General features: G+C 62.5%; 61 protein-coding genes. 31 read left to right on the top strand and 30 right to left on the bottom strand.

Annotated features, from left to right (window positions below; genetic code table 11):
* Positions 1-669: a TIGR02117 family protein gene (locus tag AC1DXN_RS11305; protein ID WP_477242545.1), complete on the top strand. Its 669-nt coding sequence runs from the start codon at positions 1-3 to the stop codon at positions 667-669.
* On the opposite strand, the gene AC1DXN_RS11300 is transcribed toward AC1DXN_RS11305, so the two are convergent.
* Together AC1DXN_RS11300 and AC1DXN_RS11295 are read right to left on the bottom strand one after the other, a co-directional pair.
* Positions 670-1,899: an FAD-dependent monooxygenase gene (locus AC1DXN_RS11300; RefSeq protein ID WP_477242547.1), complete on the bottom strand. Its 1,230-nt coding sequence runs from the start codon at positions 1,897-1,899 to the stop codon at positions 670-672.
* A 19-nt stretch (positions 1,900-1,918) separates the two neighbouring features.
* Positions 1,919-2,164, bottom strand: coding sequence for a zinc-finger domain-containing protein (locus AC1DXN_RS11295; protein WP_477242549.1), 246 nt, complete (start codon positions 2,162-2,164; stop codon positions 1,919-1,921).
* A gap of 145 nt (positions 2,165-2,309) precedes the next feature.
* Between AC1DXN_RS11295 and AC1DXN_RS11290 the strand changes: the two genes are divergently transcribed.
* Together AC1DXN_RS11290 and ppx are read left to right on the top strand one after the other, a co-directional pair.
* A complete protein-coding gene (locus AC1DXN_RS11290) occupies positions 2,310-4,511 on the top strand; it encodes an RNA degradosome polyphosphate kinase (protein ID WP_477421547.1) in 2,202 nt (733 codons plus the stop codon).
* On the top strand, positions 4,511-6,043 hold the full coding sequence (gene ppx, locus AC1DXN_RS11285; RefSeq protein ID WP_477273719.1) for an exopolyphosphatase: 1,533 nt from the start codon (positions 4,511-4,513) through the stop codon (positions 6,041-6,043). Before AC1DXN_RS11290 ends, ppx begins: the two co-directional genes overlap by 1 nt.
* On the opposite strand, the gene AC1DXN_RS11280 is transcribed toward ppx, so the two are convergent.
* The 4 genes from AC1DXN_RS11280 to AC1DXN_RS11265 all read right to left on the bottom strand — a co-directional run bounded on the left by AC1DXN_RS11280 (position 6,036) and on the right by AC1DXN_RS11265 (position 9,292).
* On the bottom strand, positions 6,036-6,458 hold the full coding sequence (locus tag AC1DXN_RS11280; RefSeq protein WP_477273717.1) for a DoxX family protein: 423 nt from the start codon (positions 6,456-6,458) through the stop codon (positions 6,036-6,038). The two genes, ppx and AC1DXN_RS11280, sit on opposite strands and share 8 nt — an antisense overlap.
* Before the next feature lie 153 nt (positions 6,459-6,611).
* Positions 6,612-7,034, bottom strand: coding sequence for a DoxX family protein (locus AC1DXN_RS11275; RefSeq protein WP_477273715.1), 423 nt, complete (start codon positions 7,032-7,034; stop codon positions 6,612-6,614).
* A gap of 121 nt (positions 7,035-7,155) precedes the next feature.
* The gene (gene fumC, locus AC1DXN_RS11270; protein ID WP_477273713.1) at positions 7,156-8,553 is read right to left on the bottom strand and encodes a class II fumarate hydratase; all 1,398 of its coding nucleotides are present in this window, start codon (positions 8,551-8,553) and stop codon (positions 7,156-7,158) included.
* 265 nt (positions 8,554-8,818) lie between these two features.
* Positions 8,819-9,292: a cupin domain-containing protein gene (locus AC1DXN_RS11265; RefSeq protein WP_477242561.1), complete on the bottom strand. Its 474-nt coding sequence runs from the start codon at positions 9,290-9,292 to the stop codon at positions 8,819-8,821.
* A gap of 116 nt (positions 9,293-9,408) precedes the next feature.
* On the opposite strand from AC1DXN_RS11265, the gene AC1DXN_RS11260 reads away from it, so the two are divergent.
* Entirely contained in the window at positions 9,409-10,359 is a 951-nt protein-coding gene (locus AC1DXN_RS11260; RefSeq protein WP_477273711.1) for a LysR family transcriptional regulator, read from the top strand.
* A 10-nt stretch (positions 10,360-10,369) separates the two neighbouring features.
* Here AC1DXN_RS11260 and AC1DXN_RS11255 read toward each other — a convergent pair whose 3' ends face one another.
* Together AC1DXN_RS11255 and betI are read right to left on the bottom strand one after the other, a co-directional pair.
* Complete coding sequence (locus AC1DXN_RS11255) at positions 10,370-11,131, bottom strand: SDR family NAD(P)-dependent oxidoreductase (RefSeq protein ID WP_477273709.1); 762 nt, start codon at positions 11,129-11,131, stop codon at positions 10,370-10,372.
* A 77-nt stretch (positions 11,132-11,208) separates the two neighbouring features.
* Positions 11,209-11,895 (bottom strand): choline-binding transcriptional repressor BetI, encoded by a 687-nt coding sequence (betI, locus tag AC1DXN_RS11250; RefSeq protein WP_477273707.1) that lies wholly within the window; start codon positions 11,893-11,895, stop codon positions 11,209-11,211.
* Between the two features lie 82 nt (positions 11,896-11,977).
* Here betI and choX point away from each other — a divergent pair, with 82 nt between their 5' ends.
* A complete protein-coding gene (gene choX / locus AC1DXN_RS11245; protein WP_477421545.1) occupies positions 11,978-12,916 on the top strand; it encodes a choline ABC transporter substrate-binding protein in 939 nt (312 codons plus the stop codon).
* Positions 12,913-13,740, top strand: a complete 828-nt coding sequence (locus tag AC1DXN_RS11240; RefSeq protein ID WP_477273704.1) for an alpha/beta fold hydrolase — start codon at positions 12,913-12,915, stop codon at positions 13,738-13,740. The genes choX and AC1DXN_RS11240 overlap by 4 nt, the downstream gene beginning before the upstream one ends.
* Before the next feature lie 9 nt (positions 13,741-13,749).
* Here the strand turns inward: AC1DXN_RS11240 and AC1DXN_RS11235 are convergent, their stop codons facing one another.
* Positions 13,750-14,550: an NIPSNAP family protein gene (locus AC1DXN_RS11235; protein ID WP_477273702.1), complete on the bottom strand. Its 801-nt coding sequence runs from the start codon at positions 14,548-14,550 to the stop codon at positions 13,750-13,752.
* Between the two features lie 149 nt (positions 14,551-14,699).
* Here AC1DXN_RS11235 and AC1DXN_RS11230 point away from each other — a divergent pair, with 149 nt between their 5' ends.
* The 3 genes from AC1DXN_RS11230 to AC1DXN_RS11220 all read left to right on the top strand — a co-directional run bounded on the left by AC1DXN_RS11230 (position 14,700) and on the right by AC1DXN_RS11220 (position 16,219).
* On the top strand, positions 14,700-15,329 hold the full coding sequence (locus AC1DXN_RS11230; protein ID WP_477273700.1) for a TetR/AcrR family transcriptional regulator: 630 nt from the start codon (positions 14,700-14,702) through the stop codon (positions 15,327-15,329).
* A gap of 192 nt (positions 15,330-15,521) precedes the next feature.
* On the top strand, positions 15,522-15,851 hold the full coding sequence (locus tag AC1DXN_RS11225; RefSeq protein ID WP_477273698.1) for a PadR family transcriptional regulator: 330 nt from the start codon (positions 15,522-15,524) through the stop codon (positions 15,849-15,851).
* A 2-nt stretch (positions 15,852-15,853) separates the two neighbouring features.
* Positions 15,854-16,219, top strand: a complete 366-nt coding sequence (locus AC1DXN_RS11220) for a DUF1048 domain-containing protein (RefSeq protein WP_477273696.1) — start codon at positions 15,854-15,856, stop codon at positions 16,217-16,219.
* 78 nt (positions 16,220-16,297) lie between these two features.
* Here the strand turns inward: AC1DXN_RS11220 and AC1DXN_RS11215 are convergent, their stop codons facing one another.
* A complete protein-coding gene (locus AC1DXN_RS11215) occupies positions 16,298-16,891 on the bottom strand; it encodes a hypothetical protein (protein ID WP_477273694.1) in 594 nt (197 codons plus the stop codon).
* 134 nt (positions 16,892-17,025) lie between these two features.
* Between AC1DXN_RS11215 and AC1DXN_RS11210 the strand changes: the two genes are divergently transcribed.
* Positions 17,026-18,159 carry a metallophosphoesterase gene (locus AC1DXN_RS11210; protein WP_477273692.1) on the top strand — a complete coding sequence of 378 codons (1,134 nt, stop codon included), beginning with the start codon at positions 17,026-17,028 and terminating at the stop codon, positions 18,157-18,159.
* Between the two features lie 57 nt (positions 18,160-18,216).
* On the opposite strand, the gene AC1DXN_RS11205 is transcribed toward AC1DXN_RS11210, so the two are convergent.
* On the bottom strand, positions 18,217-18,396 hold the full coding sequence (locus tag AC1DXN_RS11205) for a CsbD family protein (protein WP_477273690.1): 180 nt from the start codon (positions 18,394-18,396) through the stop codon (positions 18,217-18,219).
* 173 nt (positions 18,397-18,569) lie between these two features.
* On the opposite strand from AC1DXN_RS11205, the gene AC1DXN_RS11200 reads away from it, so the two are divergent.
* The 9 genes from AC1DXN_RS11200 to AC1DXN_RS11160 all read left to right on the top strand — a co-directional run bounded on the left by AC1DXN_RS11200 (position 18,570) and on the right by AC1DXN_RS11160 (position 23,949).
* Positions 18,570-20,009 (top strand): patatin-like phospholipase family protein, encoded by a 1,440-nt coding sequence (locus tag AC1DXN_RS11200; protein ID WP_477273689.1) that lies wholly within the window; start codon positions 18,570-18,572, stop codon positions 20,007-20,009.
* 96 nt (positions 20,010-20,105) lie between these two features.
* Positions 20,106-20,759: a glutathione S-transferase family protein gene (locus AC1DXN_RS11195; RefSeq protein ID WP_477273687.1), complete on the top strand. Its 654-nt coding sequence runs from the start codon at positions 20,106-20,108 to the stop codon at positions 20,757-20,759.
* Between the two features lie 8 nt (positions 20,760-20,767).
* Positions 20,768-21,097, top strand: coding sequence for a YciI family protein (locus AC1DXN_RS11190; protein WP_477273685.1), 330 nt, complete (start codon positions 20,768-20,770; stop codon positions 21,095-21,097).
* 443 nt (positions 21,098-21,540) lie between these two features.
* Entirely contained in the window at positions 21,541-21,750 is a 210-nt protein-coding gene (locus AC1DXN_RS11185) for a cold-shock protein (protein WP_010915421.1), read from the top strand.
* Positions 21,751-22,043: 293 nt separating this feature from the next.
* Entirely contained in the window at positions 22,044-22,271 is a 228-nt protein-coding gene (locus tag AC1DXN_RS11180) for a hypothetical protein (RefSeq protein ID WP_477273683.1), read from the top strand.
* Positions 22,271-22,678, top strand: coding sequence for a hypothetical protein (locus AC1DXN_RS11175; RefSeq protein WP_477273681.1), 408 nt, complete (start codon positions 22,271-22,273; stop codon positions 22,676-22,678). The genes AC1DXN_RS11180 and AC1DXN_RS11175 overlap by 1 nt, the downstream gene beginning before the upstream one ends.
* Position 22,679: 1 nt before the next feature.
* Positions 22,680-22,865, top strand: a complete 186-nt coding sequence (locus AC1DXN_RS11170; protein ID WP_477273679.1) for a hypothetical protein — start codon at positions 22,680-22,682, stop codon at positions 22,863-22,865.
* 5 nt (positions 22,866-22,870) lie between these two features.
* Positions 22,871-23,257, top strand: coding sequence for a YkgJ family cysteine cluster protein (locus tag AC1DXN_RS11165; protein WP_477273677.1), 387 nt, complete (start codon positions 22,871-22,873; stop codon positions 23,255-23,257).
* A gap of 80 nt (positions 23,258-23,337) precedes the next feature.
* Positions 23,338-23,949 carry a LysE family translocator gene (locus AC1DXN_RS11160; protein WP_477273675.1) on the top strand — a complete coding sequence of 204 codons (612 nt, stop codon included), beginning with the start codon at positions 23,338-23,340 and terminating at the stop codon, positions 23,947-23,949.
* A gap of 113 nt (positions 23,950-24,062) precedes the next feature.
* Here AC1DXN_RS11160 and AC1DXN_RS11155 read toward each other — a convergent pair whose 3' ends face one another.
* Genes AC1DXN_RS11155 through AC1DXN_RS11145 form a run of 3 tightly spaced genes read right to left on the bottom strand, consistent with a single transcriptional unit; the run spans position 24,063 to position 25,957 of the window.
* Positions 24,063-24,449, bottom strand: a complete 387-nt coding sequence (locus AC1DXN_RS11155) for a nuclear transport factor 2 family protein (protein ID WP_477274011.1) — start codon at positions 24,447-24,449, stop codon at positions 24,063-24,065.
* 16 nt (positions 24,450-24,465) lie between these two features.
* Positions 24,466-24,915 carry an OsmC family protein gene (locus AC1DXN_RS11150; RefSeq protein WP_477273673.1) on the bottom strand — a complete coding sequence of 150 codons (450 nt, stop codon included), beginning with the start codon at positions 24,913-24,915 and terminating at the stop codon, positions 24,466-24,468.
* Positions 24,916-24,946: 31 nt separating this feature from the next.
* The gene (locus AC1DXN_RS11145) at positions 24,947-25,957 is read right to left on the bottom strand and encodes a zinc-dependent alcohol dehydrogenase family protein (protein WP_477273671.1); all 1,011 of its coding nucleotides are present in this window, start codon (positions 25,955-25,957) and stop codon (positions 24,947-24,949) included.
* Positions 25,958-26,058: 101 nt separating this feature from the next.
* Here AC1DXN_RS11145 and AC1DXN_RS11140 point away from each other — a divergent pair, with 101 nt between their 5' ends.
* Positions 26,059-26,670, top strand: a complete 612-nt coding sequence (locus AC1DXN_RS11140; protein ID WP_477273669.1) for a TetR/AcrR family transcriptional regulator — start codon at positions 26,059-26,061, stop codon at positions 26,668-26,670.
* Between the two features lie 79 nt (positions 26,671-26,749).
* Here AC1DXN_RS11140 and groL read toward each other — a convergent pair whose 3' ends face one another.
* The 3 genes from groL to AC1DXN_RS11125 all read right to left on the bottom strand — a co-directional run bounded on the left by groL (position 26,750) and on the right by AC1DXN_RS11125 (position 29,830).
* Complete coding sequence (gene groL / locus AC1DXN_RS11135) at positions 26,750-28,405, bottom strand: chaperonin GroEL (RefSeq protein ID WP_477273667.1); 1,656 nt, start codon at positions 28,403-28,405, stop codon at positions 26,750-26,752.
* A 63-nt stretch (positions 28,406-28,468) separates the two neighbouring features.
* The gene (groES, locus tag AC1DXN_RS11130; protein ID WP_006203049.1) at positions 28,469-28,765 is read right to left on the bottom strand and encodes a co-chaperone GroES; all 297 of its coding nucleotides are present in this window, start codon (positions 28,763-28,765) and stop codon (positions 28,469-28,471) included.
* A gap of 297 nt (positions 28,766-29,062) precedes the next feature.
* Entirely contained in the window at positions 29,063-29,830 is a 768-nt protein-coding gene (locus AC1DXN_RS11125) for an SDR family NAD(P)-dependent oxidoreductase (RefSeq protein ID WP_477273665.1), read from the bottom strand.
* 103 nt (positions 29,831-29,933) lie between these two features.
* On the opposite strand from AC1DXN_RS11125, the gene AC1DXN_RS11120 reads away from it, so the two are divergent.
* On the top strand, positions 29,934-30,830 hold the full coding sequence (locus tag AC1DXN_RS11120) for a LysR family transcriptional regulator (protein WP_477273663.1): 897 nt from the start codon (positions 29,934-29,936) through the stop codon (positions 30,828-30,830).
* Here AC1DXN_RS11120 and AC1DXN_RS11115 read toward each other — a convergent pair whose 3' ends face one another.
* Entirely contained in the window at positions 30,831-31,457 is a 627-nt protein-coding gene (locus tag AC1DXN_RS11115; protein ID WP_477273661.1) for a TetR/AcrR family transcriptional regulator, read from the bottom strand.
* Between the two features lie 127 nt (positions 31,458-31,584).
* Here AC1DXN_RS11115 and AC1DXN_RS11110 point away from each other — a divergent pair, with 127 nt between their 5' ends.
* From AC1DXN_RS11110 to AC1DXN_RS11095, 4 genes are all read left to right on the top strand, one after another.
* A complete protein-coding gene (locus tag AC1DXN_RS11110; RefSeq protein WP_477273659.1) occupies positions 31,585-32,766 on the top strand; it encodes an MFS transporter in 1,182 nt (393 codons plus the stop codon).
* An 8-nt stretch (positions 32,767-32,774) separates the two neighbouring features.
* Positions 32,775-34,055 carry a D-arabinono-1,4-lactone oxidase gene (locus tag AC1DXN_RS11105; protein ID WP_477273657.1) on the top strand — a complete coding sequence of 427 codons (1,281 nt, stop codon included), beginning with the start codon at positions 32,775-32,777 and terminating at the stop codon, positions 34,053-34,055.
* Positions 34,052-35,191 (top strand): alanine racemase, encoded by a 1,140-nt coding sequence (locus tag AC1DXN_RS11100; protein ID WP_477273655.1) that lies wholly within the window; start codon positions 34,052-34,054, stop codon positions 35,189-35,191. Before AC1DXN_RS11105 ends, AC1DXN_RS11100 begins: the two co-directional genes overlap by 4 nt.
* A gap of 68 nt (positions 35,192-35,259) precedes the next feature.
* The gene (locus AC1DXN_RS11095) at positions 35,260-36,195 is read left to right on the top strand and encodes a bifunctional helix-turn-helix transcriptional regulator/GNAT family N-acetyltransferase (protein ID WP_477273653.1); all 936 of its coding nucleotides are present in this window, start codon (positions 35,260-35,262) and stop codon (positions 36,193-36,195) included.
* 90 nt (positions 36,196-36,285) lie between these two features.
* Here the strand turns inward: AC1DXN_RS11095 and AC1DXN_RS11090 are convergent, their stop codons facing one another.
* The 6 genes from AC1DXN_RS11090 to AC1DXN_RS11065 all read right to left on the bottom strand — a co-directional run bounded on the left by AC1DXN_RS11090 (position 36,286) and on the right by AC1DXN_RS11065 (position 42,713).
* Positions 36,286-37,119 carry a GyrI-like domain-containing protein gene (locus AC1DXN_RS11090; protein ID WP_477274009.1) on the bottom strand — a complete coding sequence of 278 codons (834 nt, stop codon included), beginning with the start codon at positions 37,117-37,119 and terminating at the stop codon, positions 36,286-36,288.
* Between the two features lie 117 nt (positions 37,120-37,236).
* Positions 37,237-38,256 (bottom strand): LacI family DNA-binding transcriptional regulator, encoded by a 1,020-nt coding sequence (locus tag AC1DXN_RS11085; RefSeq protein WP_477273651.1) that lies wholly within the window; start codon positions 38,254-38,256, stop codon positions 37,237-37,239.
* A 69-nt stretch (positions 38,257-38,325) separates the two neighbouring features.
* On the bottom strand, positions 38,326-39,435 hold the full coding sequence (locus tag AC1DXN_RS11080) for an ABC transporter ATP-binding protein (protein WP_477273649.1): 1,110 nt from the start codon (positions 39,433-39,435) through the stop codon (positions 38,326-38,328).
* A gap of 34 nt (positions 39,436-39,469) precedes the next feature.
* Positions 39,470-40,336, bottom strand: coding sequence for a carbohydrate ABC transporter permease (locus AC1DXN_RS11075; RefSeq protein ID WP_477242627.1), 867 nt, complete (start codon positions 40,334-40,336; stop codon positions 39,470-39,472).
* Positions 40,329-41,255, bottom strand: coding sequence for a carbohydrate ABC transporter permease (locus tag AC1DXN_RS11070; protein WP_477273647.1), 927 nt, complete (start codon positions 41,253-41,255; stop codon positions 40,329-40,331). Before AC1DXN_RS11070 ends, AC1DXN_RS11075 begins: the two co-directional genes overlap by 8 nt.
* Positions 41,256-41,411: 156 nt before the next feature.
* On the bottom strand, positions 41,412-42,713 hold the full coding sequence (locus AC1DXN_RS11065) for an ABC transporter substrate-binding protein (RefSeq protein ID WP_477273645.1): 1,302 nt from the start codon (positions 42,711-42,713) through the stop codon (positions 41,412-41,414).
* Positions 42,714-43,291: 578 nt separating this feature from the next.
* Here AC1DXN_RS11065 and AC1DXN_RS11060 point away from each other — a divergent pair.
* Positions 43,292-44,599 (top strand): mechanosensitive ion channel family protein, encoded by a 1,308-nt coding sequence (locus AC1DXN_RS11060; protein WP_477273643.1) that lies wholly within the window; start codon positions 43,292-43,294, stop codon positions 44,597-44,599.
* Here AC1DXN_RS11060 and AC1DXN_RS11055 read toward each other — a convergent pair.
* Together AC1DXN_RS11055 and AC1DXN_RS11050 are read right to left on the bottom strand one after the other, a co-directional pair.
* The gene (locus AC1DXN_RS11055) at positions 44,574-45,023 is read right to left on the bottom strand and encodes a pyridoxamine 5'-phosphate oxidase family protein (RefSeq protein WP_477273641.1); all 450 of its coding nucleotides are present in this window, start codon (positions 45,021-45,023) and stop codon (positions 44,574-44,576) included. The two genes, AC1DXN_RS11060 and AC1DXN_RS11055, sit on opposite strands and share 26 nt — an antisense overlap.
* Positions 45,024-45,085: 62 nt before the next feature.
* On the bottom strand, positions 45,086-45,625 hold the full coding sequence (locus AC1DXN_RS11050; RefSeq protein ID WP_477273639.1) for a flavodoxin domain-containing protein: 540 nt from the start codon (positions 45,623-45,625) through the stop codon (positions 45,086-45,088).
* Between the two features lie 393 nt (positions 45,626-46,018).
* Between AC1DXN_RS11050 and gloA2 the strand changes: the two genes are divergently transcribed.
* From gloA2 to AC1DXN_RS11035, 3 genes are all read left to right on the top strand, one after another.
* Positions 46,019-46,402, top strand: a complete 384-nt coding sequence (gene gloA2, locus AC1DXN_RS11045; protein ID WP_477273637.1) for an SMU1112c/YaeR family gloxylase I-like metalloprotein — start codon at positions 46,019-46,021, stop codon at positions 46,400-46,402.
* Positions 46,403-46,675: 273 nt separating this feature from the next.
* On the top strand, positions 46,676-46,906 hold the full coding sequence (locus AC1DXN_RS11040) for a hypothetical protein (RefSeq protein ID WP_477273635.1): 231 nt from the start codon (positions 46,676-46,678) through the stop codon (positions 46,904-46,906).
* 305 nt (positions 46,907-47,211) lie between these two features.
* The gene (locus AC1DXN_RS11035) at positions 47,212-47,499 is read left to right on the top strand and encodes a hypothetical protein (protein WP_477273633.1); all 288 of its coding nucleotides are present in this window, start codon (positions 47,212-47,214) and stop codon (positions 47,497-47,499) included.
* 372 nt (positions 47,500-47,871) lie between these two features.
* Here the strand turns inward: AC1DXN_RS11035 and AC1DXN_RS11030 are convergent, their stop codons facing one another.
* Positions 47,872-48,627, bottom strand: coding sequence for a haloacid dehalogenase type II (locus tag AC1DXN_RS11030; protein WP_477242641.1), 756 nt, complete (start codon positions 48,625-48,627; stop codon positions 47,872-47,874).
* Positions 48,628-48,678: 51 nt separating this feature from the next.
* Positions 48,679-49,650: a DMT family transporter gene (locus AC1DXN_RS11025; protein WP_477273631.1), complete on the bottom strand. Its 972-nt coding sequence runs from the start codon at positions 49,648-49,650 to the stop codon at positions 48,679-48,681.
* Positions 49,651-49,859: 209 nt separating this feature from the next.
* Here AC1DXN_RS11025 and AC1DXN_RS11020 point away from each other — a divergent pair, with 209 nt between their 5' ends.
* Positions 49,860-50,750: a LysR family transcriptional regulator gene (locus AC1DXN_RS11020; RefSeq protein WP_477273629.1), complete on the top strand. Its 891-nt coding sequence runs from the start codon at positions 49,860-49,862 to the stop codon at positions 50,748-50,750.
* Between the two features lie 175 nt (positions 50,751-50,925).
* On the opposite strand, the gene AC1DXN_RS11015 is transcribed toward AC1DXN_RS11020, so the two are convergent.
* Positions 50,926-51,978, bottom strand: coding sequence for an aminopeptidase (locus AC1DXN_RS11015; RefSeq protein WP_477274007.1), 1,053 nt, complete (start codon positions 51,976-51,978; stop codon positions 50,926-50,928).
* Between the two features lie 281 nt (positions 51,979-52,259).
* Between AC1DXN_RS11015 and AC1DXN_RS11010 the strand changes: the two genes are divergently transcribed.
* The gene (locus tag AC1DXN_RS11010) at positions 52,260-52,907 is read left to right on the top strand and encodes a class I SAM-dependent methyltransferase (RefSeq protein ID WP_477273627.1); all 648 of its coding nucleotides are present in this window, start codon (positions 52,260-52,262) and stop codon (positions 52,905-52,907) included.
* A 99-nt stretch (positions 52,908-53,006) separates the two neighbouring features.
* Here AC1DXN_RS11010 and AC1DXN_RS11005 read toward each other — a convergent pair whose 3' ends face one another.
* Positions 53,007-53,903, bottom strand: a complete 897-nt coding sequence (locus AC1DXN_RS11005; RefSeq protein WP_477273625.1) for a hypothetical protein — start codon at positions 53,901-53,903, stop codon at positions 53,007-53,009.
* Positions 53,904-54,137 lie beyond the last annotated feature (234 nt).

Genomic DNA, 54,137 nt, shown 5'->3' with positions numbered 1-54,137 from the left:
ATGAAGAAGCTCGGGCGCATCCTTGGCCTGTTCATCGTCCTGGCAGCGCTTGCCATGGCGCTGGGTACACTGGTGCCGCGCCCGCTGTGGCGGACGGCCAATGCCAGCGCCGCCGCGACGCGGCATATCCTCGTGCTGAAAAACCCGATCCACACCGATATCGCCATTCCGGTCGATGACCGCGTGCGTCAGCGCTTCCATTTCCTTGTCGATGCCGGCATTCCGGCCGATGGTGCTGAAGTTCGCTACATCGTCTTCGGCTGGGGCGGCCGCGCTTTCTATCTGGAGACGCCGACCTGGTCCGAACTGAAAGCGGTGCCGGTGCTAAAGGCGTTGACGCTGGATGCCTCGGTCATGCATGTCGATATCGTCGGCGACATCGCCGAACCGCGTCCCGACGTCACCGGCTTCGACATCGGCGAGGAGCGTTTTGCTGCGCTGCTCGATTTCATCGAAGCGAGCTTCCAGCAAGGGCCGAACGGACCGATCCTTGTCCCGGATGCGGCCTATTCCAGATATGACGGCTTTTATGAAGCCAATGGCCATTTCAATGCACTGGTCGGCTGCAACACCTGGACGGCGGCGGCCTTGCGCACAGCCGGCCTGCGCACCGGCTGGTGGAACCCGTTGCCGGTCTCGCTCGGCCTGTCGATGCGGCTTTATGATTAGCTATCGACGTCCGACGGTTTCGGGCACCCGCCAGCCATAGAGCCAGTCCAGGTCTGAGGCGAGCTTTTCGGACGAGCGCGTCGCCAGGAACAGATTGCGGGCCATCGCCACCGGCCCCGCAGCATGCCAGGCGAGCCGGTTGACGGCGCCACGGCGGGCAACTTTTGCTACACGCGGACGCCGTTCCTGTTCCCACGCGGCAAGCGCACCCTGGAGATCGGCAGGCAAGGCGGCGACGAAGCCGGCAAGCGTTGCGGCATCCTCGATCGCCATCGCCGCGCCCTGTGCGGCAAACGGCGTCATCGCATGCGCCGCATCGCCGATCAGCGCGATGCCATCCGACGTCGTCCAGGGCTGGCGCTGGTCCACTGTATGGATCGGCCACGCCGTCCACGGCCCGGCTTCTTCGACCAGCCGGGCCAGTGCCGGCGCCGTGCCGCGCATGGCGCTGGTGAGGATCTTGACGTCGGCATTGCCGGACCAACCCTCGGCGATGATCTCACCCTTGGTGAACGCAGCAAGGTTGAAGGCGGTGCCTTTGCTGACGGGGTAGGCTACGAGGTGGAAGCCGGGATGCAGGAAGGTGGTGACGCAGTCGGTTGCAGCGATCGCCGCGAAGGCTTTTCCGGCGGCGCTGTCGGCGCTGACCGTGGCGCGCCAGGCGAGTTCGCCCGAAAACCGGTTTCTGGACGAAAACCCGGCAGCAGCACGGGTCGCCGACCAGACACCATCGGCGCCGATCAGCAGGAACCCCTCGGCCTCGACGCTCTTGTCGCCAATCTCAGTCGTTGCGATGAGGCCATGCGGCCCCTTGGCGACGCCGCTGACGCGCGCGCCGGTGACAAGCTTGATGCCAGGCAATTCCGCCACGCGCGCCATCAGCGCGTTTTGCAGATCGGCGCGGTGAGCGACGAGGTAGGGGGCCTGCCAGCGCTTTTCGGCCAAGTCGCCAAGCGGGACGCGCGCCAATTCGCGCAATGTTCCTGCATCCCTAAGCACGACCGCCTCCGGCCGCACCGCTGCCGGCGACAGCCGGTCGAGCACGCCGAGCTGGCGAAGGATGCGCGTTGCGTTGGGGGAAAGCTGGATGCCGGCGCCAGCCGCTTCGAGGCGCGGCGCTTGTTCGAACAGCTTTATCGGATAGCCGCGCTCGGCGAACGCTAGGGCAGCGGTCAGCCCCGCAACACCCGCCCCGGCGATAACGATCTGCCGGGACTGCATGTCGCTCATTGGGATCGTCGCGAAAGAATCAGGCGGCCTGGTCGATATACAGGCACCCGGCCGGCGCCGTTTCCGTTGCCTTCAGCTTTGACGAATAGCGATAGAGCGTCGAGCAATAGGGGCAGACTTTTTCATCGTCGTCGCCCATGTCGAGAAACACATGCGGATGGTCGAAAGGCGGATTGGCGCCGGTGCACATGAATTCCCTAACGCCGATGTCGATCGCCGCGTGGCCCGCATCGTTCTGGAAATGGGGAATGGAACCGCCTGCCATCGTCGTCTCCTTGCTCTCTCGTAGAATTGCATCTGGATCATAACCCGTCTCTTTGCAAGATCGATGAAATGAAACTGTCGCAAAAGCCTGTCACAGGATAAGTTAAGCCGGTTAACCGGCTGAGCAGTCGAGAAGAGCAGGAACCATGAACGAACTGAAGCCGGTACAGAGCGAATTCACCACCGTGGAGAAGGCCAGCTCCGAAGGCGGCAACCCCGACCGTTTCGTCAACCGCGAGTTTTCCTGGCTGCAATTCAACCGCCGCGTTCTCGAAGAATCGCTGAACCTCAATCATCCGCTGCTCGAACGCGTCCGCTTCCTGTCGATCTCGGCAGCCAATCTCGATGAGTTCTTCATGGTCCGCGTCGCCGGTCTCGCCGGCCAGGTGCGCGAGGGCATCACGCTCAAGAGCCCGGACGGCCGCACGCCGGAGCAGCAGCTCGAACAATTGCTGCGTGAGGTCGAGCGCCTGCAGGAGGACCAGCAGAAGAGCCTTTCGGCGCTGATGCTGCTGCTCAACAAGGAAGGCATAGAGAGCATCGCCCGCGACGCCCTGACCAAGGACGAGAAGGTCTGGCTGGAAGACCATTTCCAGGAGCAGGTGTTTCCGGTGCTGACCCCGCTATCGATCGACCCAGCGCACCCGTTCCCGTTCATTCCCAATCTCGGTTTCTCGATGGCGCTGCAACTGCGTCATCGCAAGAATGGCGAGGAGATGAGCGCGCTGTTGCGCCTGCCGGTTGCATTGAAGCGCTTTATCCGTCTGCCCGACCGCAAGCATCATGTCCGCTTCATCCCGCTCGAAGAGGCGGTCGGCCTCTATATCGGCAAGCTGTTCCCCGGCTACGAGGTCAAGGGCTCCGGCACATTCCGCATCATCCGCGACAGTGATATCGAGGTCGAGGAAGAGTCCGAGGATCTCGTGCGCCTGTTCGAGACGGCGCTGAAGCGCCGCCGCCGCGGCTCGGTCATCCGCATCGAGTTCGACAGGTTGATGCCCAGCGAGTTGCGCGACTTCGTCGCCGGCGAGCTTGGCGTGTCGTCGAGCCGCATCAGCGTTCTGACCGGTCCGCTGGCGCTCAGCCAGATCTCCGAAATCGTCGCCGTGGCCCGCGACGACCTCAAGTTCACGCCCTACAATCCGCGCTTTCCCGAACGCATCCGCGAGCATGGCGGCGACTGTTTCGCCGCCATCCGCGAGAAGGACATCGTCGTTCACCACCCTTACGAATCCTTCGACGTGGTGGTGCAGTTCCTTCGCCAGGCGATGGCCGACCCGGAAGTGGTGGCGATCAAGCAGACGCTGTATCGCACCTCAAACGACAGCCCGATCGTGCGGGCGCTGGTCGACGCCGCCGAGGCCGGCAAGTCGGTGACAGCGCTGGTCGAGCTCAAGGCGCGCTTCGACGAGGAGGCCAACATCCGCTGGGCGCGCGACCTCGAGCGCGCCGGCGTCCAGGTCGTGTTCGGTTTCCTCGAACTGAAGACCCACGCCAAAATGTCGCTTGTGGTGCGGCGCGAGGACGGCAAGCTGCGCAACTACGTGCATCTCGGCACCGGCAACTACCATCCGGTCACCGCGCGCATCTACACCGACCTGTCCTTCTTCACCACCGATCCGACCATTGCGCGCGATGTCGCCCAGCTGTTCAACTTCATCACCGGCTATGCCGAGCCGACCGATGAGATGCGGCTGGCCATTTCGCCGTTTACGCTCAGAAGCCGCATCTTGAAGCACATCGCCGACGAGGTTGGCCATGCGCTCGAGGGCAGGCCAGCGCGCATCTGGATGAAGATGAACGCGCTCGTCGACCCTATCATCATCGACGCGCTCTATGACGCCAGCCGTGCCGGCGTCGAGATCGACCTCGTCGTGCGCGGCATCTGCTGCCTGCGGCCACAGGTGCCGGGCCTGTCGGAAAACATCAGGGTCAAGTCGATCGTTGGCCGTTTCCTTGAACACAGCCGCATCTTTTGCTTTGGCAACGGCCATGGCCTGCCGTCCGACGAGGCGATCGTCTACATCRCCTCGGCCGACCTGATGCCGCGCAATCTCGACCGCCGCGTCGAGACCATGGTGCCGATCACCAATCCAACTGTGCATGAACAGATCCTTGGCCAGATCATGCTGGGCAACATCATGGACAACCAGCAAAGTTTCGACGTATTGGCAGACGGAACCTCCCGGCGCGTGATGCTGGAGGAGGGTGAGGAACCGTTCAACGCGCAGGAATATTTCATGACCAATCCGAGCCTGTCGGGACGGGGCGATGCGCTGAAGTCGCATGCGCCCAAGCGCATCGCGCAGTTCAAGCGCCGCAAGAAAAACGCCGCAGCGTCCGGCTGATGATTGCAACGTCCCAGGGCCGGCTTCAGGACCGCCGACCGCTGTCCATCATCGACATCGGGTCGAACTCGATCCGCCTTGTCATCTATGAAGGGCTGGCGCGTTCTCCGACCACGCTGTTCAACGAAAAGATGCTGGCCGGCCTCGGCCGCGGCATCGTTTCGACCGGAAAGCTCGATCCCGAGGCGGTAACGCGCTCGATGGAAGAATTCCGGCGTTTCCGCGCCCTTTCCGACCAGGTCGGCGCCGAGCACATGTATGTGCTGGCGACCGCCGCCGCCCGCGAGGCGGTCAATGGTCCCGACTTCATCCATCGCGCCGAAGATGTGCTCAAGACCGAGATCCGGGTGCTGAGCGGCCGCGAGGAGGCGCATTATTCGGCGCTCGGTGTCATCTCAGGCTTCCACCCGGCCAACGGCATTGCCGGCGACCTTGGCGGCGGCAGCCTGGAACTGATCGACGTCAATGGCGAGGCGATCGGCGACGGCATCACGCTGCCGCTGGGCGGCCTGCGCCTGCAGGACATGGCCAAGAACTCGCTCGCCCAGGCGGCAAAGATTGCGCGCGAGGAACTGGCGCGGGCAAAGCTGTTGAAGGGCGGGCAGGGCAGGGCCTTCTATTCGGTCGGCGGCACCTGGCGAAATCTTGCCCGGCTGCACATGGAAATGAGCAACTATCCGCTCGGCGTCATGCACCACTACGAAATCAGCGCCGACAGTGCTGCGAACTTCCTGAAGCAAGTGGCCAAGGGCGAGATCGAGAAGGTGAGGGGCATCGAAGGCGTCTCCAAGAATCGTCGCTCGTTGCTGCCCTATGGCGCGATCGTGCTGCAGGAGATCATGGCGGCGATGCAGCCGTCGAAGATCATCGTCTCGGCGCTCGGCGTACGCGAGGGCTTTCTTTATTCGCTGCTGGGTGAAGCCGAGCAGAAGGCCGATCCACTGATTTCCGCGGCGGAGGAACTGGCCCAGCTGCGCTCGCGCTCGGTCACCCATGCGCATGAGCTTGTCGAATGGACGGGCAAGGCCTTCGCTGCCTTCGGCATCGACGAGACCGAGGACGAGGCGCGTTATCGTCAAGCGGCCTGCCTGCTTGCCGACATCGGCTGGCGCGCGCACCCGGAATACCGCGGGAAGCAGTCGCTCAACATCATCGCCCACGCCTCCTTCATCGGCGTCGATCACCCTGGCCGCGCCTTCCTGGCGCTTGTCGGCCTGTTTCGCCACGAGGGGGTCTTCAACGAGGCCGTCCCCGAGATTCGTGGATTGGCGACGCCGCGTTATCTCGAGCGGGCCCGCGTGCTGGCGGCGATGCTGCGCGTCGTCTACTTGCTGACGGCGGCAATGCCGGGCGTCATGCCCAGGCTGAAATGGGAACCCCGCCCCAATGGCGCACTGGCGCTGGTGCTGCCGGCGTCGCTGGCCGATCTCTACGGCGAGCGGCCGGCGGGCCGGCTGGCGCAGCTGGCAAGGATCACCAACCGTCGGCTGGTGCTGGCCGTCGAGGGCGGGCCGAGCATTTCGGTCAAGTAGCCTCAGACCCGATCCCGAATGTTCGGCCGTCGATGGAATAGGCACCTGCACCAGCCATCGCCAGCGCCAGGAAACCGCCTGCTATGGCGATGTCCTTCATTAGCATCTGTGAATGCAGGAAGCTCAGCATCGGGTCGTCGGCGCCTTGTCCGTAATGGCCGATGAAGCCGGCAACGACGCAGAACGCGGCCAGCAACAGCGCCACGATCGGCGTCTTGAAGCCGACCAGGATAAGCAGTCCGGCGATCAGCTCGAACAATCCCGTTCCCCAGGCCGCCAGCGTCGGCAGCGGCAGGCCGAGACCGGCGAAATAGCCTGTCGTGCCGGCAATGTCGGCAAGTGCATGGAAGCCCGACGGAATAAACAGGGCGACAAGCAGCAAACGGGAAAGCAGCAGCAATGCGTTGCGGGGCATGGTTACCTCCGTGTTGGTCGGGCCGGCTGGCCCGTTCCTTATCCCGACGCCGCGATTCTAGCAGGAATCGGCTGACGGGGACGCACGCACAGACAACGAAAAAGGGGCCCGGAAAATTCCGGACCCCCATGTTGCACTGCTTGTGATTGGGCTTCAGGCGCGCTTGGCGTCGATCGAATAGGCACCGGCACCCGAGGAGGCCAGCAGGATGAACCCGCCCGTAATGGCGAGATTCTTGAGAAACTGGATCATCTGCATCTGGTCGGCCCAGCCGGTGTGGGCGACCAGCCCGGTGGCGACGGTGAAGATGGCGAGCACCCAGGCGGCGATGCGGGTCTGGAAACCGACGAGGATGGCGAGACCGCCGACAAGCTCGATCAGGCCAACGACGATTGCCGTCACGGTCGGCAACGGCAGGCCGAGGCTACCGAAGTAGCCGGCGGTGCCGGCAATCGCGGTGAGCTTGCCGAAACCGGAAAGCAGGAAGATGACCGCGAGCAGGATGCGGCCGAGCAGGATTGTGGTTGAGGCATTGGAAGCGGCGCCGGAACCGGCGACTGAACTGTTGATGGACATGGTGACTCTCCGGGAGGTTGCGAATACCTCCTCCAAATAGTTCAGGTCGACTGTTCACCAAAGATGCCTATCCGGCGACAGTTCGTTCACCGAGATAACGCTTTTGTGATCGAGTGTGACTTCAGCCCGGATGCGTCATGTCTTCGGGCCGCACCAGCCGGTCGTAGTCGGCCTCGCTGACCAGTCCGGTTGCCAGCGCTTCCTCGCGCAGGGTCGTGCCCTTCTTGTGCGCGGTCTTGGCGATCTTGGCCGCATTGTCGTAGCCAATGGTCGGCGCCAGTGCCGTCACCAGCATCAGCGAGCGGTCGAGTGCCGCCTTGATGTTGTCTTCCCGCGCCTCGATGCCGACGACGCAATTGTCGGTGAAGGACACCGAGGCGTCGGCCAGCAGTTGCACCGACTGCAGGAAGTTATAGGCCATCAGCGGATTGTAGACGTTGAGCTCGAAATGGCCCTGGCTGCCGGCGAAGGTCAACGCCGCATTGTTGCCGAACACCTGGACGCAGACCTGCGTCAGAGCCTCGCACTGCGTCGGGTTGACCTTGCCGGGCATGATCGACGAGCCCGGTTCGTTTTCCGGCAGAGACAGTTCGCCAAGGCCGGAGCGCGGGCCGGAGCCGAGGAAGCGGATGTCGTTGGCGATCTTGAACAGGGCAGCGGCGGCCGCGTTGATGGCGCCATGCGAAAACACCATGGAATCGTGGGCCGCCAGCGCTTCGAACTTGTTCGGTGCGGTGACGAAGCCGATGCCGGTGATATCGGCAATGCGCGCCGCCACTTTTTCGGCAAATCCGACCGGCGCGTTGAGGCCGGTGCCGACGGCGGTGCCGCCCTGCGCCAGTTCCTGCAGGCCGGGCAGCGTCAGCTCGATGCGCTTGATCGACGAGGCGACCTGCGCCGCATAGCCGGAAAATTCCTGGCCCAGCGTCAGGGGCGTCGCGTCCTGCGTGTGGGTGCGGCCGATCTTGATGATATGGGCGAACGCCTTCGTCTTGGCTTCGAGTGCTGCATGCAGATGCTTCAGCGCCGGCAGCAGGTCGTGCACGATGCGCTCGGCGCAGGCGATGTGCATGGCCGTCGGGTAGGTGTCGTTCGACGACTGGCTCATATTGACGTGGTCGTTGGGGTGCACCGGCTTCTTCGAGCCCATGACGCCGCCCAGCATCTCGATCGCCCGGTTGGAGATCACCTCATTGGCGTTCATGTTGGACTGCGTGCCCGAGCCGGTCTGCCAGACGACCAGCGGGAAATGCTCGTTGAGCTTGCCGTCGATGACCTCCTGGGAGGCTTCGACGATCGCCTTGCCGAGTGCCGGGTCGAGCCGCTTCAGCTCCATATTGGCTTCGGCCGCTGCCCGCTTGACGATGCCAAGCGCGCGCACGACCGAGGCCGGCTGCTTTTCCCAGCCGATCCTAAAATTGCCGAGGGAACGCTGCGCCTGCGCGCCCCAGTAGCGGTCGGCGGCGACCTCGATGGGACCGAACGTGTCGGTTTCGGTTCTGGTCTTTGGGGCGCTCACGGCTCTCTCCGAATGACGAATTCGGCAACGGCGTATCGCGTTGCACAAATCGCTTCAAGCGGAGATTGCGATGGCCGAGGATGCAAATCGGTTGAAGGCGAAGGTAATCTCCCCCCCTCGAGGGGGAGATGTCGCCGAAGGCGACAGAGGGGGTCGGTACGTCTTGACGCGGCCCCTGTCGCCGCCACAGGAAGCTGGCGCATCACGCGCAGCGACCCCCTCTGGCCTGCCGGCCATCTCCCCCTCAAGGGGGGAGACAAGCAACTCACCCCAGCGGCGGCCCGACAATATCGATGCCGTTCTTTGCGCAGAGCTGCACCAGAGCCGCGATGATTTCCGGCGTCGGTTCCGTCTGGGGTGGCAATTCCGGCCGCTCGGCAGGGCGACCCGCCTGGCGCAGCAGCGTTTCGAAATCCGCACCGCGCGTGACGGTGAGTGTGCGCGCGCCTTCGCGCGACTCGACCCGGTAGGTGTGCGGCAGGCCTTTCGGTGCGATGACTGTATCGCCGGGGCCAGCAAGCCGTTCCTGGCCGTCGATCTGAAAGCGCATCCGCCCCTCCAGAACATGAAACACCTCATCTTCCTGGCGATGCACATGCAGCGGCGCAGAGTCGCCATACGGCATGCAATGCTCGACGACGCAGATGCCGTCCTCTCCCGCGGCCGACGGGATGTGGATCGCGATGAGTGTGTTGTTGAACCAGAAGAGTTCCTTGCCTGTGATCGTCCCGGGGGTCATTGTCATGGCTTTCTGCTCCTTTTGTCGCCTGTGCCGACTGGGTGGCGCTGACGACGACCTAACCAAGGACATGCCCGCAACGGAAATCGAATGATCGTATGGGATGAATTAATGCGATGAATTTGAACGCGCTCGACCTCAATCTTGTCCGGGTGTTCGACGCGCTTTTGCGGGAAAGAAGCGTTACACGTGCCGGCGAGCAGATCGGCCTCAGCCAGCCTGCGGTCAGCGCTGCGCTCAATCGCCTGCGGCATGTCCTCAAGGACCAGCTGTTCGTGCGGCGCGGCAATGAGATGGTGCCGACGCCGCGGGCCGAGAGCCTGGCGGAGCCGTTGCGCGTGGCGCTTCGCGAAATCGAACGTGTCTTCCAGTCCACGAAAACCTTCGATCCGGCGGAGCTTGACCGAACCTTCACGCTGATGGGCGCGGACTTCTTCTCCATGATGCTGATGCCGTTTCTGGCGGCACGTGTCGCCGAAATGGCGCCCCGCGTGTCGTTCCGCTTTCTGGACAGCGCGCGGGGCGACGTTTCGAGGCTGCTCCAGGAGGATGAAATCGACGCGGCACTCGAACGCCCACTGGAGGTTTCCGACTGGGTCTCCAGCACGCCGCTATTCCATTCGCCATTCGCAATCATTGCGGCGAGGGACAACGCCGCAATCAGGCAGAGCGGGATTGCGGACAGCGAGCGGCTGCCGATCGACCTTTTCTGCGAACTGCCCCACGTTCTTCGCTCCATCGACGGTTCGATGTCGGGCTCTACCGACGAGGCGCTCGGCAGGATCGGGCGAACGCGTCGTGTGAGCCTGGCGTTGCCGCACTTTCAGGCTGTCGCGCTGGCGGTGGCAAACGGAAACTATCTTGCCGCGGTTCCCATGCAGTTCGCGGTTTGGGCGGCGAAGAGCCTGCCGCTCGCCATCTTTGAACCGCCGGTCCCCATTTCCGTTCCTGAAGTCAGGATGTACTGGCACGCGCGTCACGACGACGAGCCGCCGCATCGCTGGGTTCGCGATCAGATGCTCGAAGCTGTTGGAGTGCTTGGTTTCAGGGACTCTGGCGGCTCATAGCGACCGCACATCACCCCGCCGTATAGCCCCCGTCGATGGCAAAAATGCCACCGCTGGTCCACGTCGCCTCGTCGCTGGCCAGATACACGGCTATGCCGGCGAGGTCCTTGGTCTGGCCGATGCGGCCGAGCGGGTAGCTGCGCTCGACATAGGTCTTCAGCTCTGCCTGCACTTCCGCAGGCAGGTTTTCGATCGATTTGCGCCGCATGGCGGTGTCGACGGTGCCGGGTGCGATGGCATTTACCCTGATGCCGCGCGGGCCGAGCTCAAAGGCCAGCGATTTGGTCAGCGAATTCAGCGCGCCCTTCGACAGCGAATAGAGGCTCGACGGCCGCTTCGGGATCATCTTGTTGGCGAAGTAGGACGAGATGTTGATCACCGAGGCGCCGGTTGGCGTGAGATGCGGCAGCAGGCGCTGGGTGAGGAAGAACGCCGCCGTCACATTCAGCGCGAAGGATTGTTGGAACTGCTCTTCGCTGACCGTATCGAACGCCACCAGGAACGCTACGCCGGCATTGTTGACCAGGATATCGAGCGGCCGACCGGATTTCTTCACCTGCGCGACCACGGCGTCGATGCCGGCTGATGTGGCAAGGTCTGCCGACAGCGTTTCGACGCCGGCGCCGAGTTTGTCGCGAGCGGCGCTGAGTTTTCTGGCGTCGCGGCCGACGATGAGAACCTCAGCACCCTCGCGCAAAAAGGCCTCGGCGATGGCCAGGCCGATGCCGTCCGAACCGCCGGTGACCAGCGCCCGTTTGCCGCCCAATCTCATCGAATACTCCTGCGCGCTCTCGCCACCCGCCGCACGGTCAGAGCAGCGCTGCCGGCAGTCGTGGTCAAGTCATTGGCCTATCGCACAGTATGAACTTCGCCAGACCGCCGGCCAGAGGCTACTGCTGCTCCGTCGCTAGGCAAGGCTTCCCGGAAGACCAGCCGCGCGGCGACATGATCCTTGACCTGGCGGATAGCCTGTTCGCGCGACACACTTCCCGGCCGCAGGGCGAGCCGCAGCCAGAGCCCGTCGATCAGCGCGGAGACGCCAAGCGCGATGTCCTCGGCCTCCCTGGGCGGGGCAAGACCGCGCAGGCCGGACAAAAGGTTAGAGCGCATGCGCGCGTGGATCACCTTCTGGATACGTGCCAGATTCTCGTCGCGCGGCACCTCGGCGCAGAGCGAAAGCCACGCATGGCAGAGTGGAGGCTGAAACAAATGCGGCTCGAAATTGCCTTCGATCACCGCATCCAGGCGCTCCATCGGAGTCCGTGCCCGGCGAAGCCGTGCGATCACCGCATCACGCAGGACGACGTTGGCCTCGCGCATCGCGTGCTCGAACAATTCCTGCTTGTTGCGGAAATAATGCAGCACGATGCCCTTCGATGCACCGGCCTGGGAGGCGACCTTTTCCAAGGTCGCTCCGGCAATGCCTTCGCGCTGCAGGACAGCGAAAGCCGCCTGCCGCAGTTCCTTGCGGCGTATGTCGCTAAGACGAGTCAGTTTCACGGGTTCGATCCATGCATCACGAATCCAAGTTGACATTTTCGTCCATTTAGATCAACAATTGACCGTTGGGACAATAATTAGACCAAATGGTCAACATAGCACAATGAGGAGAACCGAAATGCAACGCATCTTTGCAACTGGCGTCTGTCTGGCAGCGCTGGCGCTGGCATCTCACGCCGCCCACGCGGGCGAGACCGAGCAGTGCAAGACGGTACGCATGGCCGAACCCGGCTGGAACGATCTCGCCTTCACCACGGGGATCGCCAGCGTCCTGCTTGACGCGCTCGGCTATCAGGCGAAAAGCGATGTGCTCGGCATGAACGTCATCTATGAGGGCATGAAGAACAAGGACCTGGACGCGTTCCTTGGCTATTGGGATCCCGCCAMCGTCGTTTACTATGCGCCTTACAAGAAGGACGGCTCGATCGAGAATGTGCGCGTCAATCTCGAAGGTGCCAAATACACTTTCGCGGTGCCCACCTATGTCTGGGAGGCTGGCGTCAAGGACTTCTCCGACCTGCACAAATTCGCCGACAAGTTCGGCAAGAAGATGTACGGCATCGAGCCCGGATCGAACCAGCTGATGATGGATGCCATCGCCGATCCTTCGCTCGGCCTCGATGGCTGGCAGGTGGTCGAGTCGAGCGAAGCCGGCATGCTGTCGGAGGTCGGCTACGAGATCAAGGAAAAGCAGTTCATCGTCTTCCAGGCCTGGGCGCCGCATCCGATGAACACAATGTACGACTTCAAGTATCTGACCGGCGGCGACAAGTTCTACGGCCCGAATTTCGGCGCAGCAACAGTGTCGACGCAGGTGCGCAAGGGCTATCTGCAGGAATGCCCGAACGTCGCGCAACTCTTGAAGAATCTCGTCTTCGACGTCGACTTCGAGAATGTCGGCATGGGCTATCTGATCAATGACGGCATGAAGCCTGAAGAGGCCGCACTGAAGGCAATCACCCTGAACAAGGGCCGTCTCGACGCCTGGTTGGCCGGGGTCACCAGTTTCGACGGCAAGCCTGGCCTGGCCGCGGTGAAGGAAAAGCTCGGCCTGTGAATTCCTCTGGACTGGAGGCCGGGCAGGAAGAGTGGGCCGGCCGCAAGCACATGGTCGATGTCGGTGGCCTCGCCATGGCTTGCATCGAAATCCCCGGCGCCGAGCCGGCCCTGCTGCTGATCCATGGCTTCACCGATACCAGCCGCAGCTTTTCGCTGCTGGTGCTGCATCTGGCAGGCCGCAGGCTGGTCATCCCGGACCTGCGCGGCCATGGCGCTTCAGAGGCCGGATCGCGCGCTTTCCGGCCTGCGGACTTCGCCGACGACATTGCCGGGCTGATCGCGCGGTTGCGGCTCGAACGGCCGGTTCTCGTCGGCCATTCGCTTGGCGCCATGATCGCCGTCGAGGCGGCAGCCAAGTATGGCGAGCTGATCGGTGGGCTGGTGCTGGTGGCGGGAACGCTGAAGCCCGGCATCTCGCAGGACCATCAAATGGTGAGCGGCGTCCGGGCCTTGCGCGACCCGATCTCGCCTGCCGACCCGTTCTATGCGTGGTGGCATGCCTGCGGGCCCGGCGTGCCGCAGGCCTTCCTGGCATTGATGGCGCAGGAGGCCTCTGCAATGCCGGCTGCGCGCTGGCGGCTGATCCTAGAACAGCTTCGCAGCGCTGATCTGGCCGGTGCGGCGTCGGCCGTGCGGCAGAAGACGCTGATCATTGGCGGCGCAGTCGATCCGCTGTTCGGCGAGGCGCATCAGCGAGCGCTGCTGCGCGCGCTTCCAGGTTCCGACTTCGTCCGCCTTGAAGGCTGCGGCCACAATCCGCACTGGGAGGATCCGGCACTCGTCGCCGCCGCCATCACCGGCAAATTCAGGGCAGGGGCCTGATACGAGGGGCTACCTCAGCAGCGATTGCGAGGTCGCCGACAGGCGCAAGGTTTCGGTTGGTTTGGCGATGGCCGACTGCGCTGCTTGCAGAAATGCCTGCCACTTCGGCGCGTTCGCCAAGGCCGCTTCATGGCGGGCGTGCGCCTCGATGTTGTCGAAACCGGTGACGCTGATGAAGACGTTTTCGGATGTTCGCACCGGCAAGCGGGGGAAACTGTTTTCGGCGTGTTCGGTGACGAAGGCGGCGAGCAGCTTTGCGCCGAGCGCCTTGAGCGTTGGGACGGCCAAGGCCTCGAAGTTTTCGGCAAAGCCGGCCTGCGCGCCCTCCCGCAAATGATGAATCTGCATGACAACGATACCCTTCAAGCGACTGTCACCGTTCAATTTTTCGACGTCGGCGTCTTGATGGGCTGCCGATGCCGGTACTGGCCGTTGCAACCCCGACAGGTCGAAGCCGGCGCCCGGCCATGCCGGCTTCAGCTGCAGCACATCGTCGGAATCGATCATCGTGGCATTGGCGGCATTGCTGTAGGCACCCCACACCGGCCCTTCATAGAAAGCGGTCAGTGCGTCTTTCCGCGCCTCCATGCCGTCGAAACCACGCATCCAGACGAACATGTCAGGCCGGTCAAGGTCGCGGAACTGACCGATGATGGTCATCCCCGCATCTTCCTGGCCTTCGATCAGGTGGGTGTCGAAGATATCGATCAGCGTATCGCGCTTGCCGGGCTTCAGCGTGTATTGCCGGAGTTCGACGACTGGCGAAGCGAGCAGGGCGGATCTCGTAGGGGCAGCTAAGGGCAAGTTCACTGCGTCGCCTCCAAAACAGGATGATCATCCGGTTTATAAAACAGACCGATTGTCCTGTTTTGTCAATCTGCTATCGTGTGCAGATGTCAGCAGAGATTGCCGGGCGTCCGAAAGGGCGGTCATCCAAACGTACCAACGACCCCGAAGGCGTGCGCAACAAGGTTCTGGACGTCGCCGAAGCGTCGTTTCAGGCGCGCGGCTACAATGCCTCCAGCATGGGCGACCTGATGGCGGCGGCAGGTGTTACCGGCGGCGCGCTGCACCACCATTTCCCGACCAAGAAGGCGCTGGCGCTTGCCGTGATCGAGGAGCGTGTGGCCGCAGCGGTCGAAGAAACCTGGATCGTTCCGCTGCTGGTGGCGGGCTCGGCGCGCGAGGGCGTGCGCGGCGTCTTCGCAGCTGTGGCTGAGGAACTGGACCAGCAGGGCTTCGTGAGCGGCTGCCCGCTCAACAATCTGGCGCACGAACTGTCGCTGGCCGACCCGGATTTTCGCGTTGCCTTGGCCCACATCTTTTCCGCGTGGCGCCAGGCGATCGCTGACAAGGTCAGGGCCGACCAGCAAGCGGGCAGGGAGCAAGGCACCGATGCGCAGCGCTTTGCAGCACTGACCGTCGCCACCTACTCCGGCGCCATGTCGATGGCCAAGACGGCGCAGGATTCCAACGTGCTGCGCGACTGCCTGGAGGAATTGCAGCGCGTGACCAGCTCGGCTCCATCCGTCCAGGACGGAGCGAGAGCCAGACGACGTCGCAGGGTACTGCTGCGACCAGGGCCTTAGCGGCCAGACGAACGGCGCTGGCCCGCCGGTTCTACCGATTCATCCGCGTCCTCAACGCCGTCGAGCGCGAGGCCCCGCCTGGCAAGACGGCCACGCCATCCTCGACAATCAGGCAACGTCGCACTTGACGACCACTATTCAGTGACGCTATATACCTGTAGTCAGTAACACTGAATAGCCAGAGGAGGTTGCGTGGGCAAGCAGATGACAGAGATGCTCAAGGGCACGCTCGAGGGCATCATCCTCGCGATTCTGTCCGCGCAGCCGGCGTACGGCTACGAGATCACGGCACGGTTGCGAGAGCAGGGCTTCTCCGACATCGCCGAAGGCACCGTCTACGCCCTGCTCGTCAGGAACGAGCAAAAGGGCCTCGTCGACGTGCACAAGATCCCGTCCCAGATGGGGCCGCCGCGCAAGGTCTATTCGCTCAACGCTCAGGGACGGGACTATCTCGAAGAGTTCTGGAGGACGTGGAACTTCCTCGCAGAACGGCTCGAACAGCTCCACGCAGAAAGGAAATAGACATGGCCACAGGATGGATCGAGCAGATCACAGGGGCGCTCGAGCAGAAGAAGCGCTACCGGCAGTACAAAGCGCGCACGCAACAGCTTCCCGCTAACTATCGCGCCGCGATCGATGCGCTGGATCGGTACCTGATGTACTTCGGGGCGATAACGAAAGGCGACACCTTGGTGTCGATGCTGGAGGATCTCGCCGACCTCTTCGAGCAGAGCGTCGTGAATGGAACCCCGATCCGCGCCGTCGTCGGGGAGAACCCTGTGGAGTTCGCTGAGACGTTTCTCCAGAACTACTCGGAGGGTCAGTGGATCAACAAGGAGCGGAAACGACTGACCGACGCCATTGATCGCGTCGCGGACAGCCAGCGGTGACAACCGAAGGAACGGATATCCAGACGGCGGCCAGGCAGCCAATTCTGCGGCGCCGTGCCAAGCGTACGATTCAATCCACTAATTAGGCAGCGGTTTGATCTTCGTATAACCGTTCACCGATTCCGCGCTGGTGCCTTCATCGTAGCGCCGGGCGAGCGCTGCTTGCAGATCGGGTGAATAGAGCGCGGTGAACGTATCCAGCGTCTCGCCGGCCCCGTTCTTGAAGGTCTCTTTGACGGCAAGAACATTGTATTTGCAGTCGCCGAGGCTGAACGCCTCCTTGCCTTTGACGGTCAAAGTCAGCGTCTTGGTGCTCTTCGGCTGCTTGTTCGGCGACAGCTCGACAAATTCGATCGTGCTCTTCGCTCCCGTCTTCAGCGGGAACAATTTTCGCAGATCGGAAAACGGGATCATCGCCAGCCGACCCGTATCGCTGTCGCGAAACACCTCGATCAAGCCGCCGAACAGGAACTGTGTCTGCGGCGATTCGGATTGGTATGTGTTGGCGACGGAAACCATACCGCCCGCTGCCGGCCGGAACTCGCTGCGGATGCCGGGCATTTCCAGCACGAAGCCGGCCTTGGCGGATTTCGCGTCGATGCAACCGGCGGCATCGGCGACACCCGCCGACAGCAATGCGGCCAGCATCATGCCGATAGGTGCAGCTTTCATGGCGTCCCCGTACAAGCTGAACGTTAGCGCGCGTAGAAATGACAGACCCGCAACACGCTGTCGATGGCTGGCAGGTCTTGTGACCCGCGCGCAAAACTGGACGAACCGTTGCCGGCTGTGCTGAATTTCGCGCCATGATGAATCGCCTTTCGCAAGAATTGGTCTCCCGGCGCGGCTTCCTAGCGCAGGCAGCGGGGTTTGTCGTGGCCGGCGCTGTCGCGCGCCCGGCGCTCAGCCAGACCGGGCAGCGCATTGCGCCCATCGACGCCACCTTTCTGTTCGTTGCTGATATCCACGCCTGCCGCATGGCCAGCGGCTTGAGCCCCAACTGCCAGCAGGAAGGCAAGACCGACGCCGCCTTGCTGCGCAGCGTCGCCGCGCTGAACGGCCTCGGTGACAAGGACTGGCCGGCGGAAATCAATGGCGTCGCCACCGGCCTGCGTTCGGCCGGCAGCAGTATCGGCACGCCGCTCGGCCTCGTCGTCGGCGGCGACATCACCGATGATGGCGGCGGCCAGATCACCCAGCCCAGCGAAGGCACGCAGCTGCTGCAGTTCAGCCAGCGCTACAGCCAAGGCGTTGGCCCCGACCGCGTGCACATGCCGGTCTATGTCGGGCTCGGCAACCACGACCTCGATCAGAACGGCCCGCCGCACCATGTCGACTGGTACCGCCGCGAAATGCGCGACTATGTCGAGGTCAATCACCGCGCCGGCGTGTTCTTCAAGCCGCCGGTGCCGGCGACCGACTATGATGTCGATACCGACTGCTATTCGTGGGATTGGGGCGGCCTGCATCTCGTCCAGACGCACCGTTTCGCCGGCGACACCGGCCACGGCGCCATCTCCAGCCTGCCATGGCTGAAGCAGGATCTGGCGACCTACGCAGCGGACGGCCGCCCTGTCATCCTGTTCCAGCACTATGGCTGGGATACTTTTTCGACCGAGCGCTGGGATGCCGCCAAAAGGACCTATGACGATGACGGCAACGGCGCGCCGCACTGGTGGAGCGAGCCCGACCGCCAGGCGCTGCTTTCGGCGCTGAAGGGCTACAATGTCGTCGCCATCTTCCATGGCCACCAGCACGACACGCCGCTGATCTACCGCCGTGACGGCCTCGATCTGTTCAAGCCGAAGGCCGCCTATATGGGCGGTTTCGCTGTCGCGCGGGTGACCAGTGACGGCATGGATGTTGTGTTAGGCGAGGCCACCGACGACCATGGCGCCATGACTTTCACCAATGCCTTCAGCAAAGGCTGGAACACATGAAAAGGCGGCCTGAGAGGCCGCCTTTCCTCGATCGTCAAAGCGTTCCGCGGTGCTGTGTTAGAGCGCCTTCCTGATGTTGTCCTTCACGTCGCCATAGGCTTTTTGTACCTTGCCGGCGATCTTGTCAGCCGTGCCCTCGGCCTGCGTCTGCCGATTGCCGGTGGCTTTGCCGGCGGCTTGCTTGATCGAGCCCTTGACCTGCTTGGCCACGCCCGCGACCTGATCCTTGTTCACCATTTTTGCATCTCCTGGGATTTTGAATTCCGGTGCTTCATTCGCGAGAGGCAAACGGGCCGGCGTGCTTCTGGTTCCACACGTCTGTCTTGCCGACGGCGCCGGTTGCGCCCGGCGGGTCAATCCGGATAGGCTCCGCTCGGGCCGCAAGGTGAGAGTTGGCCCGGGGGTGTCGGATGCGTTTTCGTCCAGACCTTGCCTTGGCTGCTGCCATGCTGATGGCGGGCTGCGTCGCCGACGATGTCGGGCCGATCAACGTCGAGGTCTCCAAGGTTGGCCACCCGTCGCCGACCTTCCTTCCCGATCCGGGCGACGATGGCTCGACTGTGGTCGGCCTCGCCTTTTCCGGCGGCGGCACCAGGGCGGCTGCCTTCTCCTATGGCGTGCTGCGGGCGCTGGACGAGATCGTCATCGACGAGCGGCCGTACCGCCGCACGCTCGTCGACGACATCAGGATGATTTCCGGCGCGTCCGGCGGCGCCATCGCCGCAGCCTATTTCGGCTACAGGGGCAAGGACGGCTATCAGGATTTTCGCGAGCGTTTCCTCATCCAGGATGCGGAAGCCGATCTCAGGACATCGCTGTCGCCGCTCAATCTGGTGCGCGCCTACAATGGCGGCGTCAACGACCGCAGCGGCTTCGCCAAATGGCTGAACGACCATCTCTTCGATGGCGCGACGTTCGAGGCCTTCCGTAAGCCGGACCGCCCCATCGTCTGGGTCAATGCGTCCGATATCTACAACCGCACGCCGTTCCTGTTCAGCTACGACACCTTCGCGGCCCTGTGCAGCGATCTCGACAAGGTGCGGCTGGCCGATGCGGTTGCCGCCTCCGCCGCCGTGCCTGTCGTCTTCGCACCGATCGTGATCTCCGCCACCAGTCCGCATTGCGACTACCACCGGCCGCAATGGCTGGAGCGGGCGCTGGCCGATCGCAACGCGTCGACCCGGCTCAGGGCTCATGCCAGGGCGCTCGATTCCTATCAGAAGGAGGATCCACTCGACTTTGTGAAGCTGCTCGACGGTGGCCTGACCGACAACATCGGCGTCACCGGCTTCACACTGGAGCGCTCCGCCGCCGGTACCCCTTATGGTCCGCTGTCACCGTCCGCCGCCGTCAGGTTGAGGACGCTGCTTTTCATCGTCGCCGACGCCGGCAGCGACCGCGATGTGACCTGGGCCAAGAAGATCCACGGGCCGAAGCTCAGCCAGCTGTTCGGCGCCGTGACCGGCACAACGCTGGCGGCCTCGGTGCGTGACGAATTCGATGCGCTGACGCTGGCCGTCTCGCAATGGCAGGACGAGCTGGTGCGCTATCGCTGCAGTCTGCCGGTCGCGACGGTGGCCGCCTATCGCGGCTCGGCGGGCAGTTGGAACTGCCGCGATGTCCATCTCGTCGTCGAGCATCTGTCCTTCGCCGATCTCGATCCGGCAAGGCAGGTCAAGCTGAACCTGATTCCAACGCGCCTGAAACTGCCGGTTGAACAGGTCGATCTCACCATAGCCGCCGGCCGGGAGGCGCTGCTGGTCAATGCGGAGATCGCCAGCGCGGTCGCCGCCATCCGCGCTCATGCAGGTGTCTCGCCTGGGGCGCAAATGGCGGCACAGGCCCATTGATATCAGGGGTGCAGACTGGACCAGTGCATGGCGGCCGAAACGCTTTGCTGGTCTCGCATCCGCTGGCTAGTGTGACGAAAAATTGGGGAGACCATCTTGGCTGAATTCAAGCTCACCATCGGCAACAAATGCTTCTCCTCATGGTCGCTCAGGCCATGGGTGGCGATGAAGCATCTGGAGATCCCGTTCGAGGAAGGTTTTGTGCGCCTGCGCACGCCGGAGACCTTTGCCAATCTGGCAAAAGTGTCGCCGACCGGGCTGGTGCCAGTCCTGAATCACAATGGCAGGATCGTCTGGGAAACCCTTGCCATCCTTGAATATCTCGCCGACCTGTTTCCGCAAAAGAAGCTGTGGCCTTCAGACATCGGCGCTCGTGCCTTGGCTCGCTCGGTTGCGACCGAGATGCATTCCGGCTTTCGCGAGGTGCGCTATGGCTGGCCGATGAACCTGCGCCGTCCCAAGGGTCACAAGCCGCTCGATGCCGAAGGCGAGGCGCAGCGGGCGCGCATCGAGGCGATCTGGCGCCAGTGCCGGGAACAATACGGCAAGGATGGCCCGTTCCTTTTTGGTCATTTCACCGCGGCCGACGCCATGTACGCGCCGATCGTCACCCGCTTCGACACCTATGGCGGCGAGCTGGCGCCGGATACCCGTGCCTATGTCGACGCTGTGCTGGCGACGCCGGCGATGCGCCACTGGTATGCGGAGGCGGCGAAAGAAACCTGGCCGGAGCCCGGTCCGGACGAATAGGAGGAGGTATGGCCAGCAACGACGAACCGCGCGAGGCGGCAGTGCCATCGATCTTCCACTGCCGGCTGATCCCGCCTCGGCCTGACTTCGCCTTCACCATGACGGAGGAGGAGAGGGAACTGATGGGCCGGCATGCCGACTACCTTCGCGGCAAACTTCGCGATGGCACCATGATCCTGGCCGGCCCGGTCGCAGACCCGGCCGGTCCTTGGGGGCTACTGATCCTGCGCGTCGGGAGCGAGACTGAGGCCAGGGCGGTGACCGATGCCGACCCCGTCGTCCGCTCGGGCAAGGGCTTCCGCTATGAAATCCTGCCGCTGATGAGCGCAATCATCTGAGGGGCACCACTGCATGGCGCCAAAAACAAGAACGCCCCTCGTGCCTTTTATCGCGCGGGGGGCGTCCTGTTGCCATTAGCCTTTCATTCGATTGCTCTCATGAATTGCTGACGGCACCCATAAAATGCACAGGTGCGGGGTTGGTTCCCTCGTGTGTAGAATTTTTTTGGGGAGGGCCTGCCGCCCGCGCACCGCGCTGCCTCAGGTCCTTTTGAGATCCCGGCTCCGGACAACTTTGCGTCGAATCTTGCCGTTGCCTAAACCAAAAATTGACACGGCTTCAAAAGAAGCGTAGAAGAAATTCGTCGATATTTGTTTGACCGACTTTTGTTATCCGCGCACACATGCGCGCCTTTGACGAACTTCCCCATCAAAAATCGAGACAAAAATCGTTGTGCATTCGCACCGCGATTAACGAATATTTGCCATGGAAAGGGTTCGTCATGAGCACCGGCACAGTTAAATGGTTCAACGCCACCAAAGGTTTTGGTTTTATTCAGCCTGACGACGGTTCAGCCGACGTTTTCGTTCACATCTCGGCCGTAGAGCGCGCCGGAATGCGCGACATCGTCGAAGGCCAGAAGCTCGGCTACGAGATGGTCCGCGACAACAAGTCGGGCAAGATGTCCGCCGATCAGTTGAAGGCGGCCTAAAACGGAATTCAGCTTTCCCGGTGACCACGGATGTACTGGCACCGGTGAATGGCGAATTCTGAGGCCTGCGTCTCCCCAGGGAAGGCGTGGTGCTGTGATGGAAGGTCAGGCAATGCCTGGCCTTTTTCATTTTCGACGCTGCAAAAGTTCAAAAGAGCGCCGCGCGGTCATCCGAACGTGCTAAGGACGCTTCAGCTATCTGAATCCGACTGCCGTCTTGCTTTGTGCGTGGTCCTGGCCGAAAGACCGATCTCGCCGCTTTTCGGCAGCATGCTCCGAACGGGAGAAAGACCTTGACCGCCACTTCAAAGAGATCCCGCGACCAGGCTGAATCCATCTTCAGCAAGGCCCAGACCCAGTCGATGTCGCTCAACCGCATCACCTCCGAACAGGACGCCGCCAGCCAGGCACGGGAAGCCAAGACCGCACGGCTGCGTGAACTGCGCCTGGAAAAGGAGGCCGACGACTTGGCCGCGGCTGCCGAGGTCGCGGCCCTGCCGAAACGGGCGGGCAAACGCTGATGGCAACCAAACGCGTGCCGCCAACGCCGATCGATGCCGATGCGACCATTGCGTCCATGGTCCCAGGCATGGACAAGCCGGTCGAATATGTCCGCCGGGTGCTGGAAAAGCTCGAGCGCTGCAAACGCGCCCATGGCGATGCCCAGGTGCGCGTCGGCGTGCGCGGCCGCGCCGAAGCGCCGAACTACCTGATCGAATATGTCCGCGAGGACAAAAAGACCCATGAGCGCGTCACCCATCAGGACGCCGCCTACAGCGGCAGCACGCACCGCGAACTGGCGCCGCATCACATTGCGGAGGCCAGGAACTGGTCGCCCGAGGAAATGAACATCACGGCGGTCTCGGCGCTGATCGGCCGCTTGCGCAACCCGAATGCGCCATCATCGCGTTTTTCTGACGAGGATTGACATGGCCATCAAGTTTTCCGCCAAGGACCAGCCGACGGCGCCTGCTGCCGTGAAGTTGGCCAAGCCGGCCGCCAATGACAAAAAGCCGGCGGCGGTGAAGCCGGTGGATGGATCCGCCGAGACCTCGACCGATCTGTTTCTTTCGCCGGCGGCGCCGTCGAAGGGCAAGGCCGGCAAGAAGAAATAGCCTCGTTGCCGAAGGACGCGGACCGCAATCCCATCGCCGCCGGGCTGCTTGGCCCGGCCGCCGCCGCCGATTTTTTATCGCCGCGGGAGGATGCCAACCCCGTCGCAATCTTTGACTGCCAGAGCTGCGGCGCCTGCTGTTCCTATTCGGCCGAATGGCCGCGCTTCTCCACAGAGGATGACGCGCAGCTCGACCGTATCCCGGCAAAATATGTATCCGCCAACGAATCCGGCATGCGCTGCGACGGCGTGCGTTGCTCGGCACTCACCGGCGAGGTTGGCAAACGAACCGCTTGCGGCATCTACGAGATCCGCCCCGATGTCTGCCGCGCCTGCATGCCCGGCGACGACGATTGCCTGATGGCGCGCAAGGCGCACGGGCTGCCAGTCTAGCGGCCTTTCGCCTCCGTCTTGTGCGCCACCGTCCGGCCCGATACCTTCCCGCCGGGCAGGGCGCGTCGGAGGAACCATCCGTGAGCATCGAATTTCTGTTGACGTCGCTGATCGTCGTGGCTTCGCCCGGCACCGGTGTTCTCTACACGCTGAGCGCCGGCCTTTCGCGCGGGGCGCGGGCCTCGATGATTGCCCCTTTCGGCTGCACGCTCGGCATTATCCCGCATATGGCCGCCGCCATCACTGGCCTGGCGGCACTGCTGCACACAAGTGCTGTCGCCTTCGAAACGCTGAAATATCTCGGCGTTGCCTATCTGCTCTACATGGCCTGGAACACGCTGAAGGAGAAGGGTGGCCTGAGCGTCGAGGAAAATGTCGCGCCGCGCTCGGCCGGCAAGGTGATCACCTCCGGCATCCTGATCAACATCCTCAACCCAAAACTGTCGATCTTCTTTTTTGCCTTCCTGCCGCAGTTCGTCAGCACCACCGAACCGCACGCGCTGTCGAAGATGTTGGAGCTCTCGAGCGTCTTTATGCTCCTGACCTTCGTCGTCTTTGTCGGCTACGGCATCTTCGCAGCCTCGATTCGCAGCCATGTCGTGTCGCGGCCGATGGTGCTGACCTGGATGCGCCGCACCTTCGCCGGCGCCTTCGTCATGCTCGGTGCCAAACTGGCGCTGGCGGACCGGTAGCGTTTCAAGAGCATGACCCCGAAAAGTGGAATCCGGTTTTCGGAAAAGATCATGCTCAAACAAGAAGATAGAGCCCCATCCCGATTCTATCGGGATGGAACAGGCTCTAGGCGCTATCCCTTGACATACCCCATCGCCTCGACGATGCGCCCATCCGCGACGCGCATCAAATTGACGCCGCGGATGGAGTTGCCGTCGGCCCGAAAATAGCGCCAGCGGATCGTCGCCCGTTCGCCGGCGACGAAGGTCTCCTCGAGGTCGAAGCGCGTTCCGGCCTGGGTGGCGACCGCTGACCACAGCCCAACGCAGGCCTCGCGGCCGGCATGGCGGGCGCCGTCCGGCGCCGGCACGGTGTTTTCGATGACGCAGTCCTCGGCCACCAGTTCGGCGAGTGCCGACGGATCGTGCCGCTGGAACACGTCGTTGAAACGCCGCATGATCTCGGCCGTCTCACGGGATTGGTCGTCCGGATGGATGTCCACGATGCTCTCCTGTTTAATCTCAAATCTCCTGATCTCATGTTTCCGCTCCGACGGGTGCGACAAGCTCCGCCCTGAGCGCGATGCTTGCCACGCCGGCCAAGGCCCGCGAGACGAGGCAGGTCGTCTTCGCCGTCTGGGCAAGGCGCTCGAATTCTTCAGGCCCAAGGCCCGGAATCTCGGCTTGTGTCTTGAGCTCTATGCGGGTGATCGTCGGCCCGGCCGTGGTCGAGCCGAGATGCACCTTGGCGACGGTGCGAATGCGCGCGGGCACATATCCATCCCTGCCGAGTATGGCGCTCAGCGCCATCGAAAAGCAGCCGGCGTGCGCTGCCGCGATCAGTTCCTCCGGATTTGTGCCCGGACCGTTCTCGAACCGCGACGGGAAGGAGTAGGCGCCTTCGAACACGCCGCTGCCGAGCCGCAAGCGGCCCGAACCCTCTTTCAGCGTGCCTTGCCACTCGGCCGAGGCTTCACGAATTGTCATGTCTGCTCTCCGTTGTTTCTGGGTCAAAAAATCAGGCGCCGGTGATGACCACTTTCCCGAAGACGTCGCCCTGCTGGAAATAGCGGTAGGCATCGCCGGCCTCGGTGAAGGGGAAGACCTTGTCGATGACGGGCTTCAGGCGATGCATCGAGACGGCGCGCAGCATGGCTTCGAGGTTGGTTCGGCTGCCGACGAAGAGGCGGCTGATGGTGGCGAGGCTGCGCTGGTAGAGCGCTGCCGGCAGCTGGATCGAGCCGCCTTTGGCATCCTGCAGCGTGAGCAGCACGATGTGCCCGTAAAGTGTGCTGGCGATCAGCGACTGCGCGAAAGTCGCCGGGCCGCCGGTCTCGACGACGAGGTCGATGCCGCCGGTGTGTTCGCGGACAGCCGCCCCCCATTCCGGCGTGTCCGTGCTGGAGACGACAAGGTCGGCGCCCAGCGCCCGCAGCCTGTTCGCCTTCTCGGCGCGCGAGGTGACGGCGACGACGCGGCAGCCGAGCAGCTTGGCAAACTGCAGCGCGAACAGCGAGACGCCACCCGAACCGATGACCAGAACCCATTGGCCAGGCTTCGGAATTCCCGCGCCGGTCACCGCATTCCAGGCGGTCAGCCCGGCGCAGGTCAGCGTTGCCGCCTCATGCCAGTCGAGATGGTCGGGCAGCCGCGCGGCCCATTGTTCGTCGAGTACGGCGTATTCGGCCAGCATGCCGTCCAATGTGCAGCCGAGCTGGTCGATCAGCCCGGCATTGATGCGGCCATCGATCCAGCGGGCAAAATAGCTGCCGGTGACGCGGTCGCCGACGGCAAAGCGGGTCACGGCATCGCCAATGGCGACAACTTCGCCGGCGCCGTCGCTCAGCGGTCTGACACCCTGGCGCGGCGGCAAAGGATAGGTGCCTTTGAGGATCATCGTGTCGCGGCGGTTGAGCGAGGTGGCGTGAACACGCACCACGATCTCATGCGGTTTTGGCTCCGGCTGCACCTCGTCGTGCATCACCAGGCATTCGGTCCCGCCGGACCCTTCAAGACGGTAGCTTTGCATGTCGATCTCCTCAAATATATGTAGACTGGTCTACATATTATGTAGACCGATTGTCATATTCTCCGCAAGGCCTATAATGCTGACTGCTGACAGAGGTTGACATGGCGAACGACACCCGCACCCGCATACTCGAGACGACGGCGCTGCTGCTCAGGCAGCGCGGCTATCACGGCACCTCGCTCAACGACATTCTGAGCGCCAGCGGGGCGCCGCGAGGCTCGCTCTACTTCCATTTTCCCGGCGGCAAGGACCAGTTGGTCATCGAGGTGACGCGCGACAGCGTCGCCGGGGTGACGCAAAGGCTGGGTGAGGCGCTGGCCGCCGAAGCCGACCCGGCGGTCGCCGTCCACCACATCTACCAGGCGGTCGGGCGCATGCTGGAAGACAACCAATTTTCGCTCGGCTGCCCGATCGCTCCCGTTGTGCTGGACTCGCCGACCGATGTGCCGGAACTGGCCGAATTGTGCCGCTCGGCCTTCGTGCAATGGATAGGTCTGCTGCAACAGGCCTTCGTCAGGGCAGGGGTGCCCGAGCGCCGCGCGCACGCTTTGGCCCTGCTCGTCGAATCATCGCTGGAAGGGCTGATGGTGATCGCCCGCGCCACCCGCGACCGCGCCCCGCTGCAGGCCGTGGCTGATGAAGTCGCTGCCCTGATCGAAACCGCAGTGCTGGCTGCAGGAGAAGTGCGGCGACGCGCCGATGTCGCCGTCTGAGGCCTAACAACTCGACCTCAAAACAAAAAGGGCGCCTTTCGGCGCCCTTTCCGTATCTGAAGGCTGATGGAAGCGTGGATTAGAAGTCCATGCCACCCATGCCGCCCATGCCGCCGCCGCCCATGCCGCCAGGCATGCCGCCGCCAGCCGCTTCCTTCTTCGGAGCTTCGGCGATCATGGCTTCGGTGGTGACGAGCAGGCCGGCGACCGAGGCCGCGTCCTGGAGAGCGGTGCGAACGACCTTGACCGGATCGACGATACCCATGGCGATCATGTCACCATATTCGCCGGTCTGGGCGTTGTAGCCGAAGGTCGCGCCCTTGTTCTCAAGGATCTTGCCGGCAACGATCGATGCTTCCGCACCGGCGTTGGCAGCGATCTGGCGGGCCGGAGCCTGCAGAGCGCGACGCACGATGTTGATGCCTGCGGTCTGGTCGGAGTTGGCGCCGGTTGCCTTGATGGTCAGCGAAGCGCGCAGCAGGGCGACGCCGCCGCCGGGAACGATGCCTTCTTCGACGGCCGCACGGGTCGCGTTGAGGGCGTCATCGACGCGGTCCTTCTTTTCCTTGACTTCGATCTCGGTCGCACCGCCGACGCGGATCACGGCAACGCCGCCGGCGAGCTTCGCCAGACGTTCCTGCAGCTTCTCCTTGTCGTAGTCCGAGGTGGTCTCCTCGATCTGCTGCTTGATCTGGGCAACGCGGCCCTGGATCTCGGCCTTCTTGCCGGCGCCGTCGACGATGGTGGTGTTCTCCTTGGAGATCGACACCTTCTTGGCACGACCGAGCATGTTGAGGCCGACGTTCTCAAGCTTGATGCCGAGGTCTTCCGAGATGACCTGGCCACCGGTGAGGATGGCGATGTCTTCCAGCATGGCCTTGCGGCGATCACCGAAGCCCGGCGCCTTGACGGCGGCGATCTTCAGGCCGCCACGCAGCTTGTTGACGACGAGCGTGGCCAGAGCCTCGCCTTCGACGTCTTCCGAGATAATGACCAGCGGCTTCGAGGTCTGCACGACAGCCTCGAGGATCGGCAGCATGGCCTGCAGGTTGGAGAGCTTCTTCTCGTGCAGGAGAATGTAAGCGTCTTCCAGATCCGCAACCATCTTGTCGGCGTTGGTGACGAAGTAGGGGCTGAGGTAGCCGCGGTCGAACTGCATGCCTTCGACGACTTCGAGTTCGGTCTCGGCGGTCTTGGCTTCCTCGACGGTGATGACGCCTTCATTGCCGACCTTCTGCATCGCTTCCGCGATCATCGAGCCGACCGAGGAGTCGCCATTGCCGGCGATGGTGCCGACCTGGGCGACCTCTTCCGAGGTCTTGATCTTCTTGGCGTTCTTGATCAGCGTCGCGACGACGTCGGCAACGGCGAGGTCGATGCCGCGCTTCAGGTCCATCGGGTTCATGCCGGCGGCAACCGCCTTGTGGCCTTCCTGGACGATCGACTGCGCCAGAACGGTCGCGGTCGTGGTGCCGTCGCCGGCGATGTCGTTGGTCTTCGAAGCAACTTCGCGGACCATCTGCGCGCCCATGTTTTCGAACTTGTCTTCAAGCTCGATTTCCTTGGCGACGGTGACGCCGTCCTTGGTGATGCGCGGGGCGCCGAACGACTTGTCGATGACGACGTTGCGGCCCTTGGGGCCGAGCGTGACCTTCACTGCGTCGGCGAGGATGTTGACGCCGCGCAGCATGCGCTCGCGGGCGTCGCGGGAGAATTTTACGTCTTTGGCAGCCATGTTTTAGCTCCTGGCAGGGACTTGGGATCAAGCCCGAAATTCAGTTGACGGTGAGGCCGATAATCAGCCGATGATGCCCATGATGTCGGATTCCTTCATGATCAGAAGGTCTTCGCCATTGAGCTTGACTTCGGTGCCCGACCACTTGCCGAACAGGATGCGGTCGCCAGCCTTGACGTCCAGCGGGACCAGCTTGCCGGCTTCGTCGCGGGCGCCGGAACCAACGGCGATGATCTCGCCTTCCTGCGGCTTTTCCTTCGCCGTATCCGGGATGATGATCCCGCCGGCGGTCTTGGATTCGGATTCGACCCGGCGAACGACCACGCGGTCATGAAGCGGGCGGAACTTCGACTTTGCCATTTTTTCTTCCTCGAATGAGAACGGTGAGAACAGTTCCTCCATCCGGCGGCGCCGGACGTATGAGTTAGCACTCACCAAAGGCGAGTGCTAACGTGGCGGTGAAATAGGCGCGCGGCCAGTCGGAGTCAAGGCGCGTAGCGGCACGATGAGGAGCGAAATTTTGTTTTGCGCGATTGGCTGTCGCTGGGACGCGCCACTCGCCATTGGCTTTGCCACGAAATATGCCCACTGCGCCGGCCAGCAACGGCGGAACAGCGGGCGCAGGACACGCGGGGATAATTGAAGGTGTTCCGATGGCTAGATGTTCATCCCACCCGACACTTCCAAACGCTGGGCGTTGACCCAGCGGTTGTCCTCCGACAGCAGCGAGGCGATCATTGGCCCGATGTCGTCGGGCACTCCGGCACGGCCGAGTGCGGTCATCCCGGCCACGACGCGATTGACGTCGGCGTCGTCGCGCACATGGCCTCCGTTGAAGTCGGTCGCGATCGCGCCGGGTGCTACCGTGTTGGCGGTGATCCGGCGCATACCGAGTTCCTTGGCTAGGTAGCGTGTGAACACCTCGATGCCGCCCTTCATCATCGCATAGGCGGACGAACCCGGCACCGAGAAGCGTGCCAGCCCGCTCGATATATTGATGATGCGGCCGCCATCCTTGATCAGCGGCAGCAGCGCCTGGGTGAGAAAGAAGACGCCCTTGAGATGGATGTTGACCAGCGTGTCGAACTCATCCTCGGCCGTCTCGGCGATGGTCTTGCGCAGGCCTGTGCCGGCATTGTTGACCAGGAAATCGAATTGGTCGCGCTGCCAGGTCTCACTCAATGTGCGCTTCAGCTCCTCGACGAAGGCTGGGAAGGTTGCGACAGCGCCTGTATCCAGCGCCAGCGCCACGGCGCGGCCGCCCGCCGCCTCGATCTCTGCCACCACCGCCTGCGCCTCATCGGCGCGGGAACGGTAGGTGACCACCACATCGACGCCCTTGCGGGCAAGGTGGAGCGCGGTGTTGCGTCCCAATCCACGGCTCCCGCCAGTGATCAGGGCTATCTGTCGGTTCTGTGTGGTCATGGTCAATCTCCATCGGTTGCGATGGCAGTGATGTATTCTTCTTGATTGCCGATATAATCGGACCGATATTGCCTTCTCTATTCAAATTATGCGAACAATCGACATGGACAAGCTGGACAGCATGCGCCTCTTCACCCGCGTCGTGGAACGGCGCAGCTTCACGGCTGCCGCCGCCGATCTCGGATTGCCGCGCTCCAGCGCGACCTCGGCGATCAAGCAGCTGGAGGAGCGGCTGGGCGTGCAGCTCTTGCGGCGCACCACCCGCCATGTCACCCCGACGCCCGACGGCGAGGCCTATTATCAGCGCTGCGCCGGCATCCTGGCCGATGTCGAGGAAGCCGAAGGCGGCTTCGGGGCGAACGAGGCCAGCGGGCGTTTGCGCATTGACGTCAACGGCCACATGGCCCGCACGTTCATCCTGCCGGAACTGCCAGCCTTGCTTGCCCGCCACCCCGGCCTGACCGTGCATATCGGCGAGGGGGATCGCCTGGTCGATCTGGTGCGCGAAGGCGTCGACTGTGTCATCCGTGCCGGTGTGCTTCCCGACAGCGACATGATCATGCGCCGGCTGGGCACCGCGCGCGAGATTACGGTCGCCAGCCCGGCCTACCTCGAGCGCCACGGCGTGCCGCGCTCTCTCGATGATCTTGCCGGGCATAGGATGATCGGCTTCGTCTCGTCGCGCACCGGACAGGTGATGCCGCTGGAATTCAAGGTTGATGGCGAGGTCCGCGAAATCGTCCTGCCGTCGCTGGTCACCGTGGCCAATTCCGACACCAGCGCCACTTTGGTGCGGCTCGGCTTCGGCCTCTACCAGGCGCCGTGGCTTCGTTTCGCCGAGGATCTTGCGACCGGCAGGCTGATCGAGGTGCTGGGCGACTACCCGCCGTCCGCGACACCGATCTCGGTTCTTTATCCGCGCAGCCGCCAGCTTTCGCCAAGGGTCAGGGTGTTTGTCGACTGGCTGGTCGAGATCTTGGCGCCGAAGCTCGACCCGTAATCAGAGAAACAGCCGCAACTGGGTGTGGATGATCGACCGGTAGTCGTCGAGGGTCCGGCGGCCTTCCATTTCGTCTTGGGTGAGTGCCAGACGCACGACGCCGCCGGCAAGCTGAAAGATCAGGAAAACCACGCGGGCGAACTGTTCGCGCTTCTCCGGCTGCAGGAGAGGGCTCACCTTGTCGCAGAACAGCTTCGCCTGCTGCCGGGTCTCGGCGATGTCGAGATGTTGCAGCGCCTTGTCGGCCTGGATTGCATTCTGCAGATCCTGGATAGCGGGGTCTTCGGCAACGCGCCGATAGTAGTCTTCGAGCAGACGGTCCGCTGCTGCTGTCACATCGTCCAGTCCGTCAATCTCGGCGATGATCGCGCCGAAGCGTGCGCGGCTTTCCTCGGAGAACCGCTCATAGAGCATCGCCAGGATCGCCGACTTGTTGGGGAAGTAATGATAGACGGTGGCGATCGGCCCGCCCGCCAGCATGCCGACTTCCTTCATGGTGACGGCATCGATGCCCTTTTCGCCGATCAGCCGCATGGTCGTTGCCAGGATGGCGTCGATGCGGTCGCGGCTGCGCTCCTGCTTCGGCACGCGCCTCGGCTCGGTCATCGTCCGGCTTGCTTCTTTCATGCGCCAGATCTCCCGCGGCAGTCCTAATTTCATGCTTGACAAAAAATATGATCAAGTATCAGTTTTGAGAAATGCTGACAGATTGTCAGATTTTTTGAAGCACGGCAAGGACGCTGGGGAGGGACCTGTGACGTTAGCAAAGGCAGAGCACAATGCCGATTGGCTGGTCGGCAACCCGACCGGCGGCCAGCTTGCCTCGGCGCTGTGGATCGGTTCGGTCGGCCTGCTCATCCTCGGGCTGCAGCCGGTTCTGCTCGGCGCGCTCTACACCGAGGGACATGTCAGCGGCGACGAACTGGCTTTGGTCGCCACGGCCGAGATGATCGCCATCGCCATTGGTTCGGCTGTGGTGGCGATGTTGCTCTCGGCGCACAATATGCGCTGGAAAAGTGCAGCGCTTTTGATCCTGCTGGCGCTGGCGAATTTGTGGACGGCCTATGCGGTCAGCGCCGGTCTGCTGATATCAGTGCGCGCCGTCGCCGGGCTGGCCGAGGGTGGGCTGGTGGCGGTCGCCACCGAACTGATCGCCCGTTCGCGTCGGGCCGAGCGCATCGGCGGCTATTTCGTCACCATGCAGACCCTGGCGCAATGCGCGCTTGCTCTCTTGCTGGCGGTCTATGTCATCCCGGCCGCCGGGTCGGTCGGTGGCTTCATCGTCCTTGCCGTCGTCTGCGTCGCCTCGCTGGCGGTCGCCTTCATTGTGCCTGATGACTATGCCGAGCTGCCCAAGGACGAGAATCTGGCCAATGTGCTGACCGTCCCTTCGCTCACGGCGCTGTTGTCAGTCTTCTGCTACTTCATGTTCTTCGGCGCGGTCTGGGCCTTTCTGGAACCGCTTGGCGCGCAATACGGCATTGACGGCCGCACCGTTGGCCTGATCGTCTCGGCCAGCCTCGCGGTGCAGGTTCTGGGCGCGATGACGGCGACTGCCTTCGAGGCGCGCATCGACTACCGCCTTGCCATCGTGGCGATCGGCGTGATCGCTTTTGCCAGCTCCGTGGTGCTCGCCAGCGGCCCGGGCCTGACGACATTCTGGGCCGCGGCCCTGGTCATGGGCTTCATCCTTTTGTTCATCGTGCCCTATCAGATCCGGTTGGCGATCATCGCCGACGAGACGCGTACCGCCGTGCTGTTGGTGCCGGCCGCCCAGCTCTTCGGTCTGGCAATCGGGCCGATCGCGGCGTCGCTGCTGATCGACGGCAAGGACTTTCGGCCGGTGCCGGAATTCGCCGCCGCCAGCGCCGCCGCGAGCGTCGTGTTGCTTGGCCTGTTCGTCCTCGTGGTGCGGCGTCGCCGCGCAATCGCCTAGGAGGCGGAATGTCGAACAGCTGGAGCAACTGGTCCGGTTTTGTCCGCGCTGAACCAAAACTGATCGCCAGTCCCGCCGACGCCGGTGATCTCGGCAATCTCGTGCGCACCGCACCCGGCCCGGTACGGGTCGTCGGCGCCGGCCACTCGTTCACGCCGCTGGTGGCCTCGCAAGGCACGATCCTGTCGCTGGAGAAGCTCGAAGGGCTGGTGTCGCACGACGCCCAGCTAAATCAGGCGCGGGTGAGGGCAGGGACACGGCTCGGCTCGCTGATGAACCTCCTGCAAGGCATCGGCCAGGGGCTGCCCAATATGGGCGACATCGACCGGCAAGCCATCGGCGGCGCGCTCGGCACCGCCACCCACGGCTCAGGCCCAACGCTCGGCGCCTATCACACGCAACTGGAGACGGTGCAGATCGTCGATGGGCTCGGCAAGGTCCGCGACTTCACCAGGGCTAGCGATCAGGAGACGATCCACGCCATTGGCGTCGCGCTCGGCGCCTTCGGGGTGCTGACCGAGGTGACGCTGAACAACATTGCGACCTACCGGCTGCGCCGCCGCAAATGGGTGTTGCCGATCGCCGACATGCTGCGCGATTTCGAGACGATGATGGCCGCACATCGTTCGGCCGAGTTCTACTACATTCCGTTTTCCGGTTATGCCCAGTTCATTGCCAGCGATCTCAGCGATGCAGCACCGACACAGCGGCCCCCGGAGGAGGACGAGGCCGGCTTGAGGACGCTGCGCCGCTTGCGCACGGCGCTGGCTTGGCTGCCGTCGCTGCGCCGCAAACTGATCCTGGGCGCCATCGCCAAGCTTCCGGCCGAGGACTATGTGCAGGATTGGCTCAACGTCTATGCCAGCGACCGGCAGACGAAATTCAACGAGATGGAATATCACGTGCCGTTCGAGGAAGGCCCGAAGGCGCTGGCCGAGATCATCGAACTGACCGAGAAGCGCTTTCCCAAGGTGTATTTCCCGATGGAGGTGCGCACAGTGGCGCCCGACGATTTCTGGCTCTCGCCATTCTATAACAGGCCGACCTGTTCGATCGCCATCCACCATGACGCGGCGAGCGATCCGCTGCCTTTCATGCGGGCGGCCGAGCCGATCTTCTTGAAATATGGCGGCAGGCCGCACTGGGGCAAGATGCACAGCCTGAAAGCGGCGGCGCTGAAAAAACTCTATCCGCGCTGGGACGAGGCCATGGCGGTGCGCCGCGACATCGATCCCCAAAACCGTTTTGTTTCGCCCTATATGGCCGGCCTGTTCGGCATCGAACTATGAGTGCCTATTTCGCCACGCTGTCGGAGGCACTGAAGGAAGCCGGCATCTTCCAGCCATGCCTGCTGCTCGACCTCGACCGGCTGGACAACAACATTGCGCTGGTCCGGGAAAGGCTGGCGCCAGGACTTGCCGTGCGGCTGGTCGACAAGTCGCTGGCTTGCCTGCCGCTGCTTTCGCATATCGGCAAGGCGCTCGGCACGAGCCGCTTCATGACCTTCCATCCGCCGATCACGGCAGCTGTGCTGAAGGCGTTCCCCGATGCCGACCTGTTGTACGGCAAGCCAATGCCGGTCGACGCGGCGCGTGCTGAGCTTTCGAAAGGCAGCGCCGACTGGTCACGCGTCTGTTGGCTGATCGACACGCAAGAGCGATTGGCGGAATATGGCGCGCTGGCAGCCGAACTCGGCACCGAGCTGCACATCGCTTTCGAGATCGATGTCGGGCTGCATCGCGGCGGCTTTGCCAGCCCGGAGGCCTTGTCGAAAGCTTTGAAGTTGCTGCCGGCCCGGCTGCGTTGCGAAGGCATCATGGCCTACGAGGCGCATGCGCCGCACATTCCCGGCCTGTTCGGCGGGCCGGCAAAAGCATTGGCGAAGGCGTCGGCGCTGGCAACGGCGTTCGTCGCTTGCCTCGGCGAGGACCAGCGCCGCATCCTCAACATCGGCGGCAGCAAGACCGCGCTGCTCCACCAAGGCGGGGCGGCCAACGAAGTGTCGATGGGGTCGGCCTTCGTGCTGCCCAGCGATTTCGACACGCCTGGCCTCGATGGGTTTCAGCCAACTGCCTTCATTGCCACGCCGATCCTGAAAGTGGTCGAGCCGATGCTGCCGGGTCCCCCCGCCGTTTCCCGCCTGCTGCAGGCGCTTGGCCGGTTTCCGCGCAAGGGCTGCTATCTCTATGGCGGCAAATGGATGGCCGAACCGGTATTTCCGGAGGGTATGGCGACCAACAGTCTGCTCGGCCTGTCTTCCAACCAGCAATTCATGGGCTTGCCGAACGACGCGACGGTCAAACCCGGCGACTACGCTTTTCTGCGCCCGACGCAAAGCGAGGCGGTGCTGCAGCAGTTCGGCTCGATCGCGATGCTCTCCGGCGGCAGGATCGTCGATCGCTGGCCGGCACTGCCGATGGCGTGAGTGATGCCAGCTCATCGATTAGTTGACTCTGTCAAGTAATTGATCAACTGTGCGGGCAGGAGACTGCCATGACCATTCATCATCAAGCCGGCAAGGAGCGCATCGACGCGGTGCGCGCCTTCAACCGTTTCTACACCCGCCAGATCGGGCTGCTCGACGAAGGGCTGCTGAAAAGCGCCTTCTCGCTGACCGAGGCGCGGGTGCTCTATGAACTGGCGCATCGCGATGGCCTGACCGCCACCGATCTCGGCCGCGAGCTCGGCCTTGATGCAGGTTATCTCAGCCGCTTGCTGAAGAAATTCGAGGAGCGCGGCCTGGTCGAGCGCGCCGCGACCGAAGCGGATGCGCGGCGCTCGTCGATCGTGCTGACGCTGGCCGGGCGGCAGGCCTTCGCACCGCTGAACCGGGATTCGCACGACCAGGTCGCGGCCCTGCTCGATCGGCTTCCCGCTCTGGAACAGGATCGGCTGGTCAAGGCCATGCAGACCGTGCAGCGCCTGCTGGGCGAGGGGTTCGAGCCTAAAATCCCCTATATTCTGCGGCCCCTGCAGGTCGGCGACATCGGCTGGATCGTGCGCCGCCAGGGCATGCTCTACGCGCAGGACTATGGCTGGGACGAAACCTATGAGGCGCTGGTTGCCGAGATCCTCGGCGCCTTCATAAAATCCTTCGACCCGAAATGGGAGCGCAGCTGGATTGCCGAGCGCGAAGGCGAGGTCGTCGGCTCGGTCTTTCTGGTGCGCAAGTCCGACGAGGTGGCGAAACTGCGCCTGCTCTATGTCGAGCCTTCGGCGCGCGGTCTCGGCATCGGCAAGCGGCTGGTCGATGAATGCATTGGTTTTGCCCGCGCCAGGGGCTACCAGACGCTGACCCTGTGGACCAACGACATCCTCGTCTCGGCGCGTCGCATTTATGAAGCGGCGGGCTTCAAGCTCGTCGAGGAGGAGCGCCACCATTCCTTCGGCAAGGATCTGGTCGGCCAGAACTGGAATCTTGAATTGTAGCGTTGCTACGGCCCTTCGCTATGGCTTCGGGCGTTCGTCGCTTCAATCGACAAATCGTTGTCGATTGATCGGCCTAAAGCCGACCGCTCCTCACCCCTTCACCGGTATCCAGATCTCCAGTCCGCCATTGCCGCTGCGCGGATCGAATTCAGGTCCGTAGCGCTCGAATTCCGGTGCGTCCGAGATCTCATGGCCGGAGGCCGGTAGCCACTTGTTCCAGATCGTGTTGACGGTGCGGCGGATGGTCGAAATGTGCTCGCGATGGGCGAACACCGCGTATTTCTGCGCCGGCACCCGAACGCGCGAAAATTCCTTGGGCAGGTCGGAAAAATCCGACACTTCGACGCCGGCGATATAGTCGAAATTGCCTGCGTCGTCGCCGTTGACGCAGACGCCGTAGGCAACGTCGCCGGTCTCGCCCGGAATGTTGCCGATATAGGGACCGAAGCGCTGCCACTGCATCGGAATGCCGGCGCTGGTTTCGCAGCTGTAGCGTTCGCCGAGCCCGGCGATGAGGAACCGCCGGCTGGTCTCGAAACGCGGCGGCTCGAGCGTGGCGAGCAAGGACTGGTCCATCAGGATCGGCTCCACGAGATCGAGGTTTTTGAGCGTGCCCTGCGCGCGCACCAGTTCCGGCGTGGTGCCGAACTGGTCACGGAAGGCGCGGGTGAAAGCCTCATGCGAAGCATAGCCGGCATCGAGCGCGACCGAGAGGATGTCGGGCGCGCCGCCAGCCAGCTTGCGCGCCGCTTCGCTCAACCGGCGCGCGCGCATGTAGCCCATCACCGAACGGCCGGTGGCGGCACCAAAGGCCCGCGTCACATGAAAGCGCGACACGCCGCTGCTTTGCGCGACATCGTCGAGCGAGACGGCTTCCGGCAGGTGGCTTTCGACGAACCACAGGGCTTTCTCGGTCGGGTTCATGTAGCTCCTCGCATAGGCCGGATCATGCTGCCGTTTCCTGGCGAGGTCAGTTTGATCGAAATTGCGCATGGCGCAAAATCAGCACGGTTCGCATCCCGACGCGATCCGTCAGGGGGCTCAGGAAATCGCCGGAGCCGCGCAAGAGTTCCTGACAACAAGAGTCGATTTCAACCTGACCGAACGAGGTGCTGCGTGCAAACCGCCGATCCGTTCAACAAGCATCTGCGCGGCCTTGCGGCCAATCTCATCGCAGGGCTGCGCCAAAAGGGTCAACCGTGGCTCGAAATAGTTCGCCCACTCGAAGTCGTCGAAGCCTGCAAGCGATATGTCTTGCGGTATTCTCAGGCCGGCATTGCGGATGGCGGCCACGGCCCCGATCGTCGTCTGGTTGTTTCCGGCAATGATACCGGTTGGCCGTTTTGTCAGGTTCAGCAGCGCGGTGGTTGAGTTTTGGGCAGATTCAAAAGTCTGGTTCGATGACTGTATCAACTCCGGATCGAAGGCGATCCCGTGGCGCTTCAGGCCAAGCCTGTAGCCTTCTATGCGCTCCGTCGTGGTGCTGAAACCGGCATGGCCGCCGATCATGCCGATCCGCCTGTGGCCGAATTCGGCCAGGTGCGAAACCAGATTGGCGACGGACTGCTTGTTCTCGACGCCGACATGGTCGAAGGCCGACGCCGTGAACCGGTCGACGAGCACGGTCGGGATGCCGCTCCTTTCCAGATAGCGCACGGTTGCGTTGTCAGGGTCGCCGCACGGCGCCAGGATGATGCCGTCGACTCTTCGCTCCTGCAGCGCCTGAACGACGGCCAGTTCATGGCCAGGCTCGTCGCGCGTATCGGCGAGGAAGACCAGCAGGCCGAGGCGGGCGCACTCATTCTCGATGGCGCAGATGATGTCGCTGAAATAGGGATTGGTAATCGCGGATACGGCGATGCCGACATAGTTGCTGACCTTGCGCGCCAGCGACCGCGCCAGCGCGTTTGGCTGATACCCCGTCGCGGCGATCGCCTCGTTGACGAGAGCGATTTTCTCCGGACTGACGAGCCGCGTGCCGTTGATGACGTGCGACACGGTGGACGTAGACACTCCGGCGCGGCGGGCGACGTCGCTGATCGTTGCAGTCGCTCTCGCCATCCCTTTACCCTCGATGCGGCACCCGCCTGCCGGAGAACGGCCCCCAGTCGCCGATCCGCCGCCGACTATTCATTGTTGCCGGGCATAATCAATGAGGTTTTCGCCGCTGTCGCCGTGGAAGTAATGGACGTGGTCCATATCGATGGAAAACAGCCGGCTTTCCCCGAGCTTGGAACGGTCGCTGGGCGGCAGCCGCGCGATGCATCGGTGATCGCCGATGCTGAGGTCGAGAAGAATCTCATGACCGAGATGCTGGACCACATCGACACTGAAGGCGATCGAATCGGCCCTTGAGGCTGCCCCGGGCGGCAGGATGCTGAAATGCTCCGGCCGCACGCCCAGCGTAACCACCTTTCCCACCTGACCGGCAAGTGCCGCGCGCCGGCACTCCGGAACCGCGATCCGCAACGCGCAGGCCTCGTCCGACAGCGAGCTGCCGTCGTATGCGAGGCGCAGGAAGTTCATGGCTGGCGATCCGATGAAGCCGGCGACAAACTGGTTGGCCGGCTGGTTGTAGACTTCGAGCGGCGCCGCCGCCTGCTGGATCTTGCCGCCATTCATGACCACGATCTTGCTGCCCATGGTCATGGCTTCCGCCTGGTCGTGTGTAACGTAGACGGTGGTTGTTCCGATCTCCTGATGCATCTTGGTCAGGAAACTGCGCGCCTCGATGCGCATCTTCGCGTCGAGGTTGGACAAAGGTTCGTCCATGAGGAACACGCCTGGGCGGCGAACCAGCGCGCGGCCAAGCGCAACACGCTGACGCTGGCCGCCGGACAGCGCCTTGGGCAGTCTATCGAGCAGGTCATCTATATGCAGCCGCTGCGAGACCTGCCGTATCTGCGCTTCGATATCTGCCTTCGGGGTTTTGCGGATCTTCATGCCGAAGGCGATGTTGTCGCGAACCGTCATGTGCGGAAACAGCGCATAGGACTGGAACACCATGGCGATGTCGCGGTCCTTCGGCGGCAGCGTGGTCACGTCGCGAGCGCCGATCCGCAGCGTGCCGCCGGTGATCGATTCCAGCCCGGCGATCATGTTCAGCGTCGTCGTCTTGCCGCAACCGGACGGACCCACCAGCACGGTGAATTCGCCGTCGGCTATGGCAAGGTTCAGCCCGGACAGAACCGGCACCATCGCATAGCGCTTCTCGACGTCCTTCAGGGACACATCAGCCATTACAAATTCCTTGTTGCAAAGAGACCACCGAACATCAGCCCTTCACCGCGCCCGAGAGGTTGCCGCCCGAGATCTGCCGGTAAGTCAGGATGAACAGCAGCACGATCGGCAATTGCGAGATGACCAGACCCGCGGCCGGCAGGTTGAAGACGGCGAGGTAGCGATCGCTGTTCAGTTTCAGCATGCCGACCGTCACCGGAAAATTGTCCTCGCTGTTGAGGAACACCAGGCCGAACACGAACTCCTTCCAGATGGCGATGAAGTTCAGCGTGTAGCCGACGAGAATGCCGGGAACCGACAGCGGCAGGATCACCTTGCAGAAAACCTGGAAATCGGTCGCGCCCTCGACATAGGCGGCCTTTTCGATTTCCGGCGGAATTGTCGTCATGAAGCCGCGCAGGATCAGCACCTGCAACGGCATCCCGTAGACGCCGTGGACGATAATCAGGCCGATCTTGGTGTCCAGCAGGTGGAACGTGCGCAGCGTGTCGTAGAGCGGGATCAGCACCGTCTGCTGCGGCAGCATGAGACCGGTCAGCAAAAGGCCGAAGATCCACTTGCGCCCGGGAACGTTCATACGGCTGAGCGCGAAGGCCGGGACCAGCGCCAGCGTCACCGCCAGTGCCGAGCCCGCCGTCGCATAGATCAGGCTGTTTCTCAAAAGCGTGCCGAACCCAAGCCCGAACCAGACGTCGATGTAGGGCTGGATGGTCGGCGATTTCGGCAAGGCGAAAGGCCCCGCCAGAAATTCGGCGTTCGACTTGATCGACGTCATGACGATCAGAAGCAGTGGTCCGAGCCATACCGCCGCCAGCACCAGCATGAGGGCGGTTGCGGCAAGTTTGGGCAGAACCGCAAGAAGGGGGCTGCGGCCCGTGGCGATCATGGTCGTGTCAGACATCGAAAGCACCCTTCAGGACCTTGCCGAGCAGGAAAGCCGCCAGCGACCCGGCAATCACCAGGATGACGACGCTGAGTGCTGCGCCGTAGCCGAAGCGGGAATTCCAGAAGCTCTCCATGTAGACGAGATAGCCGAGCACGTTGGTCATGCCGAAAGGCGCGCCCTTGGTCAGCACGGCGATCAGGTCGAAGGCGCGCAGCGATTCGAACAACGTCAGCATGACGATGATCGCGGTGACGGGGCGCAACTGGGGCAGGGCGACGCTGCGGATCATGCGCCAATGTCCCGCGCCCTCAATGCGCGCGGCGTCGAATGTTTCCTTCGGAACGTCGCCGAGGCCGGCGAAGTAGAAGATCATCGGCATGCCGGTGAAGGCCCAGCCCGAAATGACCGCCAGTGTGTAGAGCGCGATGCGATAGTCGCCGAACCATTCATGCACCAGGAAGCCGAGCCCGACCGAACGCAGCAAGGTGTCGAAGGCGCCGAACACCGGATTGAGGATCAGCAGGAACATCAGGCCGACCGCGATCAGCGACATCGTCACCGGAAAGAAGACGATCGTGCGCAACAGCGATGGCGCAAACACCAGGCGCGCCTTCATCACATAGGCGATCAGGAAACCGAGCGAGACCGGAAAGACCAGCGAAACGACCAGCCACTTGGCGTTGTTGACCAGCGCTATGTAGAAATAATTGTCATGGAACAGGTAGGCGTAGTTGGCGAAGCCGACGAATTTCTTCTGCGGCGCCATGCCGTTCCATTCGAAGAAACTGAGGTAGATCGTGTAGAGGATCGGGTAGCCGATGAAGCAGGCAAACACCAGCAACGGCACGGCGACGCCGAACACGGTTACGAACACATGCTGGCGGGCAAAACCGACGAAGGTACCATCATCGAAGCGCCTTGCGCTGCTGGCCATGGTGTTGCGCCTTTCGATTGACTGGGAAAATGGCTGTGTGCGCCGGCGTCGGGCTCACCAGCACGCGGCTCCCGTCAAGCGGCGATGCGCCGAAGTGCACCGCCGCCGGGGAGGATGCGGGAAAAGGGCGCTGCGCCTCTCCCGCTCGGTCATCGCCTAGGACTTCTTGACGCGCGCCGCCTCGTCCTCGGTCAGCTTCATCGCGTCTTCAGGCGACATGGCGCCGGCCAGCACACCCTGGACGCCGTCGAGGAACTTGTCCGAGATCGCCGGCGGCGTGGCATGGTCGACATGCATGAAGGTGAACGAGCCGGACTCCGCCATTGCCTTGCCGAGGCGCTGCTCCATCTCGCTCAGCCGCGACAGGTCTGAATTGACGTTCGACGGATAAGGCTTGTCGATCTCGAGCTTCTTGCTCATCGCTTCGTCAGACACCATCCAGTCCAGGAACTCCGCCGCGGCGTCCTTGTTCGGGCTGTTCGCATGGATCATGATCGTGTCCTCGGCGAAGACCGACATCACCGGCTTCTTGCCCGGGAAGGCCGGCATCGGGAAGAAGTCCATGGGCACGACGCAGCATTGCGGCTGGTCACCGCGGAAGCGGCCGAGATTGAACGAGCCCTGATACCAGTGCAGGCCGTGGCCTTGCGTCCATGGCACCATGGCCGGTCCGAGATCGATCGAGTTGAACGACGGCTCGAACATGCCGTCCTGGGCGAGCTTCTGCATCATGGCGGTGACATCGACCGCACGTGGGTCGGTCCACGGAATGGTGCCGTTGATCAGCCCGTCATAGACATCCAGGCCATGCTTGTTGACCAGGATTGCCGACCACATGAACTGCGAGGGCCATTTCTTCTGATTGGCCAGCATGAATGCGGCAAGGCCGGCTTCCTTGCCCTTCTGCGCGTTGGCCATGAGCTCGTCCCATGTGGTCGGAACCTTGAGGCCAAGCTTCTCGTAGATGTCCTTGCGGTACCAGACCACCGAGGCGCACATTTCCGTCGGCACGAAATGCTTTTTGCCGTTGTAGACGGACAGCGTCACGCCGGCCGGGTTCAGTTTCTTGTCCCAGCCATATTTCTCGTAATAGGACGTCAGATCGGCGGAGAAGCCGTTGTCGACGATTTCCTTGCCGCGCCCGCCTTCCCAGGAATAGAAAAGATCCGGGGGATTGCTCGAAGACAGCTCGATGGTCTGCTTGGTCTTATAGGTCTCGCCGTCGACACTGGCGCCGGTGACATGCACCCGATCGCCGTTCTTCTTGTTCCACTCGTCGATCAGCCAATTGGCGTAGACCTCCGAAGACGGCCATGGCGCCCGGTAGAAATATCTGAGTTCGGCCGGCGCGGCCCGCGCTATCTTGATTCCCGAGGCAGCCGCCACGGCGGTCGCGCCAAGTGCTGCCGAGGCCTTTACGAAGGTGCGGCGAGACAGTCCGTTCTGCTTGATGTTCATCACTTCCTCCCGTTCCGTTTGACAATTTGCAGGCAGCACCAGGCCGTCACGAAGCGCGAGCGCGACGTGTGTCGGCAGTGACTGTTGCTGACCCTCCGAAGGCGAATTTGGGGTGCGGCTCTACGGTGCCAAATTCGTCACGGAGATTGAATTAATCCAATCGAAGCGCTTGCGCAAGCGCTTCGATGATCAATTTTTGGCTTTTTCTGTGATTTCTTAAATAGGGCAGGCGAAATCCGCATTGTCGACTGGGTCGTGACCTTCACCTGTCCGACTGGTGCCAAGGAAGCGATCGAGATGTCAAAAAAGATCCTGCTCGACTGTGCCACTTCGGCGGAGCCGACGGTGACGGTGGAAACGAAAGCGATCACCGCGGAAAACGCCAAGCAGGTGATGGGGAAGTAGGGCTGGCGATCATCTTGCAAGAATCAGTGGCAGGGCCCCCTCGCGGGGCCCTGCTGCATTTGTTCCGCCGCTGCCGCTCACAAAGCCATCCTCAAGCTCAACTTGACCAATCACAAGGCCGACGACATTGTGGACCGCGAGTTGCAGTTCGTTAGCCAAGTGGTCGTGTGGCAATGGATTTTCGCGACGCCATCGATAGAGCGCTGGCCTGGGCCGGTGGATGGTTCGACTATGCCGCCACGCCATGGTTCGTCTATCAGGTCGGCATCATCGCCTCGCTCTTTGTCGTGGCGAAGCTGGCGGCGCTGCGGGTCGAGCCTCTCGTCGAGAACCAGGCACGCCAGATCAAGGGCCATCCCGGACTCTTAAGGGTCGTCATCGCGCTGTTGCGGCGCACCGACTGGATCCTGTTCATTATCTTCCTGTTTGCCGCGCTCAACCTGTTGCTCGCCATCACCTGGCCGAGCCGCACCCATCTCCTGCTCGTCGCGCTGTTGCTCTCGCTGGCGTGGCTGTTCGCGACCGTGCTGTCGCGCATCGTCCGCAACCGCCTCGTCGCGCGCACGCTGGGTTGGTTGGCCTGGATCTACGCGGCCCTTGTCATACTGGGCGTCAGTGACGAAGCGGCCACCTTCCTCGACGGCCTGGCAATCCCTCTAGGCGCGGTTCGCCTTTCGGCCCTCATGGTGCTGAAGGCGGCGCTGCTCCTGATCGCAACGGTCTGGCTTGCGGTGGTCGCCGGCAATTACATCGATGAGCGCGTCCGCCTCTCCGAGGAACTGACACCGTCGATCCGCGTCCTCGTCGGCAAGGTCGCCAAGATCGGTCTCGTGCTGGTGGCAGGCGCCATCGCGCTCTCTGCCGTCGGCCTCGACCTGACGGCGCTGACGGTGTTTTCCGGCGCCGTTGGCGTCGGTCTGGCTTTCGGACTGCAGAAGGTCGTCTCGAATTTCGTCTCCGGCATGATCATCCTGCTCGACAAGTCGATCAAGCCGGGCGACACGATTTCGCTCGAAGGCACCTTCGGCTGGATACGCGAATTGCGGGCGCGCTTTGTCTCGGTGGTAACGCGCGACGGTCGCGAATTCCTGATCCCCAACGAGGACTTCATCACCCAGAGGGTCATCAACTGGTCGTTCAGCGACAACCTCGTGCGCCTCGACGTGAACTTCGGCGTCTCCTATGACGCCGATCCGCACAAGGTCAGCGAACTGGCGATCGAGGCCGCGATCAGCGTCGGCAGGGTTGAGGCCGACCGGCGGCCTGTCTGCTGGCTGACCGACTTCGGTGACTCCTCGCTGAACTTCGTCCTGCGCTTCTGGATCCGCGACCCGCAGCAAGGCCTGACCAACGTACGCGGCAAGGTGCTGCTGGCGCTTTGGGACACATTCAAGGCAAACGGCATAAGCATCCCCTATCCGCATCGCGAGATCATCATGAAACAGGCTGGGCCGGTCAGACCAGGGCACGACGACCGGTGATCTTCTCGATGTTGATGCGGAAGAAGAGGTGAGGCGGACTGGCCACCTTGTCCTCGGCGTGAGGTGTCTCGCTGCCAGGTTCCCACCAGTTGGGGCGCGCTTTCTGCAACAGCGACCAGGCATGGTCGCGCTCATTCTGCCGAGGGCCCGATTCGGCCAGTTCTTCGTAGAGGCCGAAGGCAACGACACTCCACCAGCTGCGAGGGTTGGCAATCTCGTCGACTTCGAAGCAGACCTGAGGATGTTCGCGCATCGCCCGGACCTTCTGGCCGATCAGGGAGAAGCTGTAAATGTGGCTGTTCTCGTAAACGAAGCTGATCGGCACGACGTACGGCATCCCGTCCCTTAAGCACGCGAGGTGCCCGACCCTGCTGTCGGCCAGGTGCATCCTGCATTCTTGGGCGGTCATCTCAGTGACGGTCACGGGACTCCCCAGGTGAAAGGGCCAGCTTCACTTTGTGCATCTCGATGCAGGCTGCGCCCGACTCAGGCACCTCCTTGTTTGGCCGTCTCGAGAAATCGATCGGCGAAGTCGGCGAGTGCGTTCCAGTCAGTGAATTCGTGATCGCGCTCGGGGCTCGGGCCGCCGCTCTTCATGACGACGAATTTGACGAACTGCTCCTGAAAGTAATCGTACTTGGTGAAGCGCAATGCGCCCCCGAGAAGAAGGGTCATGCGTGGTTGCCACCCTGTCACGGAGACGAAGCGATCCACATACTTTTGAGCCTCCGTCTTTTGGTCTTCCAGCGCCGCCGACAGACTGACGGATATGAGGGCCGAGGGCCTGGTGCTCAGCGCCTCGTGATGCGCAAATACGAAGTTCGTGACGGTTTCCTGGTGGTGCTCCTGGTGGACCGACGCGGCAATGACGAACGCGTCGAAGTGTCCGAGCTTCAAATCGGATGCGAGCGCTGCGCTATCCAGCAGCTCGACCTGGTGCCCGCGCTCGCGAATACGCGTTGCCGCCCGTGCGGCAATTTTCCCCGTCTGCCCTTCAGTCGTTCCATAGACAATCAGGACATTCACGATGTCCCTCCTATAGCGGACGAGACATTCGTAGGGACGGTTGATACGAGCCAGCCCGGCATCCCGGTACCTCAATGCTGCGCGCATTATAGCCCATGGAACGGGCTGCACGAACTGCTTTTCTCAGCGGCACGAAGAACCCGATCAGAGCCATGATCGGCACCATAAGCCATCCGATTATGACATCCGCCACGGGGGCGGGCGCGCTGCGATTGAGGCGCTCTATTGCGTCGGGGCCTGGGCGGGGCACTGACAGACAACGGGCAGGCCGACCATCCGACGCTGTGCCCAATCCGGACAAGGCTACCCTCGCGAACGGCGACATCAACAAAGTGCCCCGCGTACCCGATGGTGACCTTGGCCTGAAATCCCGGCTTGGCTAGAGTTCGTAGCATGCTGAACGCCATTCACCACGTCGCGCTCATCTGCACCGACTACGACCGGTCGCGACGGTTCTACGTCGAACTCCTCGGCCTCGAACTGATCCGGGAGGTCTATCGGGAAGAGCGGCAGTCATGGAAGGCGGATCTGCGGATCGGGTCCGTCCAACTGGAATTGTTCTCCTTCCCTGCACCAGTGATGCGGCCGTCCCATCCAGAGGCGACAGGCCTGAGACATCTGGCATTTGCCGTGGCTGATCTTGATCCCGTAATCATGCGCCTGGAAGCCGCCGGCGTTGCCGTTGAGCCAATCCGGATCGACCCCTATACAGACCAACGGTTTACCTTTTTCAGAGACCCAGATGGACTGCCGCTGGAACTCTACGAAGCCCCATAAGGAACAGTTAGCTTTCGCGACCACGTCATCGGATGTGGGAACGCCACTTCCATCGCCAACGGCAAGGTTGCGATCCCAACGAGATGGCGAATGCATCGGGCTTCGGCGCCGGTTACCATTGTCGCGAATTGGTTGACATCTACCCTTGCAAGTTCGCAGCGACCCTGTTGTCGCTTGCCAAAACCCGGGCGCTGTGCACTGACGGTCTCATCGGTATCGCGTATCGGCGAATCTGTGTTAAGCCGCCGCTCGATCAACCAAAGGACGACACCAGTGAGCGAACCGACCGTGGCCGAAGCGATCGAAAATATCTATGCCTCGCTGCGGGCGGACAATGCCGACATCGACGCGCATATCGCGACGCTGAAGGCGGCGCTGGCACGCGAAGGCATAAAACAGGCGGTGTTCGATCCCAGCAAGCTGGTGCAGAACAACCGCCAGGGCCGCAAGCTGATGCAGGCGTATTTTAGGCAGCGCGGCGTGAGCGTGAGCTTTTCGGAGTAGGAGAGCCGCGCGCGGGCGATCTCAAGCGCGCCGTGCCCGGCCGATCCGAACTGTGCGCTCATAGACGAACCCCCGCGATCGAGAATCGGCAGCCGGATGGACCAGCAAGAGCGCCGAGCAGCAGCGGCGCGCAGTCCCAAGCCAGTTTCCAGCTGCCGTGCTTCAAGCAAGACGTTCAAATTTGAGCTTCCGCATTCATGCTCTGTCGAGCGTATCTCTTAGAGGCGCTTAAACCTTCTGCGCCGTAGGTTCTTGCCGGGCTGAATCGCCGTCAGCGACGATGACGACGAAATAGGAGAACGCAAATGCCTCGCAGTCACATTGAACGTCTTGGAGAGTTCAGGGAAATTCTGGTCGCGACCCGACGCGAAGGAGTCCGCAACGTACACCATACTCGCGACGCAATGCGGGCAAGCGGCTTTCAGATTGGGGACAGCGACGGTTCCAGCTACGGAGCCGAGCTGAAGGTTCTCCAAGAAGAAATCGAGGCAGTCGATCGCGCCATCGAAGACGAGAAGCGGTTGGCCTTGACCATCGAGAGCGGGGCTCAATCCCGCCGACCGATCAAGCCGAGAATCGTCAAGGGAACATAGAGTCTGGTACGGCCCCTGGCGCGGTAGCGAAGACGCTTTTGGTGTCGGGCTCGCCACCGCTTGCTACAGCGAGCGGCCGGTGCGGCCTTCAAGGACCACCGCCCAATATGGAACCCCTTTCGCGACGACGTCGTGGAGGGTGGGGGACGCCACCTCTGCGTCTTTTGATAACGGCAGGATTCAGGAACGGCACTCCTCGAACGATGGTCTTTTGCTGGGTGTGACGCCTTGCACATCACGGTTTCGAGTGCGTGACGCTGAACGGATTCGAGGACGGGATCAGACCGCGGCCGGGCGAAGCGGGTCCGAACATTCTGTCCGGCTTTTTTGGAAAGCTGTAGGGCGGCGAGACGAACCGATCTGCGCCTGCTGTCACGCAGTGGGCGGCCTGGCGGCTCGGGTATCAGCCGCCCGCAATTCTTCAGCGTGCGCCTTGACGAGGTCGGCCATGCAGTCGAAGCGGAAATCCACCGTCGGTATGTCGCCGGGATTCATCGTGGCGCCGAAGCCCTGGTCCGCATGCCTGCGATAGATCCAGCACGATGTTAGACCGAAGCGTTTGGCAGGAGTGTGATCGTGGAACATGCTTTCCGCGGTGTGTAGGATTTGTCGCTTCTCGACTCCGATCGTCCCGAGATTTTCGAGCATATAGTTGAAGTTCCGGTCGGAAGGTTTGTAGGAGCCGACATCCTCCGCCGTATAGATCGCGTCGAAATCTACGCCGAGCTTCTTGTTGCTAAACGAGAAGCTTTTGTTGTCGACGTTGGAGAGGATGATCAGCTTGTAGTGCTTTTTGAGATACTGCAAGGCTTCCACGGAGTCGGCAAAAGCCGGCCAATTCTTCACGCTTTCGCCATACGCCACGCATTCCTCTTGAGTGACAATGACACCCCATTCCTCCGCAAGTCGCTTGTAAACGATCGGCAGAAGGTCGCAGTAGCGTTTCTCCGGAGTCCATTTCTGCTGGCCAGATTCGTGCCGAGCGTGCGCCTCCAGAATGTCATTCCGGCCTAAGCTCCGGGCAGCCCTTTCGGTCAGCGGCCTCAGGCCGTCGATCATTCCGGATTCCCAATCTATAAGGGTGCCGTAGCAGTCGAAGGTGAGGGCTTTGAAATCTGTGAGCTTCATGGGTTACCTCCTTGATGTCCATGGTTGAACCAATGCTGGCGTAGATCGCGGTCAACGATGAGGGCCGAATCCGCCCTCGGCGATAAAAGAGCGGGCGTTCCTGCTGACTGAACTCAAAACTGCCTCGTCCTTCGACGGTGAGTTGTTCGACGACATGTACCAAACACCGAACAGTGTCACCGCAAGGCCCAGGAACATCGCCGTCGAAAGCGGCTCTCCGAACATCGACCAGCCCCAGAGCATCGTCACCGGCGGGCTGAGGTAGATCACACTGCTGACCTGTGATGCCGTGTAAAGGCGCAGGCTTACATAGTACGTGCCGTAGCAGAAGAAGGTCGAAAACAGCACCAGCCAGGCGATGCCGCACCCGAAGCGGGCATCGAGGGGCGGCATCAGCCCGCCATTCCATTCGGCGCAAGCGGCGAAAAGGATCGCCGCCGTCAAGCATTGAATGCACAGGCTCTGATGGATGGGCATATTGATCGTCCCCATCCGCTTCTGCACTACGGTTGTCAGCGCCAAAACCGTCATGGAAGCGGCTGTCAACACATATGCCCAGGCCGGGGCCGTCCCGACGGTCAAGTTGTCCAGCGAGACGATAAGCACGCCGGCCACTCCAAGAGCCGTTCCGATCCATTGTCTCCCGGTCAATCGTTGTCCCAGAACGGGCTGCGACAAGGCCGCGATGGCGAGAGGCACAAGATCGGAAATCAGCGCGACAAGGCCAGTCGGCACGCGCTGACCGATGGCAAGCGCGAATCCGCCTAGATAGAGGAACATCATCGCCATGCCGAAGGCCATCTGCTGGATCAAGGCACGCCCGCTTATGCGCGATCCGATCAGGAGAGCAAATGGCAAGAGGATCAATCCGGACATCAAGGTCCGCCAGAACAGCACCAGCATGACATCGGCATTCTCGCTGGCGTAGCGGATGCCGACGAAACCAGAACTCCAGCTTATGACCAGGACCGTCGCCATTATTGGCCATACGAGACGGTGGGTTTTGGTTCGCCGGAGCGTCATGGGATCTCTTTATTCAGGCCTGCCCGTGGCCCCCGAAGCGGAGCACGGCCGATGTTGGCCAGACTATTGGCGGCACCAACGCAAATTTGCACATGACAAATTTCGATACGTTCATGAAATAGCCACTAAAACCAGCATGCACTGTTGCCTTAAAGAGCGTCGGTGCATCAGAAATCGACGCATTGCTTTTGTATCGAGCGAGAAATGTCATGGCCGGAGTGATGAGCCGCCGCCTGGATGTCGACGCCTTACGCGCACTGGTCGCGATCGAGAAGCACGGCGGCGTCACGCGCGCGGCCGAAATTCTCGGCTTGTCGCAATCGGCAGTCAGCCACAAGGTCAAGAGACTCGAAACGAGTCTCGACTGCGAAATCCTCACCCGGAAAGCAAACGCGCAGATGTTCACCACGGCCGGACAGGATCTGCTTGGCTATGCGCGGCGCATTCTGGGCATCCATGACGAGGCGGTCCTGAGCCTGTCGAAAAGCACTTTGCAAGGCAAGATCGCGCTGGGAATGACCGAGGATACGACCTGCACGGATCTTTCGCGCATTCTTGGCCGGTTTCGCCGGCTCTACCCGGAGGTGAGCGTACGCACGCAAGTTCGCATGAGCCTCGTGTTGCAGGATCTGCTGGGCCAAGGAGCGATTGATGCCGCCATCATCCAAGTATTCCAGCATGAGGTCCGCCCCGCCGACATCCTTCTGTTCCGCGAGACGCTGCATTGGGTGAAATCTCGCGACCTGGTTCTGCCGAACGGGAAGCCGGTCCCATTTCTTTCCTTCGATGAGAATTGCTTTTACCGGCGCTGGGGCATCGACGTCGGGCAGGACGAGGATACGGTGTTCGAGACCGTGTTCGAATGCTCCAGCGCAGCCGGCATCACTGCAGGCGTAGTGGCGGGCCTCGGCGTCGCACTCTTAAGTCAGCGGTACCTGCAGCCCGATATGGAGATTGCCGACAACATATTTCCCAAGCCTCCAGACCTGGCTTATGTAATCAGACGCGCCCGCAACTCCCGAAATCCCGCGCTAGAGACGTTGGTCAGGGAGATCGAGGCTGAAGTAAAGCGCTACGGGGCGCTTCAAATCGCCGTCTGAGCGCGTCGCGCTGCGAAAGCTGGCACGCCAACCCTTCGGCTGCTCGCCGGCAGTTCGTCCATAGACAGCGAAGTCGACGAGGAAGTTGCGGCCACGATGGGGTCGCCAGCGGAACGGCTTCATTCTGGCTAGTTTTTCGGCCCATCTGACATCGGAGCATTCAGAGGCCGGGCCCTCATGCTTGTTCAAGTCTGCACGTATCCGCAGCCTTGAGTGCTTCGGCACGCGAAGGTTTGGGCAAATCCGCGATCCGTCGAACGGAAGCGTAAAACCTTGGATAATCGCCGGAACACAAGTCGAACAAGCGAAGAAAGGCCGGAACCTGTTCACCGTAGACAGCAGTCGCGGCGAGCTTTGCGTTGTTGATCGGGGCATCGAACCAGGCGTCGTATCCCCGGTATCCGGCCCAGCGCCTATCGCGCATCTGCCGGTAGCGCATCCGCAGTCTGTCGATCGTGGCTGCCTTGGCATCCGCCATCTGCTTCGGGGTGCGGGGACTCGCATAGACCTGCCTTAACTCGTCGCGAGTTTTCGACACCAGTCCGAGAAAATCGGCGCCGCGCTTGCGATCGGCTTCGTAGCGGCGCAATCCGGCCCGGTCGCCTGCGGCGCGGAGCCATTTCCTGACGCCGGTGGTTTCGACGGCAACCGCGAAAGCCTCGTTGAACGCGGAATCGTCATCCACATAGAGGCGCTGATGCGCCAGTTCATGAAAAACAAGGCTTGCGAGATAGGTGTCGTCCTGACGCAGCATGGTGCTTAGCAGCGGGTCACTGGACCAGCCCAGTGTGGAATATGCGGTGACGCCTGAGACATAGACGTCCAGCCCCTGTCTCTGAAGCTCGGCCGCGCTTTCAGCCGCGGATTTCCGAGAGAAGTAGCCCCGGTATGGAACGCAGCCGAAGACCGGAAAGCACCATGTTATTGGCGCGAGCGAGAATTGCGGCGCGGCAAAAACGGCCCAGGTCACGGCGTCCCGATGGATGTCGACATAGCTGCGGTAGCTGTTGTTTTCGGGCAGCGCCAGTTCATCTGTCGCAAACCGACGTATGGCGCTCGCCGACGTCAACTTGGCGCGCAATGCCTTAGGCGTCGAAGGATCATGGATGAGCTTCCCGACATTTCTGCGAGCGGCCATGATCTGCACATGACCCTCCAGCGACTGCGCGTAGTAGGAAACGCTGGTGCAGCCGGTCACAGCGGAGGCCACGATCATCGCGGCAAGCATTCGAAGAACGCGATTCACTGTTTGCCCACCGCTTGCTCATCTCCCCCACGGAGCAAATGCCCCATTTGCCCCGTGTCTCAAACAGGCGCACCAATTTTCGTCAAGGTCTGCGGGGGCAGCGGGTCGGACTTTCGACTTTGGCAGGATTGGCAATGCGGCCATTCGCTTACGATTGACGGAAGCCCACCGCAGGGCCTGCCAGCTTCGGCCTGCCACCCCAGCCGCTTACGTTGCGTTTAGCTCCGCCATGTAAGGATCCGAAATCCGGGGGCCGAACGCTCATGCTAGACAATTACGAAGTCGACCGGTTTGGCGTGATCCATCAGATCGACGCAACACCGATCACATACGACAAGCAGTATATTTCCTACTACGAGGATCTGAGCGACCGGACCATCAAGCTCGGCTATCAGCGGCTTGGCTGGGTGCTTGGGATCACCGGCGAGATACCGCGGTCGGTGCTGGAGATCGGCTATGGCACCGGCACATTCGTCGAAGCCGCCAAGATAACCGGGGTTGCCGACTGCGCCGGCTGTGACATCACCCGGTTTCCGCTGCCCGAGGGTGTGCGCTTTGTCGATTGGGAGGAGGCGCTTGCCGGCTCTTGGGATCTCGTCGCCATGTTCGACGTGCTCGAGCACATCCCTGACTTGAGTTTTCTCGCCCGCCTTCAGGCCCGCCATCTCGCCATCGCCGTTCCCTATTGCCGCTGGCGTGAGCTTGGCGCCGATGGCGATACGTGGTTCCGGACGTGGCGTATGCGTCTGCCCAACGAGCATTTGCACCATTTCGACCGTCAATCGCTGGTGGCGCTGCTGGCGTATCACGGCTTCGAGTGCGTGACGCTGAATGGCTTCGAGGACGGCATCCGGCTGCGGCCGGGCGAAGCCGGGCCGAACATCCTGTCCGGCTTTTTCAGAAAGCTATAGGCCGCTCCTCCACCGCTGCGATGAGCGGGCAAAGCCCAGACCGCGTTTGCCGCCATGCTGCAGGCGCGCCCAACCGGGCGCGTCAGAACGCCATCGGATTTATTGCGCCGGCGCCGGCGCGGGTGCCGCTGGCGCTGCCGCGGGTGCCGCTGCCGCGGGTGCCGCCGCCGTCGTGAACCCGCACTGCTTCTGTTCCATCTCGATCTGCTTGGTGATGCGGATGGCGTTCTGGGCGTAGGCTTCCGTCACCGAGCCGCTGTTGACCGTCTTGTCCTTCAGCGGGCTGACGGCCGCGCAGAGGTGGAAGACATGCTCGGTGGCGGACTTCGCGGCGCCGTTTTCCGGCGCGATCCAGTACACGATATCCTGGCCATTGGGGTGTGCCGCGTCCTTCGTCGCATCGGCCACGGTGGTCGAGTCGGTGGCGATCGCCTGCGCCTGGGCGGCGACCTCGGGCGAACAGGCCGTGGTCGGCTGCCCCGCCTTGATCTGCGCCGCGCACTGGTTCATGTCCTGCGTGTACTGCTCGACCGACGGCGGCTGGTAGCTGACCCCGATCAGTGTCGCCAGCACGGCAAGCACCGCGCCGACGCCGCCGGCAATCTTCTTGCTCTTCGGGTCCATGTTCTTGTCGTTGAGGATCAAAAGAACCAGCGGCAGGAAGGCAATCAGCGTGATGATCGCGCCGAGCTGGTTCTGGACGAAGAAACGGAATGTGTCGGATTCGCGGGCCGGGTCCTTCCGGTTGGCCGCCTTCCACAGCAGGCTGCCGGCAATGGCGAAAATCGCGATCCCGACCAGAATGCCGATCAAAAGCGGCAGGTTGCCCTGGTCGAATTTGTGCTGGCGGAGCAAGACGATCCCGTAGATCTCGCCACCAATGGCAATGATCCAGGCCAGCGCGGCGAAAAGCCGGAGGCGCGTGGCGCCGGACTTCTGGCCCTGCGATGCCTGCCAATCCTTGGTAACGTCTGTTGTCGGCTTGTTGTCGGCCATGACCAGGTCCCCCGGTTTCGACACGTTGCAAGGCGGCGTCATCGAACAGGCGCCCGGCGCAGCGTCATTGATCGAACGTCGCCTGCCTCAGCGCGAAAGCGCCACGGCAGACCGTACCTCCATCCATATTGCGCATGATTGGATTCGTCCATAGCCACGGGACAGACGCCGATGGCAATGCGTGGTTCCGGGCATGGCGCACATGCGCCTTCAGAAATCGCTAACCATGACCCG

It is taken from the genome of Mesorhizobium sp. P2_H9 (assembly GCF_056403215.1).
Note: the sequence above shows the minus strand (reverse complement) of the source record. Positions and strands in the feature narration are given on the sequence as shown.

Excerpts from the sequence above, each read along its gene's own strand:
- AC1DXN_RS11005 (WP_477273625.1), bottom strand. The coding sequence starts at position 53,903 with ATGGCCGACAACAAGCCGACAACAGACGTTACCAAGGATTGGCAGGCA.
- AC1DXN_RS11280 (WP_477273717.1), bottom strand. The coding sequence starts at position 6,458 with ATGCCCCGCAACGCATTGCTGCTGCTTTCCCGTTTGCTGCTTGTCGCC.
- AC1DXN_RS11175 (WP_477273681.1), top strand. The coding sequence starts at position 22,271 with ATGGCAACCAAACGCGTGCCGCCAACGCCGATCGATGCCGATGCGACC.
- AC1DXN_RS11015 (WP_477274007.1), bottom strand. The coding sequence starts at position 51,978 with ATGCTTGCCGCGATGATCGTGGCCTCCGCTGTGACCGGCTGCACCAGC.
- AC1DXN_RS11035 (WP_477273633.1), top strand. The coding sequence starts at position 47,212 with ATGCCTCGCAGTCACATTGAACGTCTTGGAGAGTTCAGGGAAATTCTG.
- groL (WP_477273667.1), bottom strand. The coding sequence starts at position 28,405 with ATGGCTGCCAAAGACGTAAAATTCTCCCGCGACGCCCGCGAGCGCATG.
- AC1DXN_RS11190 (WP_477273685.1), top strand. The coding sequence starts at position 20,768 with ATGGCCAGCAACGACGAACCGCGCGAGGCGGCAGTGCCATCGATCTTC.
- betI (WP_477273707.1), bottom strand. The coding sequence starts at position 11,895 with ATGTCAACTTGGATTCGTGATGCATGGATCGAACCCGTGAAACTGACT.
- AC1DXN_RS11070 (WP_477273647.1), bottom strand. The coding sequence starts at position 41,255 with ATGGCCAGCAGCGCAAGGCGCTTCGATGATGGTACCTTCGTCGGTTTT.
- AC1DXN_RS11265 (WP_477242561.1), bottom strand. The coding sequence starts at position 9,292 with ATGACCCCCGGGACGATCACAGGCAAGGAACTCTTCTGGTTCAACAAC.
- AC1DXN_RS11170 (WP_477273679.1), top strand. The coding sequence starts at position 22,680 with ATGGCCATCAAGTTTTCCGCCAAGGACCAGCCGACGGCGCCTGCTGCC.
- AC1DXN_RS11085 (WP_477273651.1), bottom strand. The coding sequence starts at position 38,256 with ATGGCGAGAGCGACTGCAACGATCAGCGACGTCGCCCGCCGCGCCGGA.
- AC1DXN_RS11145 (WP_477273671.1), bottom strand. The coding sequence starts at position 25,957 with ATGCAAAGCTACCGTCTTGAAGGGTCCGGCGGGACCGAATGCCTGGTG.
- AC1DXN_RS11120 (WP_477273663.1), top strand. The coding sequence starts at position 29,934 with ATGGACAAGCTGGACAGCATGCGCCTCTTCACCCGCGTCGTGGAACGG.
- AC1DXN_RS11090 (WP_477274009.1), bottom strand. The coding sequence starts at position 37,119 with ATGAACCCGACCGAGAAAGCCCTGTGGTTCGTCGAAAGCCACCTGCCG.
- AC1DXN_RS11220 (WP_477273696.1), top strand. The coding sequence starts at position 15,854 with ATGGCCACAGGATGGATCGAGCAGATCACAGGGGCGCTCGAGCAGAAG.
- AC1DXN_RS11010 (WP_477273627.1), top strand. The coding sequence starts at position 52,260 with ATGCTAGACAATTACGAAGTCGACCGGTTTGGCGTGATCCATCAGATC.
- AC1DXN_RS11200 (WP_477273689.1), top strand. The coding sequence starts at position 18,570 with ATGCGTTTTCGTCCAGACCTTGCCTTGGCTGCTGCCATGCTGATGGCG.
- gloA2 (WP_477273637.1), top strand. The coding sequence starts at position 46,019 with ATGCTGAACGCCATTCACCACGTCGCGCTCATCTGCACCGACTACGAC.
- AC1DXN_RS11115 (WP_477273661.1), bottom strand. The coding sequence starts at position 31,457 with ATGAAAGAAGCAAGCCGGACGATGACCGAGCCGAGGCGCGTGCCGAAG.
- AC1DXN_RS11275 (WP_477273715.1), bottom strand. The coding sequence starts at position 7,034 with ATGTCCATCAACAGTTCAGTCGCCGGTTCCGGCGCCGCTTCCAATGCC.
- AC1DXN_RS11065 (WP_477273645.1), bottom strand. The coding sequence starts at position 42,713 with ATGAACATCAAGCAGAACGGACTGTCTCGCCGCACCTTCGTAAAGGCC.
- AC1DXN_RS11080 (WP_477273649.1), bottom strand. The coding sequence starts at position 39,435 with ATGGCTGATGTGTCCCTGAAGGACGTCGAGAAGCGCTATGCGATGGTG.
- AC1DXN_RS11060 (WP_477273643.1), top strand. The coding sequence starts at position 43,292 with ATGGATTTTCGCGACGCCATCGATAGAGCGCTGGCCTGGGCCGGTGGA.
- AC1DXN_RS11075 (WP_477242627.1), bottom strand. The coding sequence starts at position 40,336 with ATGTCTGACACGACCATGATCGCCACGGGCCGCAGCCCCCTTCTTGCG.
- AC1DXN_RS11095 (WP_477273653.1), top strand. The coding sequence starts at position 35,260 with ATGACCATTCATCATCAAGCCGGCAAGGAGCGCATCGACGCGGTGCGC.
- AC1DXN_RS11025 (WP_477273631.1), bottom strand. The coding sequence starts at position 49,650 with ATGACGCTCCGGCGAACCAAAACCCACCGTCTCGTATGGCCAATAATG.
- AC1DXN_RS11185 (WP_010915421.1), top strand. The coding sequence starts at position 21,541 with ATGAGCACCGGCACAGTTAAATGGTTCAACGCCACCAAAGGTTTTGGT.
- AC1DXN_RS11300 (WP_477242547.1), bottom strand. The coding sequence starts at position 1,899 with ATGAGCGACATGCAGTCCCGGCAGATCGTTATCGCCGGGGCGGGTGTT.
- AC1DXN_RS11255 (WP_477273709.1), bottom strand. The coding sequence starts at position 11,131 with ATGAGATTGGGCGGCAAACGGGCGCTGGTCACCGGCGGTTCGGACGGC.
- ppx (WP_477273719.1), top strand. The coding sequence starts at position 4,511 with ATGATTGCAACGTCCCAGGGCCGGCTTCAGGACCGCCGACCGCTGTCC.
- AC1DXN_RS11140 (WP_477273669.1), top strand. The coding sequence starts at position 26,059 with ATGGCGAACGACACCCGCACCCGCATACTCGAGACGACGGCGCTGCTG.
- AC1DXN_RS11150 (WP_477273673.1), bottom strand. The coding sequence starts at position 24,915 with ATGACAATTCGTGAAGCCTCGGCCGAGTGGCAAGGCACGCTGAAAGAG.
- AC1DXN_RS11030 (WP_477242641.1), bottom strand. The coding sequence starts at position 48,627 with ATGAAGCTCACAGATTTCAAAGCCCTCACCTTCGACTGCTACGGCACC.
- AC1DXN_RS11105 (WP_477273657.1), top strand. The coding sequence starts at position 32,775 with ATGTCGAACAGCTGGAGCAACTGGTCCGGTTTTGTCCGCGCTGAACCA.
- groES (WP_006203049.1), bottom strand. The coding sequence starts at position 28,765 with ATGGCAAAGTCGAAGTTCCGCCCGCTTCATGACCGCGTGGTCGTTCGC.
- AC1DXN_RS11295 (WP_477242549.1), bottom strand. The coding sequence starts at position 2,164 with ATGGCAGGCGGTTCCATTCCCCATTTCCAGAACGATGCGGGCCACGCG.
- AC1DXN_RS11215 (WP_477273694.1), bottom strand. The coding sequence starts at position 16,891 with ATGAAAGCTGCACCTATCGGCATGATGCTGGCCGCATTGCTGTCGGCG.
- AC1DXN_RS11205 (WP_477273690.1), bottom strand. The coding sequence starts at position 18,396 with ATGGTGAACAAGGATCAGGTCGCGGGCGTGGCCAAGCAGGTCAAGGGC.
- AC1DXN_RS11210 (WP_477273692.1), top strand. The coding sequence starts at position 17,026 with ATGATGAATCGCCTTTCGCAAGAATTGGTCTCCCGGCGCGGCTTCCTA.
- AC1DXN_RS11020 (WP_477273629.1), top strand. The coding sequence starts at position 49,860 with ATGGCCGGAGTGATGAGCCGCCGCCTGGATGTCGACGCCTTACGCGCA.
- AC1DXN_RS11305 (WP_477242545.1), top strand. The coding sequence starts at position 1 with ATGAAGAAGCTCGGGCGCATCCTTGGCCTGTTCATCGTCCTGGCAGCG.
- AC1DXN_RS11260 (WP_477273711.1), top strand. The coding sequence starts at position 9,409 with ATGAATTTGAACGCGCTCGACCTCAATCTTGTCCGGGTGTTCGACGCG.
- AC1DXN_RS11100 (WP_477273655.1), top strand. The coding sequence starts at position 34,052 with ATGAGTGCCTATTTCGCCACGCTGTCGGAGGCACTGAAGGAAGCCGGC.
- AC1DXN_RS11125 (WP_477273665.1), bottom strand. The coding sequence starts at position 29,830 with ATGACCACACAGAACCGACAGATAGCCCTGATCACTGGCGGGAGCCGT.